Consider the following 57,671-nt stretch of genomic DNA (forward strand, 5'->3'; position numbering starts at 1 on the left):
AGTGGCATAGGGTACCTATCATTTCTAATCGAATGGAAATATTTGTATCTAAAAATGCTCATTATCAGTAAATAAGAAGAGAAACTTTGATAAAATGGTGTGAACAACTTGCAGTTTAATCACATATTATTTACAATACAAGGTAGTTACTATATGAAAAGCATTGAGAAGGAATAGTAGTGAGCGATACGAGCAAAGAGAGTTGACGGTTGGTGGGAGTCAACAAACGACCGTTCATGAACTCACCTTTGAGCTGTAAATGTGAACGAAGTAGCATTTATCGTCATCCGCGTTAAGGAAAATGAGTGAGTACATACATAATTTGTGCTAATGTGGGTGGTACCGCGGGAAGTTTATTCAACCTCTCGTCCCTTTCTTAAGGGATGAGGGGTTTTTTATAGTTCTAACACCATTGTCTTAAAATAGAAGGAGGAGTATTCATGGCCTTTAACCATAAGCATATTGAGAAGAAGTGGCAACAGGTTTGGGAAGAAAATCAGACATTTAAAACGACTGAAGATAAAGGAAAGCGTAAATTTTATGCGCTAGATATGTTTCCATATCCATCTGGAGCTGGCCTACATGTAGGGCATCCAGAAGGGTATACAGCAACAGATATTTTATCTCGTATGAAGCGTATGCAGGGATATAACGTACTTCATCCAATGGGATGGGACGCGTTCGGTTTACCAGCAGAGCAGTATGCGTTAGATACAGGAAATGACCCAGCGCACTTCACAGAGCAAAACATTAACAACTTCCGTCGCCAAATTAAATCTCTAGGTTTCTCATATGACTGGGAGCGTGAGATTAATACAACAGATCCAAGCTACTATAAATGGACGCAGTGGATTTTCTTAAAGTTATACGAAAAAGGATTAGCGTATATTGATGAAGTTGCGGTAAACTGGTGTCCAGCTCTTGGAACAGTATTAGCAAATGAAGAAGTTATTGATGGTAAAAGTGAACGTGGAGGTCACCCAGTAGAACGACGTCCAATGAAGCAGTGGATGTTAAAAATTACTGCTTATGCAGATCGATTACTAGAGGATTTAGAAGAATTAGATTGGCCAGAGAGTATTAAAGAAATGCAGCGCAATTGGATTGGTCGCTCTGAAGGGGCGCATGTTCACTTTACAATTGATGGGCATGATGAAACGTTTACGGTGTTCACTACGCGTCCAGATACGCTTTTTGGCGCAACGTATGCCGTGTTAGCACCAGAGCATCCATTTGTTGATAAAATCACAACAGCTGAGCAAAAAGCAGCAGTAGATGCCTATATTGAGAAAATTAAAAGCAAAAGTGATTTAGAGCGTACAGATTTAGCGAAAGATAAAACAGGTGTATTTACGGGAGCTTATGCGATTAACCCAGTAAATGGCGAAAAAATGCCAATCTGGATTGCAGATTACGTATTAATGAGTTACGGAACAGGTGCAATCATGGCAGTTCCAGCTCACGATGAGCGTGACTATGAATTTGCTGTTAAATTTGAACTTCCAATTAAGGAAGTTGTAGCGGGAGGAGACGTTTCGAAAGAAGCGTACACAGGAGATGGCGAACACGTTAACTCTGACTTCTTAAACGGCTTAAATAAAGAAGAAGCAATTGAGAATATGATTGCTTGGCTAGAAACAAACAAAAAAGGTGAAAAACAAGTTACGTATCGTTTACGCGACTGGTTGTTTAGCCGTCAGCGCTATTGGGGAGAACCAATTCCAGTAATTCATTGGGAAGATGGTACAACAACGCCCGTTCCAGAAAGCGAGCTTCCATTAGTACTTCCGAAAACAACGGAAATTAAGCCGTCAGGTACTGGTGAATCACCATTAGCAAACATTGATGAATTTGTAAACGTAGTAGACCCAGAAACAGGTAAAAAAGGTCGTCGTGAAACAAACACGATGCCACAATGGGCTGGAAGCTGCTGGTACTACTTACGCTACATCGATCCAAAGAATGAAGATGCATTGGCTGACGCAGAAAAGCTAAAAGAATGGTTACCGGTTGATATTTACATTGGTGGTGCAGAGCATGCCGTTCTTCATTTATTATATGCTCGCTTCTGGCACAAGTTCTTATATGATATTGGAGTAGTACCGACAAAAGAACCTTTCCAAAAGTTATTTAACCAAGGAATGATTCTTGGCGAAAACAATGAGAAGATGAGTAAGTCAAAAGGTAACGTTGTTAACCCTGATGAGATTGTTGAGAGTCACGGTGCAGATACGCTTCGTCTATATGAAATGTTCATGGGACCTTTAGATGCGTCTATTGCATGGTCAACAAAAGGATTAGACGGAGCAAGACGTTTCATCGATCGCGTATGGCGTTTGCTAATGGATGACAACGGTGAGCTAAGCAATAAAGTACAGGAAAGCGATGATAAAACATTAGAGCGTGTATATCACCAAACGGTGAAGAAGGTAACAGAAGATTATGAAGCTCTTCGTTTTAATACAGCGATCTCACAATTAATGGTGTTTATCAACGACGCATATAAAGTCGATGTTCTTCCAAAACAATACGTGGAAGGCATCGTGAAATTACTTGCACCAATTTGTCCACACGTTACAGAAGAGCTGTGGAATAAGCTTGGCTACGAAGAAACAATCTCGTATGAGGCTTGGCCTGCTTTTGATGAAGCAAAATTAGTAGATGATGAAGTTGAAATTGTTGTTCAAGTGAACGGTAAAGTACGTGCAAAGCTAAACGTTCCAGCTGAAGCATCACGTGAACAGCTTCAAGATATCGCAATGGCAAATGAAAACGTGCAAGAGCAAATCGAAGGCAAGACTGTCCGAAAAGTGATTGCTGTACCAGGGAAATTAGTAAACATTGTAGCGAACTAATGATAGAAGTCTGAGGCAAGAGCCTCAGGCTTTTTTCATGTAAGTAGAATTTCATTTATCACTTTTGTTACAATAATAACATGGGAACGAATACATAATGAGAGGGTTGAAAAAGATGGAACAAGTAAAAGAAATTACAACAGAAGAGCTAAAGAAACGTTTGGAGCAAAATGAAGAACTTGAACTAGTAGATGTTCGCGAAGATGAAGAAGTAGAAGAAGGCATTATTCCAGGAGCAAAACATATTCGTATGAATGATATTCCTGCACATATTGATGCCTTTGATAAGGCTAAAGAATATATCTTTATCTGTCGCTCAGGACGTCGTAGCGAGAACGTATGCTACTACTTACAAGAGCAAGGATATAAAGTACGCAACATGGTTGGCGGTATGCTTGAGTGGGAAGGCGAAACAACTAAAAAGTAAATAAAAAAGATGAGACATAAGTATTTTAGCTAACGAGATATCCGAACCATTGGAAGGTAACGACTTTTGATAGTTTGGGTATCTTTTTCTTCATTCCTAAAATAAGTTAAAAAAATTAGTGGAACGGAGCGGAGGACACGCCTCTGCGGCGCAATAGAACGAACTGGTGGTTCCAGCCTGACTACTTTAGAAAAGGTATAATTCATCTTTGAGAAAGAATCATTTGTTTTTATTCCAGGCTCTTTTTTATTCAACGTATAAATTTTATAAGAATGTCTATAGTGATTGATACATATGTTAATAGAAATGTCCAAGCAGTGATAATCATGGGATGAAAGTGGTGTCGCGGTGTGGTTCAGGTAAAAGTGTTTGATAAAGAGCATGAAAAAGATTTAGAAGTAGCTCTAAATCGCTTTTTGAAAAAAATTGATGATGAGGATATTGTGGACATTAAGTATCAAGTTACAGTAGATGTGGACCGAGATGAACAAGTATACTGTTTTTCAGCAATGGTCATATATAAAGCCTAGCGCATTAATGCGCTAGGCTTTTGGCATACTCTCCAGCATTTGCTCCAGCAAGTCTTCCAGTTACTAAAGCTGACGTAATATTATAACCACCTGTATATCCATGAATATCTAGAATTTCACCGCAAAAGTAGAGGCCACTCATGAATTTTGAAGACATTTCTTTTGGATGCACCTCTTTTACCGATACGCCTCCACCTGTTACAAAGGCTTTTTCAAGAGATAACGTTCCATTTACAGAAAACGTAAATTGTTTCAGAAGACTAACAAATTCGCGAAGTCGATCATGTGAAATTTGTCCAGCAAGTTCTTGTTCTTCAATATGCGAAGCTTGAAACAAAAATAATAAATAGCGCTCGGGCACAAACCCTTTTAACACATTTTTAATTGCTTTTTTTGGTTCTTCTTTTAAAAGAGCTACGACTTTTTGAAAGAGATTTTCTTCATTTATGTCTGGAAACGAATCAATCATCATTTGAACAGTCTTTGTCTTTTGTTTTTTAAGTTCTTTGACAACATATTGACTGCAGCGCAATACCGCGGGTCCAGAAATTCCAAAGTGCGTAAAAATCATATCCATTCGATGAGTAATCACAGGCTTGCCTTTCTTGTTTAGTACGCTTAATCCAACACTACGTAAAGATAAACCTTGCAATGTCTTGTCTCGAATAAATGATTCACTTGAAGTGACGGGAACTTCGGTGGGATAAAGTTCTGTAATGGTATGTCCCGCTGCTTCCGCCCAAGCATAGCCATCGCCTGTAGAACCGGTATGAGGAACAGACTTTCCTCCAACAGCTAAAATGACTGCCTTGGCTTGGATTACTTCACCCGTCTCTAGCTGCACTTCTTTTACTGCATTGTTCTCATATGCGACTTTTCTTACAGGCGTATTTGTGCGTACATGAACGTTTAAACGCTTTAATTCACCAATGAGTGCATCAACGACTGATTGTGCTTTATTTGACACGGGAAACATGCGTCCGTGATCCTCTTCCTTTAAAGCAACCCCGAGGTTTTCAAAAAATCTGATGATATCTTCATTATTAAAAATCGAAAATGCACTATATAAAAAGCGTCCGTTTCCTGGAATGTGCTTAATAATTTCATCGATTGGGAGTCGGTTCGTAACATTACATCGTCCACCACCCGAAATAGCTAACTTTCGACCGAGCTTTGTTCCTTTATCTACTAATAGTACCTTTGCGCCTTTTTCACCGGCTGCAATCGATGCCATCAAACCAGAAGGTCCTCCTCCGATTACGATTACATCATAAATCATATCTCCACCAACCTGTCTATTTTATAAAATTTGAGTTTGTTCACTGACAAATGAAGAAACTTTGGATAAAATGGGCTATAGTCTTGTTTTTTTCTAGCTGCTAGCAGCAGTTAACATTAAAGCATGTCTGAAATAAAACTGCAACTTGATTCCTTTTTATTCTATCACTATTATCAAAGTGTAACATTACGTATCGGAGGAAGCTTATGTCTGATTCAAAGCTATTACGAGGAACATTTGTGTTAACGTTAGGAACCTATATTTCTCGCATATTAGGAATGATTTATATTTTTCCATTTGCAACGCTCGTTGGAGCTGTAGGTGGAGCGCTGTTTGGATATGGATATAACCAATATGCCATTTATCTAAGTATTGCAACGGCAGGGATGCCGATGGCTGTTTCAAAATTCGTATCTAAATATAACGCAATGGGTGATTACTATACGAGTAGGAGAATGTATCGTGCAGGTCTTAAGCTTATGCTTGTCACAGGGGTTTTATCTTTTCTCTTACTTTATTCTTTATCTCCTTTTATTGCGGATTTAACACTAGGAGGAGCCGATTTAGATAACTCGTTAGAAGACGTTGTCATGGTTATGCGCATGGTGAGCGTGGCGCTTCTTGTCGTACCTATTATGAGTTTAATGCGAGGATTTTTCCAAGGACACCAGTCTATGGGGCCAACTGCTGTTTCACAAGTTATTGAACAGTTTGTCCGCGTTGTCTTCTTACTCGCTTCTACGTACATCGTGTTAAAAGTTGTCGGAGGAAGTTTAGCCTTAGCGGTTGGATTTGCAACAATGGGTGCATTTGTAGGGGCGCTTGGTGGACTAGCTGTCTTGTTATGGTATTGGAAAAAACGAAAACCTCATTTAGACAAAATGGTACAAGAGCAAAAAGTTACGCCAACGCGTATTTCAACGGTTTCTATTTTTAAAGAGTTGTTTACGTATTCTATTCCTTATGTATTTGTAGGGCTTGCAATTCCCCTTTATCAGTATGTTGATCAATTTACATTTAACCGTACAATGGTTGCTGCTGGTCAAAAAGAAATTGCAGAAACGATGAATGGGATTGTGCAGTCGTATGTACCAAAGCTTGTAATGATTCCTGTTTCATTAGCGACAGCGTTTGGATTAACACTCGTTCCAACCATTACACGTTCATTTGTGAATCAAGATTACACGGCTCTTCAAAAACAGATTGACCAAACGTATCAAACGATTATGTTTTTAGTATTACCGGCATCAGTTGGGTTGATGGCTTTAGCGGGTCCAGCCTATGGAACATTCTTTGGTATAGAAGATATTAAAGCTGGTGGAACAGTTCTATTAGCTTATGCGCCGGTTGCGTTATTGTTTTCATTTTTCACTGTGAATGCTGCGATTTTACAAGGTGTGAATAAACAAAAATACGCGGTAATCAGTTTAGCATTTGGTCTAATTGTGAAAATTATTTGTAACGTACCATTTATTTATCTATTTCATGAGTTAGGTTCAATTTTAGCAACGGCTCTTGGTTATCTTGTATCTATTGCGTATACATTTTATCTCATTAAAAAGCATGCGAATTATGATTACCATGCGTTTATCAAACGTACAGTGTTAATCTTTATCTTCGTTGCAATTATGGGGTTAAGCGTTAAGTTGCTTTCCTTTATTTTAGGCTTCTTCTTAGCGTATGATCAAAGCCGCATCGCTGCTGTGGTAATCACCTTTATGGGAGCAGGGGTCGGAGGGATTGTATACGGTGTAGCAACGTACCGTTCGACATTACTAGAGCGAGTAATGGGCAAACGAATTATAAACATAATTGAACGAAAAATTTTGCGCCGTCGTCCAGCAAACGGTTAATGAGAAAGTGACTCATTCAATGAGTCACTTTCTTTTCGGATATAAACTGAGGAGGATTTTATGAGATTAGATAAGTTATTAGCTAATATGGGATATGGTAGTCGAAAAGAAGTAAAAGGGTTATTAAAAACAGGAGCAATAAAAGTGAATGGTAAAGCGGTTAAAGATGCTAAGCTACACGTGAATCCGGAAACTGACGAAGTGTCCGTTCACGGAGAAATGATTGAATACAAAGAATTTATTTATTTGATGATGAATAAGCCTCAAGGGGTGATTTCTGCTACAGAAGATCATCAACATGAAACAGTTGTTGATTTATTAGAAATTGACGACGCCATTTATAATCCTTTTCCAGTCGGAAGACTAGATAAAGATACGGAAGGATTACTGCTATTAACAAACGATGGACAGCTTGCTCATCAGCTGCTCTCACCCAAAAAGCATGTTCCAAAAACCTATTTTGCGACTATTAATATGAAAGTAACTGAGGAAGATGTCGAAGCATTCAGAAAAGGGGTTACATTAGATGACGGATATGTCACGAAACCCGCAGAGTTAACCATTTTAAAAAGCGGTGAATCATCTGAAATTGAGCTAACCATTGTTGAAGGGAAATTTCATCAGGTGAAGCGTATGTTTGAATCAAGAGGAAAGAAAGTCACGTATTTAAAACGAATTTCCATGGGAGCTTTGCCGCTAGATGAAGAGTTAGAACTGGGGGAATACCGAGAGCTAACAGAAGAAGAATTAAGCGCATTAAAAGATAAAAAAGAATAAGAGGCGAAAGAAAAAGGAACCTGTACATAAATTGGTTCCTTTTTGTTCACTCTACGCAAGTGAAACAATTCACGTTTAAATGCACTGAGGTAAAATCAGGCACTTAAAGACACTCAACACACAAGGCGAAAAAGTATGAGGAATCTTTATCACTGTATATAAATACTTACCTTTGAAACTTACTAGGATGAAATCTTGACCTTCTTCTCTGTCGTCGTCCACGTACCACGACTTGGACTATGAACTAAATCATTGTATGCTAATACATTTAAATCACGCTGAATAGTTCTAGGGGTGATACCAAACTCATCAACAAGCTCTTGAGTAGTGACAGTTCCCTTTTTACTAATGAACATATAAACGGATTTGATACGCGTTAGCATTCGATTAGTTGAAGGTTTCAAAAAACCACTTCCTTATTCGTTTTTCGTAAGGCACAACTTCTTTATAACTTTGAGATGTCAAGCACTATTTAAGTCCTCAGTTATATTGTACACAAAAAATCATAAAAAATAAAAGGATAAAGCTTAATTTAATAATAAATTTACAAAAATTGTGATAAATGAGATAAATATGTACTTTTTTGGCAGGTCTCCTTTCCTAAGTTATACATTATTTTTTAATGTATGCGAAATATAACAAAATAGACCTATTCAAGCATAAATTTAGAGAAAAGGTTACAACCCTTTACCCTTTTTCTAGCTAATTAAACACCTTAGAAGCTTTTTGAAAATAGGTGTGATAAAGTGGAAAATAGTACAAATTGAATACTTCTACAATAATGGAGGATAACTATGGAAGCTATCAATTGGATGGAAGAAGTTAAAAAAAGAGAAAGCAATATCTTGGAAGAAACGAAGCGCTTTTTACAAATTAAAAGCGTCCTTGAAGAATCTGTAAAAGAAGATGAGCCATTTGGAGAAGGAGTAGCTAAAGCTCTTCATTTTTTATTAGATAAAGGAAATGATGATGGTTTTACGACTAAGAACGTAGATGGTTATGCAGGACATATTGAATTGGGAGAAGGAAAAGAATTAATAGGAATTTTATGTCACGTTGATGTCGTACCTGAAGGTGATGGTTGGTCTGTTGATCCATACGGTGCGGAAATTAAGGACGGAAAAATCTTTGCTCGCGGAGCGATTGATGATAAGGGACCAACAATAGCTGCTTATTACTCTATGAAAATTGTTAAAGAGCTAGGATTGCCGCTTTCTAAACGCGTACGTATGATTATCGGAACAGATGAAGAAAGCGATTGGAGATGTGTAGATCACTACTTTAAACATGAAGAAATGCCAACGATGGGCTTTGCTCCAGATGCTGACTTTCCTATCATTTACGCAGAAAAAGGGATTACCGATGTAGAGTTACACCAACAGCCGATTCAAGGCACAGATGGCGACTATGTACTAACATCGTTTGAATCTGGTCGTCGTTATAATATGGTACCTGACTATGCAAAAGCAGTTCTTACTGTAAAAGAAGAAGCAAACCTCGAAAAAACGTATGAGAAGTTCTTAAATAAACATCATGTAAAAGGTACAGTTGAAGCCAACAGCAACAAATATACCCTTACCTTAGAAGGGGTATCGGCCCACGGAAGTGTTCCTCAAAAAGGGAAAAATGCCGGGGTGTTGTTAGCAAGCTTTCTACATGAATTAGCATTAAATGAACAAGCAAGACAGTTCGTTACATATGTTAATCACTATTTTGTAGAGGATACAATTGGTGAAAGAATCGGTTTGCATATTCGAGACGATGTAACAGGTGATTTGACTGTAAACGTTGGTATTTTATCTTACACTCATGAGAAGGCTGGACAAATTGGTTTAAACATTCGGTACCCAGTTGCCGCTAGTATTGATACTATTATTTCTACAATTAAGAAGCAAAGTGAGACATATCAAATTTCTGTTAAGCATTTTTCAGATTCAAAACCGCATCATGTCGATCAAAAGCATAAGCTCATCCAAACGTTACAGCAAGTCTACCAAGAACAAACGGGAGAGGAACCAACGCTTATTTCCATTGGCGGAGGTACGTATGCACGAGCGCTAGAGGCCGGAGTAGCATTTGGTCCACTATTCCCTGGAAGAGAAGAAGTAGCTCATGAAAAAGATGAATATATGGTGGTCGAAGATCTATTGAAAGCAACAGCCATTTATGCACAAGCTATTTATGAGTTAGCTAAGTAAACGAAAAAGACGCTCAGCAGCATGAGCGCTTTTTTTGGTTTATTAGGAATCAAAAGAGAATAAATCGCTTGATAAGTAGCGTTCACCTGTATCACAGGCGATGCACACAACGACTTGGTCGGGGCTTAGCTTTTTAGCTACTTCAATGGCAGCATAGCAAGCTGCACCAGAGGATGGACCAACTAAAATCCCTTCTTCAGCTGCAAGTCTACGCGTAATATCATATGCTTCTTCATCTTTAATCTTTAAAATTTCATCATACACATTCACATTTAACGTATCAGGGATAAAGCCAGGGCTTGTTCCTACAAGTTTATGCTTTCCTGGTTTTCCACCTGATAAAACAGGAGAGCCAGCAGGTTCTACTACATGAACACTCATGTTTGGATAGCGCTCTTTTAGTACTTCACCAGTCCCTGTAATTGTGCCACCAGTTCCGGCTGTAGCAACAAATGCAGCCAATTCTTTATTTAAATCATCCATTGCTTCAATAATTTCTTTTGCCGTGGTGTGGCGGTGTGCGTCTGGATTAGCTTCGTTTTTAAACTGCATTGGCATAAAAGCATTTGGAATTTCTTTTGTTAATTCTTCAGCTTTACGAATAGCACCTGGCATTTTTTCATCTCCTGGTGTTAGCACAACTTCAGCCCCGTAAGCTTTTAATAAGTTAATACGTTCTTGCGTCATAGTATCTGGCATAACAAGAATTGAGCGATATCCTCTTGCAGCAGCATTCATAGCCAAGCCAATTCCAGTGTTGCCACTCGTTGGCTCAATTATAGTTGAATTTGGTTTTAAAAGGCCTGCTTCTTCAGCTTTAACAATCATATTAAAAGCAGCGCGATCTTTTACGCTTCTGCTGGGGTTGAAGAATTCTAGCTTTAAATAAACGGATGCACCGTCAGCTGGCTGAAGACGATTCAATTTAACAAGTGGAGTATCTCCTATTAAATCTGCCATGTTGTTAACAACTTTCATTTTAACCATCCTTTGCATCGATAGAATTAATGATCTTTTTTATCCTAGTATAGACAATAATAGCGTACAACTACACTTTTATCGCCGTAAAAAGAAGTGTTTTTTCTATCATAACATAATCTATCGCATTAGTAGGATAAAAGGGCTTAAGCTTACGGTTTCACTAAAAAGCTTTAATTACTAGTGGTATCTTTCTTTTAATGTTAGTAAAATTGAACAATAAAAACAATCTGGTATTTTTTAACGAGGAGAATGATTTGATATGGCGCAACTTATTAAGATACAAGACTATCTTTCACGCTATGAGCGAGATTTGTATCACTATTCCTCTCAATTTACACGCGTGAAACAACACAATTGGGAGAAAGCAAAGGATTATTTCTATAACGGAGAGGAAGAGGTTCAGTTAGATGATATAGACGAATCGCCGACTTCAGAACCATCGCTTTTTCGAAAGGTAAAATCCTTTTTTAAAAAAGATGAAGTAGCCGAAACAGATAAAGAATACATGGAGGTAGAAATAGAAAAAGAAGCAGAAGAAAACTTTGATGCCGAAAATCTCACTGCGTTTGTGACGGAACCTAAAAGCCTACAAGACCTAAAGGTATTGTTTTTAGAAAACGTTTTTCAAATGCAAATGAGGTGGGCGACGTCGACCTTATTTGAGCTTTCAAATGCAGATAAGCGATACTTTTATGATGAAAAGCTTCAATACTTTTTAAAAAGCTTTCCTGATACTTTTCTACTTATGTATAAGCCTGTCTTTTTAGTGAAAAAAGCGCCTGTTGAAGCAGAGGTTATTTTAATTACGCCTACTGAAACAATTTGTATTGCAATGGTTGAAGGGAAAAATGGCTCTGTTTTTCAGTATTCAAAAGAAAATTTTTGGACAGAGTTAATAGGGAAAGATAAAAAGAAAGTGTTAAATCCCGTGCTTGGGTTGAATAGAACAGAGCAACTCGTCAAAAGCCTTTATCAATCTCATAATATTGACCGACCTATTCGTAAAATATTACTGAGTCGTAATGGTTTCTTTGACTCTCCAACAGAACCGTATCAAATTGATTTTATTGATAAGCGGAACTATGAAGAATGGTTCTATAATTTAAGGCGTTTATCAGCACCTTTAAAATTCAATCAGCTTCAGGCAGCAGAGGCACTTTTAAAGCATAGTCAAAGCATTTATTTTGATCGAAGTGAGAATGAATAATTTTGATGTGAAATTTAGTATTTATCTAATAGAAAATGCTTTCATTTCTCCAATTTGAACATATAATGCTCATAATAAGTTATGTAGGAGGAGAACAGATGGCTTATGATAATCAAAAATTTGAAGCATATTTAGATAAGATGGATATGGTTACCGTTCTTGTTCCTAAATCTTACTACGATGGAGAAGTGAATTCGCTTTGTTTAATGAGAGATGGCCAATCGCTTTCTTTAAAGCTAAAGGATAGAAAAGTATTACATGAGGCTATAAAATATGAATGCTACTGTCAAATAAAAATAGAGATTGGTGAAGAGTATCAAGTGGTAGAAGAACGTGGTGCCAAAGCAGATTTAAAGATAGGAGCTGTCATTCGCACTCCTGAATTCGATGATGCTTTTTTTTACAATGAATCGGACTTGGGTGTGGTTTTTACCAAGCAACATATTCAGCTGAAATTATGGGCACCGACTGCTACAGATGTGAAGGTAAAGCTTATCAATCCTAAAACGTTAAATAAAGAATATATTGGCATGGCTCGTATGAAAAAGGGAGTGTGGACAGCGATTTGTGGCCTTGAAAAAGAAGGGCATCACTATAGCTATGAGGTAACGGTCAACGGTGTTACGAGAGAAGCTGTTGATCCGTATGCAATAGCAGCATCAGCAAACAGTGAATACGGTGTGTTGGTGAATTTACACAAAACTAAGCAGCCGCCTGTGAAAAAGGCTCCGCTTCAAAAGCCCACGGATGCTATTATTTATGAAGTCCATATTCGTGATTTTACCATTCATCCTTCCAGTAACGTGTCCAATAAAGGAACATATGCAGGATTCACTGAGTCGTCAACAGAAAGCGGTGTAACAACAGGGTTAGCTTACTTAAAGGAACTTGGTATTACACATTTGGAGCTCCTACCCGTTAATGACTTTGATGGCGTAGATGAACTGAAGCCTTTGGATACCTATAATTGGGGCTATAACCCACTCCTATTTAATGTGCCGGAAGGTAGCTATTCTTTGGAGCCAACAAATCCTATAGCTCGTATTCTAGAGCTAAAGCAACTTATTCGAGCGGTTCATGAGAATGACCTACGTGTTATACTCGATGTTGTCTATAACCATGTATATGTAAGGGAAGACTCTTCTTTTGAAAAGATTGTTCCAGGATATTACTTCCGGCATGATCAATTTGGAATGCCGTCCAATGGAACAGGTGTAGGAAATGATTTTGCTTCTGAGCGTAAGATGGCGCGTAAATTTATCGTTGACTCCGTCTTGTTTTGGGTCAAAGAATATGATGTTGATGGCTTTCGTTTTGATTTAATGGGAATTTTAGATATTGAAACGATGAATACGATTCGACAAAAGCTGTTTGAATATGATTCATCCATTTTGCTGTTTGGTGAAGGGTGGGATCTAAATACCCCTTTATCTTCAGAGCAAAAAGCAACAATCTATAACTCTGATAAAGTCCCACATATTGGATTCTTTAATGATCGTTTTCGAGATTTTATCAAGGGAAGTACTTTTAACATCTATGATAAAGGTTTTATTTGTGGCAACACCCATCGAGTTGACGAAGTAAAGCAAGTAATGGCTGGCAGTGTTTCTTATCAAAAAGGAGAGAAGTATTTATTTGTTCAGCCTACCTCTTCGATAAACTATGTAGAATCACACGATAATCACACGCTGTGGGATAAATTGAGTAAGTGTAATTCACATGAGGAGAAACAAATTTTGCAAAAAAGGCAAAAGCTTGCAAGTGCAATGGTGTTATTAGCTCAAGGCATTCCTTTTCTACATGCAGGACAAGAATTTTATCGAACAAAACAAGGTGTTGAAAATAGCTATCGCTCACCGGATAGCATCAATCAATTTGATTGGGAGCAGCGGAAAATCTATAACAAGGATATAAAGTGGCTACAAGCAGTGATTCAGCTAAGAAAAGCGCACGGCGCATTTCGCTTTCATACAACCGAGCGAATTCGTAAGCATATGAAGTTCTTAGAATCGGTGCCAGAAATAGTTGCGTATGCTCTTGCCAATGTAGAAAAATACGGACCATGGAAGGATATCATTGTCGCGTTTAACCAAGACACATCAACTCATTATATTAACTTGCCACAGGGGAGTTGGAACGTCGTAATCGATGGAGAAAGCGCTTATCAGTATCCATTTCCAAAAGCCCTTTCAGGCGAAGCAGCGGTTCCTGCGGTTGGCGTTTTAGCATTATTTAAAACATAAGTGCTATTCTGCTACTTGACGAGAAAAGCGGGAAGAGGATAAAATTTATGAAGGATAGCTATTGGTATATGTCCGCAATAGCTGTCTTTTTTATTTAATAAAACAAATACACGTTGTTGATGATATAAATAGAAGTAAACATAACTTTAAATTTTTAATGAAATGTGTGTGTTGAAATTGAAGGTGAATTGGTTGGAACATATATTAGGAAGCGAATGGGAAGTGACTCCTGCTGGCGGTGCAACTGGAGATGCTTATTTCGCAAGGTTTCAAGACCGAAAGCTATTTCTGAAGCGCAATTCATCTCCTTTCCTAGCTGTTTTGTCAGCAGAAGGGATTGTTCCAAAGTTAGTTTGGACCAAACGAATGGAAAATGGAGATGTAATTACAGCTCAACACTGGCTAGATGGTCGAGAGTTAAAACCTCAAGATATGAACTCGGATAGCGTAACAGAACTGCTGAGTAAAATTCATCACTCTAAAGAGTTGTTGGATATGTTAAAAAGATTAGGGAAAGAGTCGTTATTACCACAAGACGTTCTACTCGATATTCGAGCAAATGTAGATTTGGACTTGCAGAAAGAACCAGTTGTTGAGCAAGGGATTCTGTATTTAGAGCGAGAAGTGGATTTCGTTCAGCCAGAGGAATATGTTGTTTGTCATTGCGATGTCAATCATAATAATTGGTTGCTAGGTGAGAATGAACAGCTATATTTAATCGATTGGGACGGAGCGATGATTGCTGACCCAGCTATTGACTTAGGCCTTCTGCTGTACTGGTACATTGATCCAGCAGAATGGAAGGGTTGGCTAGAAAAGTACGGTATTGCTTTAACAGATAGCTTGCAAAAGCGAATGAAGTGGTATGTTGTGAGTCAAAGTATTTTATTTGTACAATGGCATCGTACAAAGCAAGAATTACCAGAAATGAACTACTGGCTTAACTACTTAAAAGTATTGCTTGAAAATGAGAGTTAAGCCAGTAAGTTTAGTTAAGATAGACTAGATAGTTCTTCAACCCATTGGGATAAATTTTGTTTATTTGTTTCAATATGTTGATCGAGATGCGCCGCGCTTTTGGCAGTCTGTGTATACTCGCAAATGTTTTGAAGCGTGCGATACACTTGTTCATTAGCAGTTCCATTTGCTAGCATTGCTTGAGCTAAACGTTCAACTTGTTCGCATTCAGAGACTGTTCCACAGCAGTCAGTTTGGTGATTTGATAAGATGTCCTTTAAGATAGCCATTTGATGCTGAGCGTTTAAAGGCATAGTGCACCATCCTTTCTCGTATGATGCTTTTATTTTTTTCTTTATGAATACAATTATTCATACGAATGTCGGTTGTACAAAATAACCGACATTTTCCGTGTGGTTCAATTTTGATAATTTTTGATAATATAGATGAGGTGTGCAGTATGAGACTAAGAAATAAGCCTTGGGCAAAAGAGAAATTGGCACAGTATCCACAATATGCCGTTGGAAATCCCGCAGAACATAAGGGCAAATGGAACGAGGTATTTGGAAACGATAACCCAATTCATATTGAAGTTGGAACTGGAAAAGGTCAATTCCTACTTGGGATGGCTAAGCAAAATCCAAACATTAACTACCTTGGCATTGAGTTATATGAAAGTGTAATTGTTAGTGCGCTAGATCGCATAATTGAAGCAGAAGTACCGAATTTTAAACTGCTAAGCGTTGACGCAAAAGACCTAACGGAATATTTTGCTAAAGGTGATGTTGAGCGAGTATACTTAAACTTTTCAGATCCTTGGCCAAAAGTTCGTCATGCTAAAAGACGCTTAACGTACAAAACATTTTTAAATATCTATGAACAAATTTTAATCGATGGTGGAGAGATTCATTTTAAAACAGATAATCAAGGGTTGTTTGAATACTCTTTAATGAGCTTTTCTGAATATGGCTTGTTATTAAAGTACGTAAGTTTAGATTTACATGCTAGTGACTTCGAAGGAAATATTATGACGGAGTATGAAGAAAAGTTTTCTCAAAAGGGAAGTCGTATTTATCGTTCAGAAGTTAAATACATGAATGAAAAATAATATCTATAAGGAGACTGAGACATAAGTAGTTCAGCCTCTACTATACCTGAACGATTGAGAGTTCATAACTTTTAATCGTTCAGGTTTTTTTGGTTGATTGTCGAGGAAGCTCAGGTTCCTCCCCGCGGAAAGCGAGTGGCCGTAGCGCAATGGAACGAACGTGTTGAGACAAACCAAAGAGATGGGAACAGCGAGTGTTCGTCTTTTAGAAGCAATCATTTTGTTATGTCCCAAACTCTTTTTTGTTTAAAAAAGACTATAAAAACGTAAATAGGGAGTGATACAATAAATAGGAATATATGGGAGGTGTAAAAATGGAAACGTTAACAATAGGAGATGTGAGAGTTTCTTGGTTAAATGGTGGAGATAATCATCTTGACGGGGGAGCTATGTTTGGTGTTGTACCAAAAGAGCTTTGGTCTAAAAAATACCCTACTGCTTATGACAATCGTATCCCAATGAGAACGGATCCATTGCTAGTTCAAACTGGTAATGAAGTTATCTTAATTGATGCAGGCATAGGAAACGGAATGATTGAAGGTAAGCAAAAAAAACATTTTGGCATTACGGAAGAATCTAACGTAGAAACAGATTTAATGAAGCTAGGATTAACGCGACATGATGTAACAAAAGTAGCGATGACACATATGCACTTTGATCATGTAGCGGGACTAACAACGAGAAGTCAAGGGAAATTGGAGTCTACATTTCCAAACGCAGTTATTTATGTAAGCGACGTTGAATGGAACGAAATGCAAAACCCTAATATACGTTCAAAAAATACGTATTGGAAGCAAAATTGGGAAGCTATTGAATCTCAAGTTGTGCCGTTTCATGATTCTCTTCAATTGCTCCCAGAATTTACGATGCATCACACAGGTGGGCATAGTGATGGACATTCTGTCATTGTCATTAGTAGTCAAGGCGAGCAGCTTGTGCATATGGGAGATCTATTACCAACTCATGCTCATCATAATGTGTTGTGGGTTATGGCCTATGACGATTTTCCAATGACATCTATTTCTCAAAAAGAAAAATGGCTTCAGTATGCATACAATCAAAATGCATGGCTTAGTTTTTACCACGATGCTTATTACCGAGCGATTAAGTGGGATACTAAAGGTCACATCATAAATGCAGTAAAGTTTAATCAATCTTTACTAAGTCAATAATGTTACCGCTACTTTTATCAATGAAGAATTCATATTGTTCCTGATTTCCATTGACAGAACGAGTAATACCACCAGAGTAACCTTCAAAAGCGAGGCCGTACCTGTTTATAACCTTGGTCGTCGTCTGAATCCAAGAGCCGTTAATGGGACCATTTCTTTTAAATGCTTGCTTTGCAATATGCAATGCTTCCATGGATGAAAGAGACGACTTTTTCTTTTGATATAGATAAGCGCTTGCAAAACCAACAGCAATGCCAGTTATGAGCTGCGTATACTTCATAATAATCACCTTCTTTTTTAATAAAAACAAAAGTTCTTACTATAGTCCATTATACAAAAACATACTTTGATTGTTAAGCAATCCTCTTGGTTAAGGAAGAAAAATGGAAAGTATTTTGACTTTTCGCTACAATGAAAAGTAATGACATACATAAAGGAGACGAAAGATGAATTCAGAAACTTTATCATTATTTAAAACATTAACAGAACTTCCGGGTGCTCCAGGGCATGAGCATGCGGTAAGGTCTTTTATGAAATCACAAATGGAGCCTTTAACTGATGAAATTATTCAAGATGGACTTGGAAGTATTTTTGGAGTGAAAAAAAGCAATTCTTCAGGTCCAAAAGTAATGGTAGCTGGGCATATGGACGAAGTTGGATTTATGGTGACCGGTGTGACCGATAAAGGAATGCTTCGTTTCCAAACATTAGGCGGATGGTGGAGTCAAGTATTATTAGCTCAGCGCGTCGAGGTTATTACAAGAACGAGGAAGATTACAGGCGTTATTGCATCGATTCCTCCACATCTGTTAGAGGATGCGCAGCGTAATAAGCCGATGGCTATTAAAAACATGATGATTGACGTTGGAGCCGATTCCAAGCAAGAAGTTGCTGATATGGGGATTCGTCCTGGAGATCAGATTGTACCCATTTGTCCATTTACACCAATGGCTAACGAGAAAAAAATCTTAGCAAAAGCGTGGGATAATCGATACGGTTGTGGATTAGCAGTTGAGTTATTGAAAGAGGTAAAGGATGATAAGATTCCAAACATTCTATATGCTGGAGCAACTGTGCAAGAAGAAGTAGGTTTACGAGGTGCTCAATCTGCTGCAAATATGATTAAGCCGGATGTCTTTTATGCGCTAGATGCCAGCCCAGCGAATGATATGTCAGGAGATAAAAATGCATTTGGTCAGCTTGGAAAAGGTGTACTGCTTCGCATTTTTGATCGTACGATGGTAACGCATCGAGGTATTCGAGAGTTTATTCTAGATACGGCTGAGACCAACCGTATTCCATATCAGTATTTTGTGTCACCAGGTGGGACAGATGCTGGGCGCGTTCACACGTCTAACAGCGGTGTTCCATCAGCTGTAATTGGTATTTGTTCAAGATATATTCACACACATGCTTCCATGATTCACGTAGACGATTATGCTGCTGCAAAAGAACTATTGGTGAAGCTCGTGCGGGCAACAGACGAAACAACAGTAGCTACTCTTAAAGAGCAGGTGTAGTCTTAAAACAGTCGCTTGTAAAAAGCGATTGTTTTTTGTATTAATTAAAAAACACGCAAAGGAGCAACGGAATGAACATTGCAATCGGAACGAAAAATCCAACTAAAGTAAATGCTGTTAAAAATGTATTTGGACAAGAGATGACATACTATTCATTTGATGTGCCTTCAGGTGTATCTAGCCAACCGTTTTCAGATGAAGAAACCATTCAAGGAGCTATTAATCGTTCAGAGAAAGTATGTAAAGATGAGATAGACTTAGGGATTGGATTAGAAGGGGGCGTAACAGAAACGGATTACGGCTTATTTTTGTGCAACTGGGGAGCTTTAAGTAGTCGGTCTCTTGAAAAGCCAATCATTGCGGGTGGTGCAAGAATTTTATTGCCTGAGGAAATTGCAAGGGTGTTAAAAGAAGAAAAAATTGAGTTAGCAGAAGCTATGGAACGCTTTACAAAAAAAGAAGATGTACGTTCAAATGAAGGAGCAATCGGTATCTTCACATCAGAAATCCTTACCAGAACGGCTATGTTTGAGCAGGTTGTTCGTATGCTGTATGGTCAATATCTATTTCATCAAAACCGCTAAATAGGATATACTAACGTCTTATAATAGTAAAACGTTCTACATACTTGAAAGTAAGATACTTGCACCATCTGTTTGACTATGGTTTCATATGAGTGAATGTAAAATTAAATGAAGCATAAACCCAATGTCTTTTTGAATAGAAACGAGACATAAAACATAAAGGAGGAAATAAAAATGAAGAAAATGGAAAGTATTGGACAATATAATGAGGTTATTAAAGAAGGAAAGCACATCATGATGTTTTCAGCAGACTGGTGCCCAGATTGTCGTGTAATTGAACCGATTCTACCTGAAATAGAGCAAAAGTATAGTGAGTATACGTTTCATTATGTCGATCGAGATCAGTTTATTGATTTGTGCATTGAACTGAATATTTTTGGTATTCCAAGCTTTGTAGGATATAACAACGGTGAAGAAAGCGGACGTTTTGTAAGCAAAGATCGTAAAACGCAGGAAGAAATTGAACAATTTATTGAAAGTTTAAAAGGATAAGCTATCGCTAGGCCTGTTGTTTTAACAAGAGGCCTTATTTTAAGCTTCTTTTGGTGAAAAGGAGGGGTTTTTCAGTGAAGATGACAAGTGTTAAAATGAAAAAGTTAGTTCAAGATCGTTTGAAAGATGAAAATCTACGTTTTCAATTTGATCAAAAAAAAGATACGCTAAGAATTGAGCATTCTGAAACAAAAAAAGGATTAACGGTTTCACTACCAGGGCTCATTGCGAAATGGGAAGAAAAAAAAGACGCAGCAGTAGACGAAATGATATATTATATAAGAGAAGCTGTGCGCGTAATGAATGATGAACAACAATTAGACTCAAAAGAAAAGAAGGTTCTTCCAGTTATTCGGTCTACCTCTTTTCCAACGAAAACAAACGAAGATGTTCCGCTCGTATATGATGATCATACGGCAGAAACAAGAGTTTATTATGCCTTAGATTTAGGTAATACGTATCGATTAATAGATGAAAAGCTTCTGCAAAAAGAAAAGCTTGATGTAACATCTATAAGGGAAATGGCAAAGTTTAATCTTCGTTCATTGCCAATTACATATAAAAAAGATACAGTTGCAGGCAATGATTTTTATTTTGTTAATGCCAATGACGGGTACGATGCGAGCCGGATTTTAAATGAATCTTTCTTACAAGAGTTTCAAGATAAAGTAAAAGGAACGCTCACAATTGCTGTGCCTCATCAGGATGTTTTAATTTTAGCAGATGTTCAAAATGAAACAGGCTATGATATATTAGCACAGATGAATATGAGCTTTTTTGCTAGTGGAAGAGTACCCATTACAGCACTCTCTTTCTTGTATGAAAACGGGCGTTTAGAACCGATTTTCATTTTAGGAAAAAATCGTAGTAAAGGACGGAGTTAAGGAATGAATATTTTTTACAACAAAGAAGGTATCGGTGATACGTTAATCGTATCTCTTCGAGACATTGAACTTTCAAACCGAACGTTTGAAACAAAAAAGAATGTAACGCGAATCTTTGATGAAAAATCAAATATTACTGCTGGCTATAATATTTTTGAAGCATCTACTGTTTTATCTTTTTCAGGGCATGGACCTATTAAGTTAACAGAAGAGCTAGTAGCGGAAGTAAACCGAGTTATTCAAGAAAGCGGATTTTCTGAATCGATTGAAGTAGACTTGTCTCCAAAATTTGTTGTGGGCTACGTTCAAGAAAAAGAGAAGCATCCAAATGCTGATAAATTGAATATTTGTAAAGTAGATGTTGGGACAGAGACGTTACAAATTGTGTGTGGCGCTCCAAATGTTGAGGCAGGACAAAAAGTTGTAGTGGCAAAAGTAGGCGCTGTTATGCCAAGTGGTCTTGTTATTAAAGATGCAGAACTTCGTGGCGTACCTTCTTCTGGTATGATCTGTTCTGCAAAAGAATTGGCTTTACCAAATGCTCCTCAAGAAAAAGGTATTTTAGTGTTGGAAGAAAGCGCAAAAGTAGGAGAAGAGTTCTCAGCCTAACTCTATATGATGCCAAAGTCGGATGTTGCTTTACACCTATGTTTCAAAGGATTACAGTTTGTGAAAAGCAATTGTCAATGGTTTTATAAATTTGATAAAATTAAAAGCTACTAGTAGTTCTAGTGGCTTTTTTGCATATTTCACAATATATCGGGTATCTAGTTAATAGATTTTATAGGAACCCTATTGGATACATGGTAAAATGAATGAGAGTGTATAAAAATTGAAAATTTTACAAGAAGCATACAGTTTTTTATAAATAGAAATACGACTGTTAAGGAAGAAAGAGTGATAAAAATGGGTTTTATGCGAAAAATGATGGATTATCTATTAGGTTATGAAGTAAAAGAAATTATAGTAGATGAAAAAGGTCGAGAAACAGAGATTCCATTAGATGAACCTAAGAAAGAAACAGAAATGAAGCAAAGGCCAGTTCAAGACACGGTCAATGAAAAAGCAGCTACTCCAAAGAAGAAAACGCCAGCCCGCTTACCGAGACAAGAAAAAGGGACAACCCATCAAGAATTAGAGGCAAAAGTAGCTTATCACTATCCAAAAGGTCAATTTCGCTTTCCGCTTATAGATGACAATCAATTTAATCGTTCAGATGATTCACCAAGGCGTGAGGTTCGTCGAAGAGAAAGGCCTGCTGAGAAATTGAAAAATGAACGAGAGCCTATAGTGAAAAGTTATCAGTTGACTAAAGAAGAACCAACTTCTTTTCAACGTCCAGAATATGTGAAGCCAGTACAAGAAAAAAAGGCACCGGTCGCTTCTAAGCCGACTTCGCAAGTGAAAAAGCCGTTTCGTCCGACTGAAATCCCGTCACCCGTATATGGGTTTAATAAGCGTCCAGCTAACCATCATCTTTCTCAACAAAATTCAGAAGTGGTGGAATTTGAGCTTTCGAGCCCAGCTGGCGTAAAGCCGACGCCTACTTATGAGTCTCTTCGAAAGGAAATACGTAACGAAAGAACATATGTAGAGCCTTTGGTGCGCAAAGAACAGCAAGAGGAAAGCAAGGAAATAGAAAAGGCAGAATCGTTTAGTGAACAGGTAAAAGATGCTTATGTCGAACCTCAACCAGTCCCTTCCTTACATATTGAAGACTTATCAGTGGAAGAAGTAGAGGAACCATCAACTCACTTTGAAGACCATGTGGATGTTGTAGAGTCTGAAGTAGTAGAGAAGCCGGAATCAATAGTGGAAAGTGTTCCAAAACAGGAAGAGCGGGAAGAGACTAATGGTGGCGAATTTGAGGAGACAAAAGGGTATCACCCTTCAATTGAAGAAGAGCCGCAAGCATTCGCAGATGAGTCAGAAGCAACTAACCAAAAGACCGTATCGTCAAGTACAAGTTCATCAAATGGAGGGCGCAGGTTAGTTCCTTTTAATGTCATGATGTTAAAAAAGGATCGTGAAAAAGCCACTAAATCGTCATCTATAGAGCGTTTGAAAATGGAGGAAAAGCAAGAAGTACATGATGAAGAACCAATTCCTGCGCTACTTAAAGAAGAAATGCCGCCAATGGATTCTCAAGCAGAGTTGTCGTATCAATTTCCTTCTATGTCAATATTAGATGCACCCTTAATTGAAATGGAAGAAGATCATGATTGGGTACAAGAGCAAAGTGACCTGCTTGATATGACGCTAAATAATTTCAACGTTCGTGCTAAAGTAGTAAATGTGACGAAAGGTCCAACCGTTACACGATTTGAAGTTCAGCCAGAGCCAGGCGTTAAGGTAAATAAAATAACAAATTTAACAGATGATATCAAACTGAGTTTAGCAGCAAGAGATATTCGGATTGAGGCGCCAATACCAGGTAAAAATACAATTGGTATTGAAGTGCCCAATCAACAAAGTAAGCCGGTTTTACTTAGCGAAATAGTAACTGACCCAGCGTTTACGCAAAATAAATCACCGTTAACAGTTGCACTGGGCTTAGATATTTCAGGTGCTCCTGTCGTAACAGACTTGAATAAAATGCCCCACGGACTAATTGCAGGGGCCACAGGCTCAGGAAAAAGCGTATGCATTAACACAATTATTGTAAGCTTGCTCTATAAAGCAGCCCCTCACGAGGTAAAGCTGATGCTTATCGACCCAAAGATGGTTGAGTTAGCTCCTTATAACGGCATTCCACACTTAGTAAGCCCTGTTATTACGGATGCTAAAGCTGCAACATCAGCTTTAAAATGGGCTGTAGAAGAAATGGAGCGTCGCTATGAGCTGTTTGCGCATACAGGTGTGCGTGATATTACACGCTATAATGAAAAAGTAGAAGAGCATAGCGAAAAAAGCGGTAAGCTTCCGTATCTCGTCATTATTATTGATGAGCTGGCAGACTTAATGATGGTATCGCCTGGTGAAGTAGAAGAAGCGATTTGTCGTATAGCTCAAAAAGCAAGAGCATGCGGTATTCATTTGCTTCTAGCAACGCAAAGACCTTCTGTTGACGTTATCACGGGTCTTATTAAAGCGAATGTCCCAACTCGCGTAGCCTTTTCAGTCTCTTCTCAAGTGGATTCTCGCACCATCATTGATACAGGTGGAGCGGAGAAGCTACTTGGTAAAGGAGACATGTTATTACTAGAAAACGGTTCGTCTAAAACGGTTCGAGTTCAAGGTAATTTTGTATCAGATGAAGAGATTGATCGTGTCGTAGATCATGTAAAATCGCAAATGAAGCCAACCTATTTATTCGATCAGCAGGAGCTGTTAAAAAAACAGCAGACGTTTTCAACACAGGAAGATGATGAATTATTCTATGAAGCGTGTGAGTTTGCTCTAAACCAGGACGGTGCTTCAGCATCAAGCCTGCAACGCCGCTTCCGTATTGGTTATAACCGCGCTGCAAGATTAATTGATATGATGGAGCAGCAAGGAATTATCTCAGAGGCAAAAGGAAGTAAGCCAAGAGACGTGCTGATTACAGAAGATGAACTGCATGAACTTGAAAATAAAACGGCCAGCTATTAAAGTAAAGACCTGGCTTGCTACGGCTATTTTAGCAAAGTAGCTTAAGCCAGGTCTTTATGTATGTAACAAGATTAGGTTATTTTGGAAGTGCGAGAACAGAGATAAAGGTTTGTCAGATTACAAAAAATGATTTAGTATATGTAGGGGTAACATTTCATTGTTTTTTCCAGTTTGATTTGGAAAGCATAACTAGTAATGAGGACGTCAGCTCACAAGCGATATGATACGGCTCCTCGATAATGAGTGTGAGAGGCAATGGCGAATAACCATCAAGACATTATCGATTTAATTGAAATTCGGAAAGAAAAACAATCCCAAACGGATGATGCTATTCAATCCTTTTATGATGAATATGTTTTGTTTGTGATGCGGTATACAAATATTCGAGAAAAAGTGAGAGCGGCTCACCTTTTTCGTGAGCGTACAGGACTTTCGCAGGAACAAATGCAGCTAAGCGACAAAGAGTATTTATTTCAACATTGGTTTGCATTTGATTATGTTACAATTCAAGGCCGAACATTGTTGCAGCAGTTTATAAGTGAAAAAGCAGCTACACGAAATGAAACATTTTTAATTCAAAGTGCTTTGTTTTTAACAAGTGTATTAGAGCCGATTATTGTATCAAAAGTATGTGAGTCTTTTTACGTAAAAGGATATAGTCCATTGACAAACAAGCAGGTTATCATCAAAGATGTAAAAGGAAGGTTTAAGAACACAGATGTTGAAAAAGTATTATGGGTTCGGAAAATAAAGTCACTCGGTTATGACGTATTAGTAGGCTCTTACTTTATACAAGCAGAAGCTAGTATGGAGAAGCTACATCAATCACTGAATCAAAATGAAAAACTCACTTGGAGACAATTTTTAAAAAGATATGCGGTTGCCTATTTGACTGAGGTCCGAGTCTTTCAAAAATAGCCAAAAGTCAAGGCTCTCAAAGCCTGTTGAGAAATTTGCAGAAGTGATATAATATGCAGCTGTTGTCATTTTACACAAACAAATGCGAAGAATGACATGTTTGTAAGAGCAATTATTGATAACCGTCATATACTGTCTTACAGATAGACGAATGTTGGAGGTTCTTTATATGACAGTTTACCATTTTGTAGGTATTAAAGGAACAGGGATGAGTGCGTTGGCACAAATCTTAAATGATACGGGCTTTCAAGTTCAAGGTTCGGATATTGAAAAAGAAATCTTTACACAGAAAGCATTAGAAGAGCAGGGGATTCCTGTTCTACCTTTTAATAAAGAAAACATTAAAGAAGGTATGATTGTAATTGCTGGAAATGCGTTTCCTGATACGCATGAGGAAATTGCAGAAGCGATGAAGCGCGATCTACCTGTTGTACGTTATCACCGTTTTTTAGGTGATTATATGAAACAGTTTACAAGTATCGCTGTTACAGGTGCTCATGGTAAAACATCGACCACTGGTATGCTAGCCCATGTTATTCAAGGCGCTGAACCAACTTCATATTTAATTGGAGATGGTACAGGAAAAGGTGTAAAAGATAGCAAATACTTTGCATTTGAAGCTTGTGAATACCGCCGTCACTTTTTATCATATACGCCAGATTATGCAATCATGACGAATATTGATTTTGATCACCCAGATTATTTTGCGAACATTGAAGATGTATTCAGTGCGTTTCAAGAAATGGGCTTACAGGTGAAAAAAGGTATTATTGCCTGTGGCGATGACGAGCATCTTCAGCAAATCCAAGCAAAAGTACCAGTTTTATATTATGGATTAGGTGAAGAAAACGATTTTCAAGCTCGCAATATCGTGAAAAGTACAGCTGGAACAGCATTTGATGTGTTTGTACGCAATACGTTCTTTGCATCATTTGAAATTCCTGGATACGGAGACCATAATATTTTGAATGCTCTATCAGTAATTGCACTATGTCATTATGAAGATATCCCGGTAGCTGTGTTACAAGAGCGGTTTAAGACATACCAAGGTGTAAAGCGACGCTTTAGTGAAAAAAGTGTTGGAAAGCAAGTATTAATTGACGATTACGCGCACCATCCAACTGAGATTAACGCAACAATTTCAGCAGCTCGTCAGAAGTATCCAAATCGAGAAGTAGTTGCTGTATTCCAACCTCATACATTCACAAGAACACAAACGTTTTTAGAGGATTTTGCTACAAGTTTACAGCATGCAGATAAGGTATATTTATGCGATATCTTTGGCTCAGCTCGTGAACAGCAAGGCAAGCTTTCAATTGAAGATTTGCGTAGCAAAATTAATGGAGCAGAGCTTATTGATGAACAAACGATTGAAACATTAAAAGGTCACAATGAAGCAGTTCTTGTATTTATGGGAGCTGGAGATATTCAAAAGTTTGAAGAACTATATCAAAAAACAGTTTCATAATAAAAAAGCTCAGATTAGCTAATCTGAGCTTTTTTGATTGCTTAAATACTTGATTATTTTAAATTCTCTGGATTTAATCCTTTTAATTCTTCTAATACAAAAAGACCGTCCTTACGAATTAACACATCATCAAAGTAAATTTCTCCACCGCCGTATTCAGGGCGTTGTATCATAACCATATCCCAGTGAATGTTTGACTTATTTCCGTTGTACGCATCTTCATAACATTCACCCGGTGTAAAGTGGAAGCTTCCATCAATTTTCTCATCAAATAAAATATCTTGCATAGGATGTTGGATATATGGGTTTACACCAATAGCAAACTCTCCTACAAAGCGAGCACCCTCATCTGTATTAAAAATCTCATTGATACGCTCTGTATCGTTTGCTGTTGCTTCAACAATTTTTCCATTTTCAAACGTCAGCGTTACGTTTTCAAACGTAAATCCTTGATATGGTGAAGGTGTATTATAAGCAATTGTTCCGTTTACTGAATCACGGACGGGAGCTGTGTAGACTTCTCCATCTGGAATGTTCATTTCACCAGCACATTTTACGGCAGGAATATCTTTAATAGAGAAGGTTAAATCAGTCCCTTTTCCTGTTAAACGAACCTTGTCCGTACGATTCATTAGGTCAACAAGTGAATCCATTGCTTTACTCATTTTGCTGTAATCTAAGTTACATACATCAAAGTAAAAGTCTTCAAATGCTTCTGTGCTCATTTTAGCTAGCTGAGCCATTGCATCATTTGGGTAGCGTAAGACGACCCATTTCGTTTTTGGTACACGAATATCACGGTGAACCTTTTTACCGATTGTATTTCCATGAATACGCATTTTATCTCCTGGCACATCAGATTGTTCAAAGATATTGGAACCTGAACGTAATCCAATATAAGCGTCCATTTCCTTCATCACGTTTGCTTCAAAGTTAGCCATCATGCTATATTGTTCTTCTTGTGCACCTTGAAGGAGAGCACGGTCTACCGTATAATCTTTTAATGAAACAAATGGGTACCCACCTGCAGCATATGCCTCTGCTACCAGTGCAGTTACAAGTTCACGCTGCAAGCCAAAGTTTTCAATTAAAACCTTTTCGCCTTTTTGAAGACGAACGGAGTAATTAATTAAATTATGGGCTAAAGTTTGAATTCTAGGATCTTTCATATGTATCCCTCCTTTAAAATAAGCGACAAATGCCACTTCCTTATTGTAACCGATTATTTATTTTTTGTTGATGAATAAAGGGTATTTTAGTTATACTTTCCAAAAGATAAGGCGATAAATAATAAAAGTTTAAGAAAATGAGGAAGATAGTGTATGATAAGGATAAACAATTCCAATTTCTAATCGGATGTTTAAACTGTCTTAAAATTGGGAATGTATTTATATCAACAATATGAACGAGGAGGGGATTAGATATGATTCTTATTTTATATTTAAGCGCTGCAGTAGTCGCTATTGCGATTTTCTATCTTGTTGTTTCAGTATCAAAGACGCTTCGTTCTGTACAACAAACGCTTACTTCTGTGGCAGGAACGCTCGATGGTCTGGAAAAACAAATGACAGGTATTACAACGGAAACAACCGCACTCTTACATAAAACTAATTTATTAGCAGAAGATATCCAACGGAAATCAGAAGCTTTAAATACCGTAGTTGACTCGGTAAAAGGTGTTGGGGACTCAATTCATGATTTAAACAAATCTTTAAAGAACGTCTCTACTAGCGTCTCGCAAAAGGTGGAAGAAAATAAAGAGACCGTTGCGCAAGTTGTTCAATGGAGCAATGTAGCAATGGATGTATGGGAACGACTGAAAGCAAGAAGAAAGCCTGTTCAACAATCTACTGTTGACTCGACTGCTACTGAGTTAGCTAAACCATCACAAAAGCGCTCAAGATCTTATTCTTAAAAGTATACTGGAGGAGAAAGCAATGGCAAATAATCAATCAACAAATAAAGACTTTTTATTAGGAACGATTATTGGAGGAGTAGTAGGAGCAGCGACTGCTTTATTGTTAGCTCCGAAAGCAGGTAAAGAACTAAGAGCGGATTTAAATGAACAAGCGGCTTATGTTCGTTTAAAAACAGAGCAAGTAAAAAATAATGCTGTTGAAAAAGGACAAGAATTCGCTCAAACTGCTAAAGTAAAAACAGCGGACTTGTCCCAAACTATTTCAGAGCAATCATCACAAGTCGTAGATAAAGTGAAAAACTTCAGAAAAGCTGATCAGCATGAAGATAATTTACCCCCAACAAGCCTTGAGGTACTCGCTGATGAAGTAGAGTCTCAAAGTAATGAAGACTTTCAGCAAAAACTAACGGAAGCCCAAGAAGCGTTAGATGAAGTCGAAAGCAATATCAACCGTCCTTAAATGTGCTAGTAAGCGTTCATCTCATTGAACGCTTTTTTTTGTGACTATCCAATGTGTCAATTTATTGTGAATGAGTAATTGAGAAGGTAAAATAAAGAAAAAAACTTAAAAGGATGATGGAAATGAAGAAAATTATAAGCGTAGAAGAGTTTAATGAAGTAGTCAATGAAAATGAATCATTTCTATTTTTAAAGCATAGTACAACTTGTCCGATTAGTGGCGCCGGTCATGAAGCATTCTCAAATTATGTAAACAATCAAAACTCAGTGAAAGCATACTATTTACACGTGCAAGAAGCACGCCCGCTATCAAACTATATTGCTGAGACATATGGTGTTAAACATGAATCACCACAAGCACTTTTCTTTGAAGATGGTAAAGTGAAGTGGGACATTTCACATTGGAAGATTACTGAAGAAGAACTAAGTAAAAGAGTAAGTAAATAAAAGAAGTGGAAAAAGCTTGCGTGATGATTATTTGCGCAAGCTTTCGTTTATTGTGCTTCAGCTTATTTTCGTATAAAATGAATAGTAACTTAGTCTTTCTCCTCTATCTATATCCTCCTAGATCAACAGATTCTTCAAAGGACTTCTGTGTCTTTGCTATTTCTGGCAGAGAGATAAACAAGTGAATATTGATTACCGTAAAGGTGGAAGGGTGGAAACAAATGGCGAAACAAGATTTACAGCAACTACGTTCTCAAATCGATGAACTGAACCTACAGCTACTAAAAGTTATTAATGAAAGAGGAATGCTCGTTCAGGAAGTTGGTAAGCTAAAAGGGGTACAAGGAACGAATCGTTTTGATCCCGTTCGTGAAAGGGTAATGCTTGATTTAATCGTTGAGAAAAATGAAGGGCCATTTGAAACATCTACCTTGCAGCATATTTTCAAAGAAATTTTTAAAGCGAACCTTGAGCTTCAAGAAGATGACCATAGAAAAGCGCTTCTTGTCTCAAGAAAGAAAAAGCCAGATAATACAATTGTCATGGTAAAAGGAGAAGCAATTGGCGATGGTAGTCAGCGGTTTATTGCGGGCCCTTGTGCAGTGGAAAGCTATGAACAAGTTGCTGAGGTGGCAAAAGTAGTTAAGCAGCAAGGAATTAAGCTTCTTCGAGGTGGAGCTTATAAGCCTAGAACATCACCATATGACTTTCAAGGGTTGGGGTTAGAAGGTCTGAAGATTTTAAAGCAAGCTGCTGATGAGTACGATTTAGCCGTTATTAGTGAAATTGTGACCCCTGGTGATATTGAAACAGCACTTGATTATGTAGACGTTATTCAAATTGGCGCACGAAACATGCAAAACTTTGAATTACTAAAAGCAGCAGGAAGCGTGAATAAGCCTGTATTACTAAAAAGGGGTTTAGCTGCTACAATCGATGAATTTATTAATGCTGCTGAATACATTATGTCAAAAGGAAATGGTCAAATTATCTTATGTGAACGCGGGATTCGGACATATGAGCGAGCAACTCGCAACACATTAGATATTTCAGCTGTTCCAATCTTGAAAAAAGAAACTCATTTACCAGTTCTTGTAGATGTTACGCATTCCACAGGTCGAAGAGATTTACTGCTCCCAACTGCCAAAGCAGCGCTCGCAATTGGAGCTGATGGAGTAATGGCAGAAGTTCATCCAGACCCTGCTGTTGCACTATCAGATTCTGCGCAGCAGATGAATATCCCTCAATTTAATGAATTTATGAGTAAGTTAAAGCCACTTTGTAACCGAAATTTATAAATGAGAAGCCTGAAACTCATGTTTCGGGCTTCTTTTACGAAAAACTGTGCTGTCATAGATAGAAAAAAAGCAATAATGTTGCATCTTTACAATAAGTTTGCTAAAAATAGGAAATGATAAAAAGGCAGAATCATTTTTTGAAAATCTGGTGAAATTTGTCGAAAAAAGGCACTAAAGGCGTTGCGGTTCAGCACATAGTGTCGTATAGTAGTTACAGATATTCGCTATAATTCTGTCAATTATTTTTTTATTCAAGTCCCTGTATGTACGTGTATATACATAAGAACTTTTGATGATTTATGAATAGACGTTATATAGAATGGGTATTTAATTGGTATATAAAAATCATGAATGAAAATCTTACAACTATTTCGTTATATGCAAGAAGGGTTTATATACGTAATTACAAGTTATCATTTAAGGGCAAAATAAGTGAACAAGTAATAAAAAAGGAGTGTGTCGTTATGAACGTAACAATTTATGATGTAGCAAGAGAAGCGAGTGTATCAATGGCAACGGTTTCGCGCGTTGTGAACGGAAACCCTAACGTGAAGCCTTCGACAAGAAAAAAAGTACTGGAAACAATTGAGCGTTTGGGCTATCGTCCTAACGCAGTAGCAAGAGGGTTAGCAAGTAAAAAAACAACAACAGTAGGGGTTATTATCCCAGATATTTCAAGTATCTTTTACGCAGAACTTGCACGTGGTATTGAAGATATCGCTACAATGTATAAATACAACATTATTCTAAGTAACTCCGATCAAAACCAAGATAAAGAACTTCATCTATTAAATACAATGCTAGGTAAACAAGTAGACGGAATTATTTTCATGAGTGGAAATTTAACGGAAGAGCATGTAGAAGAGTTAAAGAAGTCACCAGTTCCGATTGTATTAGCAGCGTCTATTGAATCTACAAACCAAATTCCATCTGTCACAATCGATTATGAACAAGCAGCATATGATGCGGTTAAGTCTTTAATTGACAATGGTCACAGTAAAATTGCATTCTTAGCAGGTACTCTAGAAGAGCCTATTAATCATGCCCAAAAATTAAAAGGTTATGAAAGAGCATTAACAGATCATCAAATAGACGTTCTGGATTCTTATATCGTGGAAGGCGATTACACATACGATTCAGGTATTGAAGCAGTTGAAAAGCTATTTGAAGAAAATGAAAAACCAACGGCTATCTTTGTAGCTACTGATGAGATGGCTCTAGGTGTTATTCATGGCGCACAAGATCGTGGATATAACGTGCCAAATGATCTTGAGGTTATTGGATTTGACAATACGCGTTTGGCTACGATGGTACGTCCGCAGTTAACTTCTGTTGTTCAACCAATGTATGATATTGGTGCAGTAGCTATGAGATTATTAACGAAGTATATGAATAAAGAAACAGTGGATAGTAGCATTGTTCAGCTTCCACACCGTATTGAATACAGACAGTCAACGAAATAAATAGAAATTTCCATAAGTAGCTAATGTGCTTAGTTATGCAGAAACACATTGAAGTTGCCATTAGTGGGGAGAGAGGGTATGAAGAAATTTGATCTATTAACGCCTATAGGGATACTGATTGGTATCTCTATGGTTGCGTTTGGCGTTATTTCTAGCGGCGGAGTACAAGGTTTTTTAATTTTTATTGATTTCCCGTCCATGCTTATTGTCTTGGGGGGAGTTTTCGGAGCTCTATGCGTCAGCTTTCCGATTAGGCAGCTTCGTAATATGTGGAGAGTTGGTTTACAAGCTTTTCAATCAAAGGAATCAAATGTTGATGAACTAATAGAAAAATTTGTACAGCTATCAGAATTAGCAAGGCGTGAAGGGTTATTGGCACTGGAAGCAGAAATGGACAAGGTTCATGATCCATTCGTGCGGAAAGGGCTGCTATTAGCAATTGACGGCGTAGAGCCTGAAGTAATTAAAGAAATGTTAGAAGCAGAAATTATTGGAATTGAAGAGCGTCATTCTAAGGGAAGAAGCGTGTTTGAAAAAGCTGGCGATTATGCTCCGGCTTGGGGAATGGTAGGAACATTAATTGGACTTGTTTTAATGTTAAGAAACTTGAATACCCCTTCTACGCTTGGCCCGAATATGGCTATTGCACTTTTGACGACATTATATGGTTCTCTTCTTTCAAATTTATTATTTCAACCAATTGCAGCCAAGCTAGCAGTGAAAACAGAGCAGGAAGTATTTATGAAAGAAGTAGTAATTGAAGCAGTTGTCGGTTTGCAAAGCGGTCAAAACCCGAGATTATTGCAAGAAAAGCTAAAAGCATTTATACCCGCTAAAAAAGCAAGACAATCTCAGCTTAATGAGAGGGCTAGCGTCCGTGAAGCGTAGAAAAAAAGTTCAGCACTCTTCACAGTCGAACAAATGGATGGTGACGTTTGCAGACCTTGTTACGTTAATATTAGTGTTTTTTATTTTACTTTTCTCTATGTCTAATATCGATAATATTAAGTTTAAGCAATTAGTAAATTCTTTAGGATTATCAGAGTCTAACGGAGCAGATGCTTCTATTATTGAACTTGAATCATCTTCACAGTCGCAAGAGGGAAATAATAAAAAAGTCCTTAGTAACAAGTCAGCAGAGCTTAATCGTATTCTTTTACAGGTACAACAATATCTTGAGGAAAATAACCTTCAGGAAGTGATAACTGCGAATCGTGATGAGCGAGGAGTCGTTTTGGTATTACAAGAACAGGTATTATTTGAGACAGGAGAAGCGGAGATTTTAAAAAAAGGCTACCCGTTCCTAAATAAGTTGGGCGCACTTTTTACGACGATACCTAATCAGATAAAAATTGAAGGCTATACCGATAATCGACCGATTAAAACGTACCGTTATCCATCGAACTGGGAGTTATCTACTGCAAGAGCGAGCAGCGTCATTCGTTATTTTATAGCTCATTATGATTTAAAGTCTGAGCAATTTATCGCTATCGGCTACGGGGAAGCAAATCCTGTTGTTGAAAATACGTCAGAAGCCAATATGCAAAAGAATCGACGCGTTGAGATTATTATTTCTGACCCGACCAATGAGTAGTTATTCAGAGCATGGCCTCTTCTTATGATATGAGAAGAGGCCATGCTTTTTAGTGAGACGAAGCTTCTTTCTGATGCGAGCGAATAGGAAAGAGCGCTCGAGAGACAGTCTGAGCATTCTTTTCTTCAATTTCTTGCCTTCTTGGAATAGGATCATAAATTCCATCTTCATCATCCCATTTTGTACAAATTGGGATGGGCGCTTCTCTTTCCCACTTTTGAACCCAAGTGGTCGGTAAGTTTCCTGTAATCGATTGCTTTTCTAACATCGCCAGCCAAATAAAGGACCAAGCACGTGGAACCACCCGCCAAATATCATACCCTCCACCACCTACTCCAATCCACTTTCCATTGCAGTATTTATGAGCGATTTCATGCGCAACTTTTGGGATTTCTCGATACATTTTAGTCGTGCCGCAGAGGTGAGTAAGAGGATCATAGTAATGAGAATCAGCACCGTTTTGAGTTAAGATAACGTCAGGTTTAAAGAACGCAGCAACCGCTTCAAGCGATGTTTTATAGGCGTGTAACCATGAATCGTCTTCTGTATAGGCATCAACTGGTATATTAAATGAATATCCGTATCCTTTATTATGTCCGCGCTCGTTTACATCGCCAGTTCCAGGGAATAGGTATCTACCCGTTTCGTGAATAGATAAAGTACATACAGAAGGATCGTCGTAAAAAGTCCACTGCACGCCATCACCGTGATGAGCATCTGTATCGACATATAAAATGCGGGCACTGTATTTTTCTTGCATATAGCGAATAGCTACCGCACTATCATTATAGATGCAAAAGCCGGATGCTTTTCCTCGAAAGCCATGGTGAAGTCCACCACCAAGATTTAGTGCATGGTTAGCTTTTCCTGTCATTACTTGATCTACGGCAGTAAGTGTACCACCAACGAGAAATGCACTAGCTTCGTGCATGTTATGAAAAATAGGCGTATCTTCCGTTCCCAGTCCATAGCTTTCACCTTTTGTTGTCGATAAACTTCCTAATCCAGCATCTTTAACAGCTTGTATATAAGCAGGGTCATGAACAAGCGCTAGTTCTTCGTCAGTAGCCATTCTGGGTAAGACAATTTGTTTATCTGTTAGCATTCCAGATTCCAGCAATAGTTCATAAGTTAGCTTTACTCGGAGCTGGTTAAAAGGGTGATGGTGGTTAAATTTATAGGTTAATAAATCTTCAGAGTAAATAAAGACGGCATCTTGTTTTTTCATAACGTACTCTCCAGTGGTTTTGGCCAAATAACTTCGTAGCCGTGATCACGTAAATCATTAATAATGCTAAGCGGGTTAAATGTTTGAACTCTAAAAACGAGTACTTTATATCGATCATCTTTATGAGGATATACTAGGACGCTCAAGATGTTCGTACGGTGTTGACCAAAAATAGCTGTCACATCACTTAAAACACCAGCTTGGTTTTTAACTTTCACTTCAATATGTGACCCAGGCTTATGTGACCCAGTTAGCTGAATAAAGCTACGCAATAAGTCTCGTTCGGTAACGACACCGATTAGACGGTTCTCTTGTGTAACAGGTATGCATCCAATTTGGTTTTCATAGAAGACGTTTGCGACATCTTCTACAAAATCAAGAGGGTGTGCAGTAATAACATTCTTTTGCATGATGCGATGAATAGGTTCTGATAATTCAGTGGACTGTGAAGATGGATTTAAAATTGATGGACTAGCATCTCGTATATCACGATCAGAGATGATACCAACAATATGATGTGCATGATTCACAATTGGAATATGACGAATTTTATATGTATCTAGCAAATGAAGTGCTTCAGCAATGGTATCAGTCGGTGCTAGAGTAATAACATCTTGAATCATAATCTCTTCAACAAGCATATAAAACGCCTCCTTATCAATACATAAAGCGATTTTGAAAACGCAGATGATCAAATGATTGAACGCTATCTAAATTGACTCTTTTTCCTATTCGAGCCATTAAACAGTTGGCTGGATGTGAGCTGATTTCCGGGTCATCTGTTGCATACCAGGTTAATCCACCCGTGTTCATCATTTTTTCCATAATTTTACGATATTCCCACACGTTTAAGCCTGTTCCTTTTAAATCCCAATGCCAATAATATTCTGTTGTAATAATAATATAATCTTCCATGGCATCATCCATCATTGAAACTTTTAATAAGCTTTTGCCAATCGAGTAGCTTCTAAATGGAGCTGCTACTTCAATGGCACCCAGTTCAATTAAATTATCCATTTTCCCTTCAGACCACCTTTCTAAGGGGTCTGGATATAAGAAGGTGACATAGCCAACAACCGTATGGTTGATGCGTGCAACAATAATTCTACCTTCGGGCAAGTCGGCAATTTCAACTAGAGCTTGCTTTTGCTGTTCAGCGGGTCTAAAAGCTGTTAATTCTTGATGGAAATCTAGCTGTGCTAATGTTGTAGAGGAAACGGGACCTTCAATAACTAACGTCCCAACAGGAGTTTTAACTTCTTTCATATTGTATGTTTTGATGTGATTCAACAAGGTCACCACCTTTATTCGGTCTTATCTGTATTATACATAAAATCGAGATAAATGAAGCGTTTTCAATAAATTTATCGAGAAAAAAGGAAATTGGTAAAATTAGTCGAATTATTCTATCGAGAACAGAGCATCATCCCAATAAATATTTTTAAAATTGAGAAAATTAAAGCTCTGTTATATAATAGGAATGAGAATATTTACATAAGGGGGAGTTTGTGATGAAAGTGGAAGCGCTTCCTGTAATTAACGGTGAGTATAATTTACAGGACTATGATCAAATGTATACAGAATTTGATTGGTCGCAGGTGGAAAAAGAATTTTCTTGGCATGAAACAGGTAAACTAAATGCTGCCTATGAAGCAATCGATAGGCACGCAAACTCTACGCGTAAAAACAAAGTAGCGCTTTATTACAGGGATGCGAATCGTAATGAAAAGTATACGTATCGTGAAATGAAAGATTGGTCGAATAAAGCAGCGAACGTTTTAAAGCAGGCAGATGTTGAAAAAGGAGATCGCGTTTTTATTTTTATGCCGAGATCCCCGGAATTGTATTTTGCTCTTTTAGGTGCTATTAAACTAGGTGCTATTGTTGGTCCATTGTTTGAAGCATTTATGGAAGGTGCTGTAAAAGATCGACTTGAAGATAGTGAAGCGAAAGTATTAATTACAACTCCAGAATTACTCCAACGTGTACCCGTTCAGGAACTACCCGCTTTAAAGCATGTTCTTCTTGTAGGTGAAGAAGTAGAAGAGCATGGACCATTTTTAGATTTTAATCAGCGTATTGCACAAGCAAGTAAAGAAGTTGAAATTGAATGGGTTGATCGAACTGATGGTATGCTGTTGCACTACACATCAGGTTCAACTGGTAAGCCAAAAGGTGTTTTACATGTTCATAATGCGATGCTACAACACTATCAAACTGCTAAATGGGTGTTGGACTTAAAAGATGAAGATGTTTATTGGTGTACGGCTGATCCCGGTTGGGTTACAGGCACATCTTACGGTATTTTTGGCCCGTGGCTAACTGGTTCAACAAATGTCATTATTGGTGGGCGCTTTAGTCCAGACTCATGGTATCAGGCTCTTGAAGAATACGGTATTACCGTATGGTATAGTGCGCCTACTGCTTTTCGTATGCTAATGGGAGCAGGAGATGAACTTGTAAAACGCTATAATCTATCTCAGCTTCGTCATGTTTTAAGTGTAGGTGAACCGCTAAATCCTGAAGTTGTGCGATGGGGAATGAAGGTGTTTCAAAAGCGTATTCATGATACGTGGTGGATGACAGAAACAGGTGCTCAAACGATTTGTAACTACCCGTGCATGAAGATTAAGCCAGGATCAATGGGCAAGCCGATTCCAGGCGTAACAGCAGCTATTGTGGATGATCAGGGCCAAGAACTTCCACCGTATCGAATGGGGAATTTAGCGATTAAAAAAGGTTGGCCTTCTATGATGCATACAATTTGGAATAACCAAGCAAAATATGAATCTTATTTTATGCCAGGTGATTGGTATGTATCAGGAGATTCAGCTTATATGGATGAAGACGGTTATTTCTGGTTCCAAGGGCGAATTGATGATGTTATTATGACGGCTGGTGAGCGAGTAGGACCGTTTGAAGTCGAAAGTAAGCTTGTGGAACATCCAGCAATTGCTGAAGCGGGCGTTATCGGAAAACCAGATCCGGTTCGTGGTGAGATTATCAAAGCATTTATCGCATTGAGAGATGGGCACGAGCCTTCAGATGAGCTGATTGAGGAAATACGTCAGTTCGTGAAAAAAGGGTTGGCTGCTCATGCAGCACCGCGTGAAATTGAATTTAGAGACAAGCTTCCAAAAACAAGAAGCGGTAAGATTATGCGACGTGTTTTAAAAGCATGGGAGTTAGATCTTCCAACAGGTGATTTATCAACTATGGAAGATTAATCGAAAAAAGAGGCTGGGACCTAAGTAATTCAGCCAATGATAAACCTGAACGGTTGAGAGTTCCTCACTTTTAATTGTTCAGGTTTTTTGTTGATTGTGAAAACAATGTTGGAAACAGGGTGGAACGGAGTGTAGGACACTCGACTCCTGCGGGAAAGAGAGGGAAACCTGAGATCATGCAGCGCAACGAGGAAGCTCAGGTTCCTCCACGCGAAAAGCGAGCGGCCGTAGTGCAATGGAACGAACGTGTTCTGACAACGTAAAGAGGTGAGAAAAGGGAGTGTTCGTCTTTTTGGAAATTTGTTTTGTTATGTCTCACTCTCTTTTAGTTTTTATCACATAGATTGCTACTTGAATTTTAAAATGAAATCATTCATAATAATGCTGTATAGATTTTTTTAATATAAAATGCAGAGATAGGAAAAAGTAGTAGCTGTCTCCCTGTTAAAGAGAGCTGGTGGTCGGTGTAAATCAGCCATAGACAGATATGAAGTACATCCTTGAGCATCTTTTGTGAACGTGTTAGTAGCAAAAGACGGGAAGACCGTTACATCGTTTAAGTGGAAAATAACCGTTGTTATTTTCAAATAGGGTGGTACCGCGATATTTTCGTCCCTTCTTTTATAGAAGGGGCGTTTTTGTGTTGTTTTGAAAGATATATTAAAGGAGAGAAACTTAGATGAACATTTTACAAGATCTTGAATTCCGTGGTCTTATTAATCAACAAACGGATGAAAAAGGATTAAGTGAGTTATTAAATTCTGAATCAGTTCGCTTATACTGTGGATTCGACCCAACGGCTGATAGCTTACACATTGGTCATTTATTACCCGTGTTAATTTTACGTCGCTTCCAGCAAGCTGGTCATCAACCAATTGCACTAGTTGGTGGAGGTACAGGTCTTATTGGAGATCCAAGTGGGAAAAAAGCAGAACGTACGTTAAATGAAAAAGAAACGGTAGCGATGTTTAGTGATCGTATTAAAGGTCAGCTATCTCGCTTCTTAGATTTTGAAAACGGGGATAATCAAGCGGTTATTGCAAATAACTATGACTGGATTGGATCTCTAGATGTGATTACATTCTTACGTGATATCGGCAAAAACTTTGGTATTAATTATATGATGGCAAAAGATTCTGTTCAATCACGCATTGAGTCAGGAATTTCTTTCACAGAATTTAGCTACATGATTTTACAGTCTTATGACTTCTTAAACTTATACAAAACGTATAACTGTAAGCTGCAAATTGGGGGAAGCGACCAGTGGGGGAACATTACAGCTGGCCTTGAACTAATTCGTAAATCTGAAGAAGATGCAAAGGCATTTGGTTTAACAGTTCCGCTTGTAACAAAAGCTGACGGTACAAAGTTCGGTAAAACAGAAGGTGGAGCAGTTTGGTTAGATGCTGAAAAGACAAGCCCTTATGAGTTCTATCAGTTCTGGATCAACACAGATGACCGCGATGTTGTAAAATACTTAAAATATTTTACGTTCTTATCTCATGAAGAGATTACAGCGCTTGAAGCATCTGCCAATGAAGCGCCTGAAAAACGTGAAGCTCAAAAAGCGTTAGCGGGTGAAATGACAGAACTTGTTCATGGGAAGGCAGCTCTAGAGCAAGCAATTCGTATTTCACAAGCGTTATTTAACGGTAACATTGCTGAGTTAACTGCAGGAGAAATTAAAGAAGGATTTAAAGATGTACCTTCTTACAATCATAGTGGTGAAGAAGTAGGACTTATCGATTTACTTGTTGAAAGTAAAATTTCTCCGTCTAAACGTCAAGCACGTGAAGATGTAACAAACGGGGCAATTTATATTAATGGAGAACGTATTCAAGATCTTCAAAAAGTAATGACGGAAGCAGACCGTATTGAAGGGCAGTTCACAGTTATTCGACGCGGTAAGAAAAAATATACGTTAATTCAATATTAATGAAAAGACGCTCAAGTTTGAGCGTCTTTTTTCATGAGTAAACAAAAAAAGATTCCCAATAGAGGGAATCTTTTTTTACTATTAACGAGAGTAGAACTCTACGATTAGTGCTTCGTTGATTTCAGGAGATAATTCAGTACGCTCAGGTAAGCGAGTGAAAGTACCTTCTAATTTTTCTGCATCTACAGTTAAGTAGTCTGGTACGAAGTTTGTAGCTTCTACAGATTCTTTAATAATTGAAAGGTTGCGAGATTTTTCGCGAACACCAATCACTTGACCAGGTTGTACACGGTAAGAGGGAATGTCAACGCGTTTACCATCAACTAAGATGTGACCGTGGTTAACTAATTGACGAGCTTGACGACGAGTGCGTGCAAGACCCATACGGTATACTAAGTTATCAAGACGAGCTTCTAAAAGAATCATGAAGTTCTCACCGTGCTTACCAGTTAATTTACCAGCAGCAACGAATAAGTTACGGAATTGACGCTCGTTTACGCCATACATGTGACGTAATTTTTGCTTTTCTTGTAATTGTAAACCGTACTCAGAAATTTTCTTGCGTTGTCCTGGGCCATGTGGACCTGGAGCGTAAGGGCGTTTTTCTAATTCTTTACCTGTACCGCTTAGAGAAAGACCTAAACGACGAGAAATTTTCCAACTTGGACCTGTATAACGAGCCATGATGACTCCTCCTTGTTTGTGTTTTTATTTTATGCAAAACAAAAACAGACACATTCTAACGATATGCTCATTTTGTTTTCATGTACCATCGCTCTAGCAGCAGAGAGTTACACGATACACCATCAGCTCATGCTGAGGAACAAAATGAAAAAACATAAAGAAGACTGTATAAGCTGCAATATTTTACACAACGAGTATTATATGTTTTCTACATCAGATTGTCAAGCTTGTTAATTTAAAAGGTTATGATAGGAAAAAACAGGATTTTTTATTATAATAAAAGAATGGTTTAGAAGAGGAATTAATGGTGTAGGTGATAATGAAATGAATCAACAAGAAGTTTTGAGAGAATTAAAAGGACGTTTATTTGAATTAACGCACGTTAATGACAATGCTGAATCATTACGACAAACATTAGATAAAATGGTGCAGAGCATCATTTCTATATTGGAATCTAGCAGTGGTTTTATTGCGTTAAAAGCAAGAGAACTCTATGGCTATAAATTAATAGCATCTGTAAATAAAAAAGGTAATCAAAGCAATGATAAGGGTGAAAAAGAGGTATTAGACCTTCTTAACTCTTTACCGTTACATACTCAACAAAGCTATTATGTGACAGATTCGTATATTGTAATGGCGCTAACAATTGAGCATTACCATTGTTTGTTTGGTATAGAAAGAACGAATTTAGTAAAGGGAAATAGTAATAGCTTTTTAACAGAGCTTAGCAAGCAGTGTATTGCATTTCTAAAGAAAGTATATGCCCATTATCAAACATCCATTGATAAGGCGCGATATAAGGAGCTATACGAATTAACAGAAGCATTTAACCGTTCCATGAACATGGATTACATATTAGAAAAAGTGATAAGCGTATTGGAAGGTATGTATCCAACGTATCAACATAAAATTTATGTTGCCCATGATTATCGTGGGCGGTATATCGATAAAATCTTGCCCCTATCATACGATGATCAAGAGCTAATGAATATTTATGTGACAGGTGAGGTTGACGTAGTTTCAACAGATAGTACAGGCTGCAAAGTTTATGCACCTCTTGTAGGTTCGCAGGGAACTTATGGTGTGCTTATTATGGAAAAGAGTACACCGTCTTTTTTTTCACATTCAGAAATCCCCTTTATTAAGCAATTAATCAGCGTCACAGCAGGGGCATTGGAGAAGGTACAGCTTTATGTACGTTCGCAAAAGAACCTTACCGATTTAAAGCTCATTAATGAAACATCACGTCATTTAAACGAAAAATTAAATCTACACGACGGTATTCATTATGTGTCGAATCGAATTATGACATCATTTGATGCTCAAGAGGTTGGCGTAATCTTCTTTGAAGATGATTATTATGCCCCATTAAAAGGAAACACTGCATTTTTTGACACCCCTGGTGCGAGATACTATATTGAGTATGCATATAAAAGAATTACTCAGGAGAATGAAGCGTTGTTTATAAACAATATAGTTGGAGAGCTGAATGATGAACTTGTTACATTTCAATCACTAATTGCTGTACCGATGGTTCAAGACCAACAGTTAAAAGGTATGGTAATGGTTCTTCATAAGCAACCTTATTTCTTCTCTTTTGATACATTTAAGCTCGTTCAGGAGATTGTTCATCATTCAACGCTTGCATTTGTGAACGCGATGCTGCGAGATGAATTAGAAAAGTTAGTCGTGACAGATCATTTGAGTAAGCTTTATTCGAGGAAACACTTGGATCAGTGTATTGAAGAGTCTATGAGAAAAGATTCGGGCGGCTCATTTATTTTATTAGATATTGATAATTTTAAGAGAATAAACGATACATATGGTCATCAAGTAGGAGATGATATTATCATTCAAATATCAAATCTTATTAGAGGGAATATTAGGTTAAATGATGTAGCAGCAAGGTGGGGCGGGGAAGAATTAGCTGTTTACTTGCCCTGCACTACATTAAGTATCGCAAAGCGCATAGCGAATCGGCTTGTTAAGCGTGTAGAAGAAGAAACAATCCCAAAGACAACAATTTCCTCTGGTATTTCTTTTTGGTCTCAAGAACAACAAGATTCAACTGAGAAACTATTTAAGCGGGCTGACCTAGCATTGTATGAAGCGAAAAAAAGAGGGAAAAACCAACCCGTTATTCAAGAGTATAAATAATAAAGAGGATGCTTAAGCATCCTCTTTATTATTTATTACATTGCTTCTAGCAAAGCTTCAACAAACTTCTCTAAATAAGCTTGGTCTAGTTCATCAAAACGGTTTTTAATTGGGCTATCGATGTCCAACACACCAATTAATTTATCGTCTTTTACAATAGGGACAACAATCTCTGATTGAGATGCAGCATCGCAAGCGATATGACCGGGAAACTGATGTACATCAGCAACAAGCTGCGTTTGTTGTGTTTCAGCGGCAGTTCCACAAACACCTCTTCCAAATGGAATTCTTACGCATGCTGGTAAGCCCTGGAAAGGGCCAAGCACTAGCTGATTCCCTTCCGTTAAATAAAATCCAACCCAGTTTACATCTTCTAAAAACTGGTTTAAAAGTGCTGAAGCATTAGAAAGGTTTGCGATCAGATTATTTTCTCCGTCAATTAATGCACGAAGTTGCTTTAAAACAAGTTCATAATTTTTTTCTCTTGATTCGCTATAATTTTCGACATGAAACATGTTATTCTCCCCCATTCAACATAAAACGTATAAAATGTATCAAAGCGCGTCGTTCTGTTCATGACTTTGTCGATAAAAGATTACAGGAACTTAGAAGCTTATCACGAATTATGTAGATAAGCCCATAAAACCCTTTTAAATAATGTAACGATTTCTCTCGGATTTTGCAATGACTTTGATTGTGTATAAGAAGACGTGATTCCTGCTTAAATATCACTTGATTGAAAAAAGATGAGGTGGTAAAAATGGTTGCTCAAGCTAAAACGAAGGAACGAATTATTGACGCTGCGGTTTCATTATTTAACGCGAAAGGTTTTGATGGAACTTCAGTACGCGAGATTGCTACAAAAGCAAAGGTGAACGTAGCGAATATTTCATATTACTTTGAAGGTAAAGAAGGGCTATTAGAAACGCTTGTTACAACTTACTTTGAAGGCTATATAGCAGAACTTGAAAATGAATTTGAACTCAGGGAATATAAAGATGCTAAGGAGTGTTTACAGGGGATGGTCTCTGCTGTACTGAATTATCAGCACGAAAACCGTACAATTGCGCGGCTTGTATATCGCGAGATTTCACTAGACACGACGTTCATAAGAGAAGTTATGACAACATACTTAACAAAAGAAAAGTACTACCTTAAAACCGTTTTAGAAAAAGGAATGGAAGATAGGGAATTTCGAAAGGTTAACCCTTCATTTATCATTATTCAGCTGAAAGCACTGCTTTCGATGCCCTACCTTCATCCACAATATTTAACAGAGGTATTATATATTATGCCTCAAGAAACCTACTTTTTAGAGCAATACAATGGCGAACTAACTGCTTGGATTCGAACGATGCTATATGAACAGCGTGAACCGAAAAAGCAAGTGTACGTGCGTTTAACAAGAAAATAGCGTTTCGTAACCTTGACCGAGGTCCTTCGCACAATGGGCATCTGATCCATAGACAAGAGGGATCTTTTTTTTGCGTGCTAATTCAAGCACATCAGGAGCAGGGTATGCTTCTTGACAAAGAGGTTTAAAGAGTCCAGCTGCATTATAATCAAGCTCCAAGTTTTGTTGCTGAATAGCTAATAAAATCGTATTAATTTTTTCAGTAAATCGATTTGGACACGGAAATTGCTTTTTGAATTTGTGAACAAGTGTGATATGTCCAATTCGCTTCGGCTTAAAAAGTCCTAGGTCATAGTTTACAGACTTCAACAGCGTTTCGTAGTACTTATCATATGTTTTGCTTACACTCCCAAATTTCTGTACAATATGAGCAAATGCTTCGGGGCTATAATCTAAACAAAAGTACTGACGGTCAAATCTTAAAAAGTGAACAGACAGTATGCTGTCGTCTAAGTGAGGGCCGTATTCATTTAAAAATTGCGTAGTTTTCGTTTCAAATCCATCAATATAATCCACTTCAAGTCCAACGTTGATTTTTAAATCGTTGGCATACTGCTCTTTTATGTGATGGACATCTTTTAAATAATTTTCAAGCTGTGTCATCGACATGCCGCTATCTTGTTCCGGAGTTGGGTCAACAAAATTCTCAGGAATCGGGGCATGCTCTGTAAATGAAATTTCCTGGAAGCCTAATTGGATGGCTTTCTCTACATAAGCCTGTAATGAATCCTGTGAGCCATGTGGACAAAATGGTGTGTGGATATGTCGGTCTACCTTCATCAACTTGCATCACTCCTTTCATTTTCTTTAATTGTAACGTTGCAGGCTAAAACTTCAACTGTAGAACTCAAAATTTCAGCAATTTTGTCGATGAATTTAGAAAAGCAAAAGGTTTTTCTTTGAAAGAAATGATAAAAGGAGACACAGTCGACAAATTGCCAATATTTTGTGTGAAAAAATTAAAATTTTTGCTCAAAAGCAAGGCTTTACATGGTATCATAAAAACATTGACGCTTAAACATTTAAAGGATTACAATAACCCTTTTTATAAATAGGAAACTTGTCATGTAGAACGTATTGTAAGGGGGCTTAGTATGGAATTTATTATTGCACTAATCATACTAATTATTGGATTAGTTGTGTACGGAATGTTTTCACGAAAAAAAATTTATCAGGAAATTGACCGGCTTGAATCTCGTAAGATGGAGTTAGAGAATATGCCGGTGGCAGAGGAAATTTCAAAAGTAAAAGAACTAAACATGACAGGTCAAACTGAAGAGCTATTTGAACGCTGGCGTGAACATTGGGATGAAATCGTAGCAACTGAGCTTCCAAAAGTTGATGAATTACTTTTTGAAACGGAAGAATGTGCAGATAAATACCGCTTTAAAAAAGCGAAGCAACTATCTATACATATTAATGAACTGTTAGATAAAACAAAGGCTGAGATTGAGAACATATTAACAGAATTACAAAATCTCATTGGCAGCGAACAAAATAATCGTCATGATATTGAAGAGCTTAACCAGTTGCACCGTCATGTAAAGAAAAAGTTGCTAGCGCACCGCTATGCGTATGGAAAAGCGGAAAAAACGCTGGAAGCAGCGATTGATCATGCAAAGAAACAGTTTGCTGTTTTTGAAGAAGAAACAGTAAATGGAAATTATTTACAAGCACGAGAAACGGTTCTGCAATTAAAAACAGATTTAACGACAATTGATACATGCTTAGAACAAATTCCAAAAGTGTTAGTAGAATGTCAAACTACGCTTCCAGCTCAGTTTTCAGAGTTAATTGATGGATTTATGGGTATGACCAGAGACGGCTACGTGTTAGATCATTTGCAAGTTGAAGAAACGATTGAATTTTTAAGACATGAAACAGACACGATTATTCAACAAATCGAAGAGCTTTATGTAGAAGAAGCAATGGCAAAGCTCGATGATGTAAATGAACGCTTAGAGCAACTATACGATGCTTTAGAGCACGAAGTGTATTCATATCATAAGATGAATCAAGAATCTCAAACGGTTTCACATTTCTTGAAGATTTTACAAGATAAGAACCGAGAACTGCGAGATGAAACACTGTTCGTACAACAAAGCTATCACTTTAAAGAGAAAGACTTAGAGCTGTATTACAAAATGGATCGTGAATTAAAGCGTTTAACGAACCTTTATTATAATATCTCAGATAAAGTAGCGGAACATAACTTAGCTTATAGCGTTATTCAAGAAGAACTTGAAGATGTGTCTAAGCAACTAAAACAGCTTCAACAGTCTCAAGAATCTTATAGCGATATGCTTCAAGCGTTGAGAAAAGACGAACTAACGGCTAAAGAGCAAATTGAGGATTTAAAGTCTCAGCTTATTGAGGCAAAAAGGTTGATTCAGAAAAGTAATTTACCAGGTGTACCTGAATACTATAAGGTACAGTTAGAAAAGACGATGCACCTCTTGAAAGACGCAACGTTAAAGCTTCAAGAAAAACCTCTTAACATCCAAGCAGTCCAAGCTCTTCTTAGTGAAGCTGTAGAGGCTGTAAAAGAGACATTTGAAGAAACGGAAGCAATTCTAGAAGAAGCGCAGCTTGTGGAGAAGATGATTCAATATGGAAATCGTTACCGCAGTCAGTATGGATCGGTAGCTCAAGCGCTACGAGATGCAGAAGAGCTATTTCGTAAATATGAATATAAAGAAGCTCTAAACGAAGTAGCTAGTGCGATTGAACAGGTCGACCCTGGTGCGGTAGAAAAAATCCAGCAGTTTATGATCACAAATAGATAGAATAAAAAAACGTCAGCTTAGTTAGCTGGCGTTTTTTTATAATTGATATGAAATTATGAAGCTTTGCGAGAAGAAGATTCCAAATCTTCGATATAGCTTCCACGGATTTTACTAATCATATAGCCAATGATACAAGCGATAAGGGTTGGAATTAGCCAGCCCATTCCATCGCTATAAAGCGGTAGGTAATTTGTAAACAGCTTGTCAATACTTGCAATTTTTAAATTAGCAGCATTTAACCCGTCAAAGAGGCTAAAGAAAGAACTTGTAACGACTGCTAATACATATACTTCACGGCCAAATCGCAGTGTTGATGCAACTAGAGAAAGGACAATTAAGCTAATTGCAATTGGATAGATAAATGTAAGGATTGGTACGGAAATAGAAATTAACTGTGTTAGCCCTACATTTGCAATAACTGCACTAAATATCGTGAGCACTACTACAAAACCTTTATAAGAAAGTTTTGGAAAGATTCGATTAAAAAAAGAACTACAAGCAGAAATTAAGCCAATTGATGTAGTTAAACATGCAAATGTAATTGCTAGTCCTAAAATAATCGTTCCAAAGCCGCCAAATAGCTCGCGAGCAACAGCTGTTAAAATTGCTCCTCCGTTGGCTTGCATGCCAATAGACTCTACGCTAGATGCACCAATATAAGCTAGTGATACATATACTAAAATCAATCCAATAGCAGCAATAAAACCTGCTTTAATACAAACAGCCGAAAGTTTCTGACTATTTACAATCCCTTTTTCTCGAATACTTGAAATGACAACAATTCCAAACACAAGAGCTGCAATAGCGTCCATTGTTAAATAACCATCAACAAACCCTGCTACAAATGAAGCTGATTCGTACCTTGGTTGTGGAAGTTGAAATTCTCCCATTGGTGTCAGTAAACTTTTTAGAACAAGTATAGCTAAAACTGTTAACAACAGCGGTGTTAAAACCTTACCAATGCGATCTGCAATTTTTGTTGGGTTCAATGACAAAAATAACGTAATACCAAAGAAAATAATTGTATAGATCATTAAAGGTACATTACTAGCTAACGCGCTATCAGATAAGAAAGGTGTAACACCAATTTCAAACGCTACGGTATCTGTTCTTGGAATACCAAAAAAAGGTCCAATTGCTAGATATAAAACAATTGTAAAAAATATTCCGAAAATAGGATGTACTCTGTTTGCTATTTTTGTAAAATCTCCATTGGTTTTAGATGTGGCGATAATTCCTAGTAACGGCAATCCAACACCCGTTATCAAAAAGCCAACTGTTGCGCTCCATGTATTTACCCCTGCTTGTTGTCCTAACGAGGGAGGGAAAATCATATTACCTGCACCAAAAAATAGGGCAAAAAGCATTAAACCAATAGCTAATGTCTCTTTGCGAGTCAATGCTTCTTTTTTCATAATGCCTCCTATGTTTTATAGAAATAGTATAAAGTTTCTGATACATACTATCATACTTCATAAAAAAAATGTCGAAAATTTTAAAAATCTAAATATTCAGTTTAATATTTCGGACAGTTATTATATTATTTAGGCTTTCCTTTTAGAAAAGTAATTAAGAGTATTATCTGTTTCATTTGGATAAATAAACAACATCATTTAAAAAATAATGAAGGTATGCTAAGATAAAAAGTTGTTTCTAAATATTCTTAAAGGGGCGTGCACATTGATTTACTTAGATAATAGTGCTACTACTAAGCCTTACGATGAAGTTATTCAATCTTTTACAAAGGTTGCTACGACATATTATGGAAATCCTTCTTCACTCCATCAGTTTGGTGTACAAGCTGAAAATCTTATGACAAAGTCAAGAGAGCAAGTAGGGCAATTACTACATGTATCACCTAAAGAAATTATTTTTACATCTGGAGGTACGGAAGGAAATAACATGGCGATAAAAGGTACAGCCATGAAATATAGAAATAGAGGCCGTCATATTATCACAACGGCTATTGAACATGACTCCGTTCATGAACCTTTTAAACAATTACAAGAGCTTGGTTTTGATGTAACATATTTACCTGTTTCTAGAGAAGGGTTTGTGGATCCTCATGATCTTAAAGATGCAATTACAGCTGAAACTATTTTAGTTTCAATCATGCATGTTAATAATGAAATTGGAACAATTCAACCTATTGAGGAAATTGGGAAAATACTGAAGGAGTATCCAACCGTTTTATATCACGTAGATCACGTTCAAGGGATTGGAAAAGTCCCTCTTTCATTGCGAGGTGCTCATATTGATTTATGCACAATATCAGGTCATAAAATTCATGGTTTAAAAGGAACAGGTATTTTGTATATAAGCCAAGGGGTTGATCTTTCACCATTAATTAGTGGAGGGGCTCAAGAGTTGCAGAAACGCTCTGGAACTGAAAATGTGCCGGGAGTTGTCTCGTTCGCAAAAGCAATGCGTTTAACCATGGAACATGCGTCGAAAAATAGTAATAAAATGAAAAAGATGCAGAGTGAACTGAAGTCCCAATTGGAAAAGCATGAGCGTATTATCATGAATACCCCAGCTGAAGGAGCCGCTCCTCACATCTTAAATTTTACAGTAAAAGGAATCAAAGGTGAAGTATTCGTTCATGCTCTAGAGGAAAAGGGTGTTTTTGTATCTACGACATCAGCGTGTTCTTCTAAGCGTCAAAAGCCTAGTAAAACATTATTAGGAATGGGGAAAAGTTACGAAGAAGCTGATCAGTCAATTCGTATTAGCCTGTCTCATTTTAATGATTTTAATGAAATAACGCCAACAGTTAATGCAATCTTCACAGTAATTGAAGAACTAAAAAAAGTAATGGGGTAAAAATAAATGATTTATAACCATATATTAATTCGCTACGGAGAAATCTCAACTAAAGGACAAAACCGAAAGAAATTTGTTGCTCAGCTACGTCAAAATATTGCTCATGCCTTAGCTCAATTTTCTAATGTGGATATTAAATATACAAGAGATCGTATGTACATCCATTTAAATGGAGAAAATCATGAGCCGATTGTAGAACTTCTTCAAGAAGTTTTCGGTATTCAGAGCTTTAGCTTAGCTTTAAAAGTAGAAAATGAACTAGAAGCCATTCAAGAAGCTGCGTTAAAAGTGATGCAAGAGTTTGATGTAGAGAATAGAACATTCAAAGTATCAACACGTCGTGCGTATAAAGAATTTCCACTTGATACCAGTGAGCTTAACTATGCAGTTGGTAGTCACATTTTGCGAAATACAACAAATTTGAAAGTAGATGTGCGTAATCCTGATGTAAATGTAAGGGTAGAAGTTCGTCGTGAAGCAACGTACATTACGTGTTTTGACTATCAAGGAGCTGGAGGGCTTCCAGTAGGTACAAGCGGACGCGCAATGCTTATGCTATCAGGTGGAATTGATAGCCCTGTTGCAGGTTACCTAGCGATGAAAAGAGGTCTGGAGATTGAAGCAGTTCATTTCTATAGCCCACCGTTTACAAGCGAACGCTCTAAGCAAAAAGTAATTGATCTTGCTCAAAAGCTTACGAAATATCATGCCAATATTAAGCTTCATATCGTGCCGTTTACAGCTGTTCAGCAAGCTATTCAAAAACAGATTCCAGAAAACTATACGATGACATCTACAAGAAGAATGATGCTTCGTATTACGGATTTATTGCGTGCTCAGAGAGAATCTTTAGCGATTGTAACAGGAGATAGTTTGGGACAGGTTGCTAGCCAAACGGTTGAAAGTATGTATGCAATTAATGAAGTGACAAACACGCCAATCTTACGACCACTTGTCACAATGGACAAAACGGATATTATTAAAATTGCTCAGCGAATTGATACGCATGAGATTTCGAATCGTCCTTATGAAGACTGTTGTACAATTTTTACGCCAAGCGCACCAAAAACAAAGCCGAAACGTGAAAAAGTAAATCGATACGAAGAATTTTATGATTTTGATACGCTTATAAAAGAAGCAGTTCAAAATACAGAAACCCTTGAAATAAAGGCGTTGGAGCCACAAAATCTACTTGGAAATGACGCCGATTTATTTTAAAAAATAAAAAGATAAAAATTACCAAAAAAAAAACGTATGGAGCCATGTGTTTTGACACACTCTATATTCAACAAGCAACGAGGAGGTGAAAACACATGCCAAACACAAACAAATTAGTAGCTCCTGGTTCATCAGCTGCTATCGACCAAATGAAATACGAAATCGCTTCTGAATTCGGTGTAAACCTTGGACCAGAAGCAACATCTCGCGCTAACGGTTCTGTTGGTGGCGAAATCACTAAACGTTTAGTTCAAATGGCTGAACAACAACTTGGTGGTAGCTACAAATAAGTCATATTAACTGAATAATGATGGCTAAAGAAGAGTGAGGGAAACCTCACTCTTTTCATTTTGGTGATTTTCTTTCACCATTTGTGGCAAAGCTTTATACTAAATGTAAAGTACGTTTGGGAAAGGGAGAGAGAGATGGGAACATTGTTTTACGGTGGAAAAATTTATACAATGGCTCAAGAAGGAGAATGGGTAGAGAGTGTTTTTGTAGAAAATGGGATGATTGAAGACCTTGGTTTCGAACGTGACGTCAGAAATGCACAACAAAAAAATACTCAAAACGAAGTAAACTTAGATGGCAGCGTCATGTATCCCGGTTTTGTTGATAGTCATTTACATTTAATTGGACACGGAGAAAAACTGCTTCGTTTAGACTTATCCCAAGCATCTTCTGCCAGTGAGGTATTGAAATTAGTTCAGGAAAAGGTTAAGCAAACGCCACCAGGGGAATGGATTATTGGAGAAGGATGGGATGAGAATCAGTGGGATGATCGAGAACTACTTCATTATCGAGATTTAGATTCTCTTACGGACCAACATCCAATTGTTCTTAAACGTGTTTGTAGACATGGGTTGCTTGCTAATGGCAAAGCGTTAACAATAGCAAAAATCTCTAAAGGCACTGAATCACCAGAGGGAGGTGCCATTCAAGTTGATGAGCTGGGAATGCCAACGGGCTTTTTAGCAGATCAAGCACAGGAACTGGTAACCAAGCATATCCCAGTTGTATCAGAAGCTTATTTAGAAAAAGCTTTGCAGGTTTCAATTAAAGATTGTGTTCAATACGGACTAACGGGCGTACATACGGAAGATTTAAATTATTATGGTGGTTTTACACGAACATACCAAGTGTTTAAAAAAGTAATAGAGGATCAAAGAAATTTATTTCGCTGTAACTTACTTGTTCATCATGGGGTTGTAGAATCAATGGACGAATATGTGAAACAGCAGTCTACCCACTCTGCATTTTTAGAATTTGGTGCGATGAAAATTTTTGCTGATGGTTCATTAGGTAGTCAATCTGCACTGCTTAGCTTTCCATATAAAAGTGATCCATCAACAAACGGGCTAGCTATTCAGAGCCTACCAGAGCTTAAACAGCTTGTTCGAAAGGCGAGAGAGCTTAGCAGACCTGTAGCTATTCATGCTATCGGTGATTTAGCTTTTGAATACGTATTAGATAGCATTGAGCAATATCCATCTAGTGAAAAGGTTCGAGATCGTATTATTCATGCACAAATCTTAAGGAAAGATTTGATTGAAAGAACGAAGCGTTTACCTGTTGTATTAGACATTCAACCGCGCTTTTTAGCAAGTGACTTTCCGTGGGTAATTGATAAGATAGGTGAGGAAAACTTAAAATATTGCTATGCATGGAAGACTCTATTAGATAACAGCATTATGTGTGCGGGAGGCTCGGATGCACCTATAGAGCCAATTAACCCACTGCTAGGAATACACGCAGCCGTAACGCGCAAAGTAGGGGGAGGCGACTTACCTGAATATATGCCAAAAGAAAAGTTAACGATGTTTCAAGCCATTCAGCTATTTACATTAGGAAGTGCCCAAGCAACTAGCCAAGAACATATAAAAGGAAAGATTAAAAAAGGATACATTGGCGACTTTACGGTGTTTAAAAAGGACTTATTTGAGATAAACGTGGATGAGCTACTTGAAGTGCAAGTACATTTCACCATTATAAATGGTGAGATTGTTTATCAGTGTTCATAAAGAAAGAGTTTGGGACATAACAAAATGATTGCTTCTAAAAGACGAACAATAGCTGTTCTCATCTCTTTGGTTTGTCTCAACACATTCGTTCCATTGCGCTACGGCCACTCGCTTTCCGCGGGGAGGAACCTGAGCTTCCTCGCTGCGCTGCGGGATCTCAGTTTTCCCTCTCTTTCCCGCAGGAGTCGAGTGTCCTACGCTCCATTCCACCCTGTTTTCACAATCAACCAAAAAACCTGAACGATTAAAAGTTATGAACTCTCAATCGTTCAGGTTTATCATTGGCTGAACTACTTATGTCTCAGTCTCTTTAAAATAGTACTTATAAGAATGTACGCTGTACGCGTTGCCAAAATGAATTATCTTTTAATTTTACAGTTTTAACTTGGCGATCGCTTAGACGAACTTGGATTTGATCTACGTGTTTTGTACTGATTGCTTCGTTATCTAAGCCGATAACAGGGTAATGGCTGTTATCGTTTGAGAGCTTTAGGGTTAACGTGTGCTCATTGCTTAAAATAAAAGAAGATCCAAGCGTACGATAATTGTTATTGTTTAAAGATGCAAGTTCGCTGATTTGTATACACGGTAAAAGTGGATCAACGACGGCACCGTTAACTGATTTATTATAAGCTGTACTTCCTGTTGGTGTCGAAATAACCATACCATCGCCACGGAATGTCTCAAAATGATTCTCGTTAATAAATACGTCCATTGTAAACGTTTTTATTAATGCGGATCGCACAAGACATTCATTTAGTGAATGGAATGTCGTCTCTTGATCAATGGTTGTTTCTAATACGGGAAAGCGCCTTACCTCAATATTTTCGGAAGTGATAGCGTCAATCATTTTTTCTTTTTCATTAATATGGAAATCACAGTAGAAGTTTAGCTGCTCGGATGTTGCTACCCCTGCATACAAGCAGTCATCTCTAAAACCTGTTTGACGGACAGCCTGTAAAAAAGCACCGTCATCTCCAATGCTTACAATAATATTTGCCTCTTTCGATTGCTCTACTACCGTAAAATCATACTTAACCGCTAACTCTTGTAAAGGTTTTACTGCGGCATTTGTTTCTTTATTTCTAGGATGAAAGAAATAAACATTACGACGATTTGACATATGTAGTTCCCCCTTGTTTCCCCGTCTTTGATGTAAAAAAATAGTATAAAAGTAAACTTTATTACAAAAGTTTGTTACAATAATTATATCACTATTAAAACATAAATTGAAAGATTATTCTTTCAATTTGTAATCAGGATTAATTTAGGAGGGTTTTCATGAATACGAAAAGGTGGGTAGCACTCGCCATCGCAGTTGGTGTATTTATTATTTCAATACTAGTAAACACAGTTTCAACTTTTATTTTTGCTAGTGATGAGGAAACGGGCGTTGCTGGGTTCTTTGGCGGAAGTGCTAGCGAGCTAACTGAAATGGTTATTGAAGAGGGTGCGTCTCTTAATAAGATTGCTGTTTTAGAAGTAAACGGAACGATTCAAGATACAGGAGATAGTACATCAGTATTTTCGCAAGGTGGCTATAATCACGAGCTGTTTTTAGAACAACTTGATGCAGCTAAAGATGATGACATGGTCAAAGGAATTATCATAAAGGTTAATTCACCAGGGGGTGGAGTAGTAGAAAGCGCTCAAATACATAAAAAAATGGAAGAGATTCAAGCTGATACGAAAAAACCTATCTATATTTCAATGGGCTCAATGGCTGCATCTGGTGGATATTACATCTCGACATCAGCTGATAAAATTTATGCAACTCCAGATACGTTAACAGGTTCACTCGGTGTTATTATGCAAAGCGTAAACTACGGAGAACTCGCTGAGCGTCTTGGAGTAAAAGACGTGACAATAAAAAGTGGTGAGCATAAGGACATTATGTCACCTACGAGAGATATGACTGAAGAAGAGCGTCAAATTATGCAAAAGCTTATTGATAACTCATACAGTGGCTTTGTTGATGTCATCTCGAAAGGGCGCGACTTATCTGAAAGTAAGGTGCGTGAAATTGCTGATGGGCGAATCTATGATGGTCGCCAAGCAAAAGAGTTAAAATTAGTTGATGAGCTAGGGTTCTTTGAAGACAGCTTAGTAGATATGAAAAAGCAGTATAAGCTAAAAGATGCTCAGGTTATTGAATACGAATCAGGCTTTGGCTTCCCTTCATGGCTATCCATGAGCATGAACAAGATGATGGGAAGTGACCAGCAGCTATCTTCTGTTTTGAAATCATTAGCTGAGCCAAATTCTCCTCGTATGATGTATCTATATCAAGAATAGAGGTGGATGAATAATGGAAAATAACTCATATGATAAAGAAGTAGCGGGTGTTGAACATTCATCACCTTTAGAAGATAGAGTAGTAAACCCTTCTGTAGTTGAAAATCGATATGCTGGGTTTTGGATGCGTTTTTGGGCATACGTCCTTGATATCATTGTAGTGGGAAGTATAAATGGTATTATTGTAAAACCAATTTTTAAAGCATTTGATTTTGCTCAAGTTGATCAATTATTTTCACCGTTTTGGTTCATTACAGCACTGACGTTTTATGGCTATTTCATTTTAATGACCAAGTTCTTTGGTCAAACATTAGGAAAGATGGCTTTTGGCTTAAAGGTAGTCTCATTAAATGGAACGCCGCTTAGCTGGTCAGTCGTTTTGTTCCGAGAAGGAATTGGACGTTATATTTCAAAAACGGTTCTATTTATCGGTTATATCATCGTTGCCTTTTTACCTAAAAAGCAAGGTGCACATGACTATTTTGCAGAAACTGCAGTAGTGCATGAAATAAAATAATATAGAAGGCCTCTACTCGTTGAGTGGAGGCCTTTCTTGTTAGGTTTAACTTCATGATATATGGGACATAATGGAAGGGGAAAAAGGAGTGAAGAAAGTGATATGGGTGTCATGGATTATCGCAATACTACTTGTCCTTGTGTTTATAGTGATAGTTACGAAGATTACGGTATATATTGACTTACGACATGCCAAGGATAACGATTATTATCGCGTGACGTTTATGGCGTGGTTTAAGCTCATTCGCTATACATATGAAATACCAGTGGTAAAGGTTCAAAAAGACTCCAATACCCTGCTTGTCGAAGAAAAAAGCGGAGCGGGAGAAAATACAAATAAAGATAAATGGAAAGACTACTCCATGGAAGACGCTCTCAATCTTCTGGAAGATGTAAAGCAATTTTTAGAACATGTTGTTGGCCTTCATACCATTATTCGGAAGTTTTTAAGTCATATAGCAGTGAGAAATTTAAAATGGCATACACGAGTAGGTCTAGGTGACGCTGCTCTCAGCGCTATTTTAGTGGGTGTTGTATGGTCTGCAAAAAGTGGTTTTGTTCATCTGCTTGATCAATACATGAAGCTAAAAGATCCTCCTAGGATGACGGTAGTGCCAGCCTTTCAAAAGATGTGGTCTGAAACCATCTTTCAATGCATAATTTCATTCCGATTAGGACAAGCTATATTAGTAGGTTTACGTTTAGTTAAGCACTGGCGCAAGATGCCTCGCTTTTATAAGCCTGAAAGCGAAAGCAAAGCGCATTCTGTTAAAACATAAGGAGGTTACTTGAATGGGAGAACATCCAATTAAGAGTCTAATGTCTACAGCAATGGAAAATTTAAAAGAAATGATTGACGTCAATACAATCATCGGAGACCCAGTAGAAACACCGGATGGAAGCGTTATTTTAACGGTATCAAAGGTAGGGTTTGGTTTTGCAGCAGGAGGAAGTGAATTTAATGGAGAAGGACACAAGTCATCTTCACAACAAGGTGGTCAATCAGCTGATTCGAGTCATCCCTTTGGTGGAGGAAGTGGTGGAGGAGTATCGATTACGCCAATTGCTTTCTTGATTGTTAGCTCAGCTGGAATTAAAATGCTTCATTTAAATGAAAGCACGCACTTATACGAGAAGATCCTA

56 protein-coding genes and 2 other annotated features (1 of these 58 running past the window's edge) are annotated in these 57,671 nt (G+C 37.7%); of the genes, 41 read left to right on the forward strand and 15 right to left on the reverse strand.

The annotated features are described in order from the left end of the window. The first annotated feature begins 154 nt into the window (after positions 1-154). Positions 155-376: a binding site (T-box leader), on the forward strand. Positions 377-440: 64 nt separating this feature from the next. The 3 genes from leuS to AC1UFB_RS08900 all read left to right on the forward strand — a co-directional run bounded on the left by leuS (position 441) and on the right by AC1UFB_RS08900 (position 3,812). Beyond that, positions 441-2,855, forward strand: coding sequence for a leucine--tRNA ligase (leuS, locus tag AC1UFB_RS08890; RefSeq protein ID WP_100346700.1), 2,415 nt, complete (start codon positions 441-443; stop codon positions 2,853-2,855). A 115-nt stretch (positions 2,856-2,970) separates the two neighbouring features. Then, positions 2,971-3,282 (forward strand): rhodanese-like domain-containing protein, encoded by a 312-nt coding sequence (locus AC1UFB_RS08895; RefSeq protein WP_100346701.1) that lies wholly within the window; start codon positions 2,971-2,973, stop codon positions 3,280-3,282. Between the two features lie 350 nt (positions 3,283-3,632). Beyond that, a complete protein-coding gene (locus AC1UFB_RS08900) occupies positions 3,633-3,812 on the forward strand; it encodes a sporulation protein Cse60 (RefSeq protein WP_025909506.1) in 180 nt (59 codons plus the stop codon). Positions 3,813-3,816: 4 nt separating this feature from the next. Here the strand turns inward: AC1UFB_RS08900 and AC1UFB_RS08905 are convergent, their stop codons facing one another. Continuing rightward, positions 3,817-5,091, reverse strand: coding sequence for a BaiN/RdsA family NAD(P)/FAD-dependent oxidoreductase (locus tag AC1UFB_RS08905; protein ID WP_100346702.1), 1,275 nt, complete (start codon positions 5,089-5,091; stop codon positions 3,817-3,819). 206 nt (positions 5,092-5,297) lie between these two features. Here AC1UFB_RS08905 and AC1UFB_RS08910 point away from each other — a divergent pair, with 206 nt between their 5' ends. Together AC1UFB_RS08910 and AC1UFB_RS08915 are read left to right on the forward strand one after the other, a co-directional pair. Next, positions 5,298-6,944: a putative polysaccharide biosynthesis protein gene (locus AC1UFB_RS08910; RefSeq protein ID WP_100346703.1), complete on the forward strand. Its 1,647-nt coding sequence runs from the start codon at positions 5,298-5,300 to the stop codon at positions 6,942-6,944. A gap of 60 nt (positions 6,945-7,004) precedes the next feature. Further along, positions 7,005-7,721, forward strand: coding sequence for a pseudouridine synthase (locus AC1UFB_RS08915; RefSeq protein ID WP_328101074.1), 717 nt, complete (start codon positions 7,005-7,007; stop codon positions 7,719-7,721). 182 nt (positions 7,722-7,903) lie between these two features. Here the strand turns inward: AC1UFB_RS08915 and AC1UFB_RS08920 are convergent, their stop codons facing one another. Then, positions 7,904-8,125 carry a DeoR family transcriptional regulator gene (locus AC1UFB_RS08920; RefSeq protein ID WP_025909502.1) on the reverse strand — a complete coding sequence of 74 codons (222 nt, stop codon included), beginning with the start codon at positions 8,123-8,125 and terminating at the stop codon, positions 7,904-7,906. A 390-nt stretch (positions 8,126-8,515) separates the two neighbouring features. Between AC1UFB_RS08920 and pepV the strand changes: the two genes are divergently transcribed. Beyond that, positions 8,516-9,919, forward strand: coding sequence for a dipeptidase PepV (pepV, locus tag AC1UFB_RS08925; RefSeq protein ID WP_482589007.1), 1,404 nt, complete (start codon positions 8,516-8,518; stop codon positions 9,917-9,919). Positions 9,920-9,961: 42 nt separating this feature from the next. On the opposite strand, the gene cysK is transcribed toward pepV, so the two are convergent. Continuing rightward, the gene (gene cysK / locus AC1UFB_RS08930; RefSeq protein ID WP_025909500.1) at positions 9,962-10,897 is read right to left on the reverse strand and encodes a cysteine synthase A; all 936 of its coding nucleotides are present in this window, start codon (positions 10,895-10,897) and stop codon (positions 9,962-9,964) included. A gap of 262 nt (positions 10,898-11,159) precedes the next feature. Between cysK and AC1UFB_RS08935 the strand changes: the two genes are divergently transcribed. From AC1UFB_RS08935 to AC1UFB_RS08945, 3 genes are all read left to right on the forward strand, one after another. Continuing rightward, positions 11,160-12,107, forward strand: a complete 948-nt coding sequence (locus tag AC1UFB_RS08935) for an NERD domain-containing protein (RefSeq protein ID WP_025909499.1) — start codon at positions 11,160-11,162, stop codon at positions 12,105-12,107. 98 nt (positions 12,108-12,205) lie between these two features. Beyond that, a complete protein-coding gene (gene pulA, locus AC1UFB_RS08940) occupies positions 12,206-14,350 on the forward strand; it encodes a type I pullulanase (protein WP_078989177.1) in 2,145 nt (714 codons plus the stop codon). Positions 14,351-14,521: 171 nt separating this feature from the next. Then, positions 14,522-15,328, forward strand: coding sequence for a phosphotransferase family protein (locus AC1UFB_RS08945; RefSeq protein WP_373688728.1), 807 nt, complete (start codon positions 14,522-14,524; stop codon positions 15,326-15,328). A gap of 14 nt (positions 15,329-15,342) precedes the next feature. Here the strand turns inward: AC1UFB_RS08945 and AC1UFB_RS08950 are convergent, their stop codons facing one another. Further along, positions 15,343-15,621, reverse strand: a complete 279-nt coding sequence (locus AC1UFB_RS08950) for a YtzH-like family protein (RefSeq protein WP_025909496.1) — start codon at positions 15,619-15,621, stop codon at positions 15,343-15,345. Between the two features lie 146 nt (positions 15,622-15,767). Here AC1UFB_RS08950 and trmB point away from each other — a divergent pair, with 146 nt between their 5' ends. The 3 genes from trmB (at position 15,768) to AC1UFB_RS08965 (ending at position 17,587) form a co-directional block, all read left to right on the forward strand. Next, on the forward strand, positions 15,768-16,415 hold the full coding sequence (trmB, locus tag AC1UFB_RS08955; RefSeq protein WP_025909495.1) for a tRNA (guanosine(46)-N7)-methyltransferase TrmB: 648 nt from the start codon (positions 15,768-15,770) through the stop codon (positions 16,413-16,415). Between the two features lie 93 nt (positions 16,416-16,508). Continuing rightward, positions 16,509-16,685 (forward strand): hypothetical protein, encoded by a 177-nt coding sequence (locus AC1UFB_RS08960; RefSeq protein WP_482589010.1) that lies wholly within the window; start codon positions 16,509-16,511, stop codon positions 16,683-16,685. Positions 16,686-16,729: 44 nt separating this feature from the next. Beyond that, complete coding sequence (locus tag AC1UFB_RS08965; protein ID WP_061785743.1) at positions 16,730-17,587, forward strand: YtnP family quorum-quenching lactonase; 858 nt, start codon at positions 16,730-16,732, stop codon at positions 17,585-17,587. Here the strand turns inward: AC1UFB_RS08965 and AC1UFB_RS08970 are convergent. Further along, complete coding sequence (locus tag AC1UFB_RS08970) at positions 17,562-17,867, reverse strand: PepSY domain-containing protein (RefSeq protein ID WP_025909493.1); 306 nt, start codon at positions 17,865-17,867, stop codon at positions 17,562-17,564. The genes AC1UFB_RS08965 and AC1UFB_RS08970 overlap by 26 nt on opposite strands. A 166-nt stretch (positions 17,868-18,033) precedes the next feature. Here AC1UFB_RS08970 and AC1UFB_RS08975 point away from each other — a divergent pair, with 166 nt between their 5' ends. The 8 genes from AC1UFB_RS08975 to murC all read left to right on the forward strand — a co-directional run bounded on the left by AC1UFB_RS08975 (position 18,034) and on the right by murC (position 27,044). Beyond that, positions 18,034-19,107 (forward strand): M42 family metallopeptidase, encoded by a 1,074-nt coding sequence (locus AC1UFB_RS08975; RefSeq protein ID WP_076513450.1) that lies wholly within the window; start codon positions 18,034-18,036, stop codon positions 19,105-19,107. Positions 19,108-19,178: 71 nt separating this feature from the next. Continuing rightward, positions 19,179-19,691, forward strand: a complete 513-nt coding sequence (locus tag AC1UFB_RS08980; protein WP_025909491.1) for a DUF84 family protein — start codon at positions 19,179-19,181, stop codon at positions 19,689-19,691. A 174-nt stretch (positions 19,692-19,865) separates the two neighbouring features. Beyond that, positions 19,866-20,183 (forward strand): thioredoxin family protein, encoded by a 318-nt coding sequence (locus AC1UFB_RS08985; protein WP_025909490.1) that lies wholly within the window; start codon positions 19,866-19,868, stop codon positions 20,181-20,183. 80 nt (positions 20,184-20,263) lie between these two features. After that, positions 20,264-21,067 carry a DUF1444 domain-containing protein gene (locus AC1UFB_RS08990; protein ID WP_100348141.1) on the forward strand — a complete coding sequence of 268 codons (804 nt, stop codon included), beginning with the start codon at positions 20,264-20,266 and terminating at the stop codon, positions 21,065-21,067. 3 nt (positions 21,068-21,070) lie between these two features. Beyond that, the gene (gene ytpR, locus AC1UFB_RS08995) at positions 21,071-21,676 is read left to right on the forward strand and encodes a YtpR family tRNA-binding protein (RefSeq protein ID WP_025909488.1); all 606 of its coding nucleotides are present in this window, start codon (positions 21,071-21,073) and stop codon (positions 21,674-21,676) included. Between the two features lie 297 nt (positions 21,677-21,973). Then, the gene (locus AC1UFB_RS09000) at positions 21,974-24,658 is read left to right on the forward strand and encodes a DNA translocase FtsK (protein ID WP_100346706.1); all 2,685 of its coding nucleotides are present in this window, start codon (positions 21,974-21,976) and stop codon (positions 24,656-24,658) included. Positions 24,659-24,913: 255 nt separating this feature from the next. Continuing rightward, positions 24,914-25,576 (forward strand): hypothetical protein, encoded by a 663-nt coding sequence (locus AC1UFB_RS09005; protein WP_025909486.1) that lies wholly within the window; start codon positions 24,914-24,916, stop codon positions 25,574-25,576. A 169-nt stretch (positions 25,577-25,745) separates the two neighbouring features. After that, positions 25,746-27,044 carry a UDP-N-acetylmuramate--L-alanine ligase gene (gene murC / locus AC1UFB_RS09010; protein ID WP_025909485.1) on the forward strand — a complete coding sequence of 433 codons (1,299 nt, stop codon included), beginning with the start codon at positions 25,746-25,748 and terminating at the stop codon, positions 27,042-27,044. 53 nt (positions 27,045-27,097) lie between these two features. Here the strand turns inward: murC and AC1UFB_RS09015 are convergent, their stop codons facing one another. Continuing rightward, a complete protein-coding gene (locus tag AC1UFB_RS09015; RefSeq protein ID WP_100346707.1) occupies positions 27,098-28,213 on the reverse strand; it encodes an aminopeptidase in 1,116 nt (371 codons plus the stop codon). Positions 28,214-28,467: 254 nt separating this feature from the next. Between AC1UFB_RS09015 and AC1UFB_RS09020 the strand changes: the two genes are divergently transcribed. The 7 genes from AC1UFB_RS09020 to motS all read left to right on the forward strand — a co-directional run bounded on the left by AC1UFB_RS09020 (position 28,468) and on the right by motS (position 34,223). Continuing rightward, positions 28,468-28,959, forward strand: a complete 492-nt coding sequence (locus AC1UFB_RS09020; RefSeq protein WP_025909483.1) for a DUF948 domain-containing protein — start codon at positions 28,468-28,470, stop codon at positions 28,957-28,959. Positions 28,960-28,981: 22 nt separating this feature from the next. Further along, on the forward strand, positions 28,982-29,422 hold the full coding sequence (locus AC1UFB_RS09025; protein ID WP_061785747.1) for a YtxH domain-containing protein: 441 nt from the start codon (positions 28,982-28,984) through the stop codon (positions 29,420-29,422). 122 nt (positions 29,423-29,544) lie between these two features. After that, positions 29,545-29,868, forward strand: a complete 324-nt coding sequence (ytxJ, locus tag AC1UFB_RS09030) for a bacillithiol system redox-active protein YtxJ (protein ID WP_025909481.1) — start codon at positions 29,545-29,547, stop codon at positions 29,866-29,868. 221 nt (positions 29,869-30,089) lie between these two features. Then, positions 30,090-31,166, forward strand: a complete 1,077-nt coding sequence (locus AC1UFB_RS09035) for a bifunctional 3-deoxy-7-phosphoheptulonate synthase/chorismate mutase (protein WP_025909480.1) — start codon at positions 30,090-30,092, stop codon at positions 31,164-31,166. Positions 31,167-31,630: 464 nt separating this feature from the next. Further along, positions 31,631-32,629: a catabolite control protein A gene (gene ccpA, locus AC1UFB_RS09040; RefSeq protein ID WP_025909479.1), complete on the forward strand. Its 999-nt coding sequence runs from the start codon at positions 31,631-31,633 to the stop codon at positions 32,627-32,629. Between the two features lie 78 nt (positions 32,630-32,707). Then, a complete protein-coding gene (gene motP / locus AC1UFB_RS09045; RefSeq protein WP_100346709.1) occupies positions 32,708-33,517 on the forward strand; it encodes a flagellar motor protein MotP in 810 nt (269 codons plus the stop codon). A gap of 37 nt (positions 33,518-33,554) precedes the next feature. Next, entirely contained in the window at positions 33,555-34,223 is a 669-nt protein-coding gene (gene motS / locus AC1UFB_RS09050; RefSeq protein WP_482589044.1) for a flagellar motor protein MotS, read from the forward strand. Between the two features lie 49 nt (positions 34,224-34,272). On the opposite strand, the gene AC1UFB_RS09055 is transcribed toward motS, so the two are convergent. Genes AC1UFB_RS09055 through AC1UFB_RS09065 form a run of 3 tightly spaced genes read right to left on the reverse strand, consistent with a single transcriptional unit; the run spans position 34,273 to position 36,741 of the window. Further along, positions 34,273-35,451, reverse strand: a complete 1,179-nt coding sequence (locus AC1UFB_RS09055) for an acetoin utilization protein AcuC (protein ID WP_328100816.1) — start codon at positions 35,449-35,451, stop codon at positions 34,273-34,275. Further along, positions 35,448-36,092, reverse strand: coding sequence for an acetoin utilization AcuB family protein (locus AC1UFB_RS09060; RefSeq protein ID WP_078989185.1), 645 nt, complete (start codon positions 36,090-36,092; stop codon positions 35,448-35,450). The genes AC1UFB_RS09055 and AC1UFB_RS09060 overlap by 4 nt, the downstream gene beginning before the upstream one ends. Before the next feature lie 16 nt (positions 36,093-36,108). Continuing rightward, positions 36,109-36,741: a GNAT family N-acetyltransferase gene (locus AC1UFB_RS09065; RefSeq protein ID WP_025909474.1), complete on the reverse strand. Its 633-nt coding sequence runs from the start codon at positions 36,739-36,741 to the stop codon at positions 36,109-36,111. Positions 36,742-36,962: 221 nt separating this feature from the next. On the opposite strand from AC1UFB_RS09065, the gene acsA reads away from it, so the two are divergent. From acsA to tyrS, 3 genes are all read left to right on the forward strand, one after another. Then, positions 36,963-38,678: an acetate--CoA ligase gene (acsA, locus tag AC1UFB_RS09070; RefSeq protein WP_100346712.1), complete on the forward strand. Its 1,716-nt coding sequence runs from the start codon at positions 36,963-36,965 to the stop codon at positions 38,676-38,678. 119 nt (positions 38,679-38,797) lie between these two features. Beyond that, on the forward strand, positions 38,798-38,941 hold the full coding sequence (locus tag AC1UFB_RS09075) for a hypothetical protein (RefSeq protein ID WP_326046402.1): 144 nt from the start codon (positions 38,798-38,800) through the stop codon (positions 38,939-38,941). Between the two features lie 141 nt (positions 38,942-39,082). Beyond that, positions 39,083-39,298 (forward strand) — a binding site (T-box leader). Between the two features lie 59 nt (positions 39,299-39,357). Continuing rightward, the gene (gene tyrS, locus AC1UFB_RS09080) at positions 39,358-40,614 is read left to right on the forward strand and encodes a tyrosine--tRNA ligase (protein WP_025909472.1); all 1,257 of its coding nucleotides are present in this window, start codon (positions 39,358-39,360) and stop codon (positions 40,612-40,614) included. Positions 40,615-40,695: 81 nt separating this feature from the next. On the opposite strand, the gene rpsD is transcribed toward tyrS, so the two are convergent. Then, positions 40,696-41,298: a 30S ribosomal protein S4 gene (rpsD, locus tag AC1UFB_RS09085; RefSeq protein WP_025909471.1), complete on the reverse strand. Its 603-nt coding sequence runs from the start codon at positions 41,296-41,298 to the stop codon at positions 40,696-40,698. Positions 41,299-41,622: 324 nt separating this feature from the next. Here rpsD and AC1UFB_RS09090 point away from each other — a divergent pair, with 324 nt between their 5' ends. After that, positions 41,623-43,455 carry a sensor domain-containing diguanylate cyclase gene (locus AC1UFB_RS09090; RefSeq protein ID WP_482589017.1) on the forward strand — a complete coding sequence of 611 codons (1,833 nt, stop codon included), beginning with the start codon at positions 41,623-41,625 and terminating at the stop codon, positions 43,453-43,455. Positions 43,456-43,490: 35 nt separating this feature from the next. Here AC1UFB_RS09090 and AC1UFB_RS09095 read toward each other — a convergent pair whose 3' ends face one another. Then, positions 43,491-43,970, reverse strand: coding sequence for a GAF domain-containing protein (locus AC1UFB_RS09095; protein WP_025909469.1), 480 nt, complete (start codon positions 43,968-43,970; stop codon positions 43,491-43,493). 245 nt (positions 43,971-44,215) lie between these two features. On the opposite strand from AC1UFB_RS09095, the gene refZ reads away from it, so the two are divergent. After that, positions 44,216-44,869, forward strand: a complete 654-nt coding sequence (gene refZ / locus AC1UFB_RS09100; protein WP_061786463.1) for a forespore capture DNA-binding protein RefZ — start codon at positions 44,216-44,218, stop codon at positions 44,867-44,869. Here the strand turns inward: refZ and hisJ are convergent. Then, the gene (hisJ, locus tag AC1UFB_RS09105) at positions 44,855-45,649 is read right to left on the reverse strand and encodes a histidinol-phosphatase HisJ (RefSeq protein WP_025909467.1); all 795 of its coding nucleotides are present in this window, start codon (positions 45,647-45,649) and stop codon (positions 44,855-44,857) included. The two genes, refZ and hisJ, sit on opposite strands and share 15 nt — an antisense overlap. Before the next feature lie 314 nt (positions 45,650-45,963). Here hisJ and ezrA point away from each other — a divergent pair, with 314 nt between their 5' ends. Then, positions 45,964-47,655, forward strand: a complete 1,692-nt coding sequence (gene ezrA, locus AC1UFB_RS09110; protein ID WP_100346715.1) for a septation ring formation regulator EzrA — start codon at positions 45,964-45,966, stop codon at positions 47,653-47,655. A 53-nt stretch (positions 47,656-47,708) separates the two neighbouring features. Here ezrA and brnQ read toward each other — a convergent pair whose 3' ends face one another. Beyond that, a complete protein-coding gene (gene brnQ / locus AC1UFB_RS09115) occupies positions 47,709-49,070 on the reverse strand; it encodes a branched-chain amino acid transport system II carrier protein (protein WP_328100813.1) in 1,362 nt (453 codons plus the stop codon). 265 nt (positions 49,071-49,335) lie between these two features. Between brnQ and AC1UFB_RS09120 the strand changes: the two genes are divergently transcribed. The 4 genes from AC1UFB_RS09120 (at position 49,336) to AC1UFB_RS09135 (ending at position 53,717) form a co-directional block, all read left to right on the forward strand. Next, entirely contained in the window at positions 49,336-50,478 is a 1,143-nt protein-coding gene (locus tag AC1UFB_RS09120; protein ID WP_482589021.1) for a cysteine desulfurase family protein, read from the forward strand. 6 nt (positions 50,479-50,484) lie between these two features. After that, positions 50,485-51,696, forward strand: coding sequence for a tRNA uracil 4-sulfurtransferase ThiI (gene thiI / locus AC1UFB_RS09125; protein WP_328100812.1), 1,212 nt, complete (start codon positions 50,485-50,487; stop codon positions 51,694-51,696). A 95-nt stretch (positions 51,697-51,791) separates the two neighbouring features. Beyond that, positions 51,792-51,986, forward strand: coding sequence for an alpha/beta-type small acid-soluble spore protein (locus tag AC1UFB_RS09130; protein ID WP_100346718.1), 195 nt, complete (start codon positions 51,792-51,794; stop codon positions 51,984-51,986). A 135-nt stretch (positions 51,987-52,121) separates the two neighbouring features. Beyond that, a complete protein-coding gene (locus AC1UFB_RS09135) occupies positions 52,122-53,717 on the forward strand; it encodes an amidohydrolase (protein ID WP_482589024.1) in 1,596 nt (531 codons plus the stop codon). Here AC1UFB_RS09135 and AC1UFB_RS09140 read toward each other — a convergent pair. After that, a complete protein-coding gene (locus tag AC1UFB_RS09140) occupies positions 53,712-53,927 on the reverse strand; it encodes a hypothetical protein (protein ID WP_482589026.1) in 216 nt (71 codons plus the stop codon). The two genes, AC1UFB_RS09135 and AC1UFB_RS09140, sit on opposite strands and share 6 nt — an antisense overlap. 112 nt (positions 53,928-54,039) lie before the next feature. Further along, entirely contained in the window at positions 54,040-54,840 is an 801-nt protein-coding gene (locus AC1UFB_RS09145; RefSeq protein WP_025908919.1) for an NAD kinase, read from the reverse strand. 158 nt (positions 54,841-54,998) lie between these two features. Here AC1UFB_RS09145 and sppA point away from each other — a divergent pair, with 158 nt between their 5' ends. From sppA to ytfJ, 4 genes are all read left to right on the forward strand, one after another. After that, on the forward strand, positions 54,999-56,012 hold the full coding sequence (sppA, locus tag AC1UFB_RS09150) for a signal peptide peptidase SppA (protein ID WP_061785771.1): 1,014 nt from the start codon (positions 54,999-55,001) through the stop codon (positions 56,010-56,012). Between the two features lie 13 nt (positions 56,013-56,025). Continuing rightward, the gene (locus tag AC1UFB_RS09155) at positions 56,026-56,529 is read left to right on the forward strand and encodes an RDD family protein (protein ID WP_482589029.1); all 504 of its coding nucleotides are present in this window, start codon (positions 56,026-56,028) and stop codon (positions 56,527-56,529) included. Between the two features lie 88 nt (positions 56,530-56,617). Beyond that, a complete protein-coding gene (locus tag AC1UFB_RS09160; protein WP_482589031.1) occupies positions 56,618-57,307 on the forward strand; it encodes a DUF2953 domain-containing protein in 690 nt (229 codons plus the stop codon). A gap of 13 nt (positions 57,308-57,320) precedes the next feature. Then, a protein-coding gene (gene ytfJ, locus AC1UFB_RS09165; RefSeq protein WP_025908923.1) for a GerW family sporulation protein crosses the window boundary here: on the forward strand, positions 57,321-57,671 show its 5' portion. It continues 108 nt past the right edge of the window; 351 of the gene's 459 nt are visible here — the first part of the coding sequence; it begins with the start codon at positions 57,321-57,323; its stop codon lies off the right edge, out of view.

It is taken from the genome of Priestia sp. KCTC 13724 (genome assembly GCF_056820425.1).

Bases quoted from the DNA above. Each gene is read 5' to 3' on its own strand.
- AC1UFB_RS09130 (WP_100346718.1), top strand. From the start codon at position 51,792: ATGCCAAACACAAACAAATTAGTAGCTCCTGGTTCATCAGCTGCTATC.
- AC1UFB_RS09000 (WP_100346706.1), top strand. From the start codon at position 21,974: ATGGGTTTTATGCGAAAAATGATGGATTATCTATTAGGTTATGAAGTA.
- AC1UFB_RS09020 (WP_025909483.1), top strand. From the start codon at position 28,468: ATGATTCTTATTTTATATTTAAGCGCTGCAGTAGTCGCTATTGCGATT.
- AC1UFB_RS08895 (WP_100346701.1), top strand. From the start codon at position 2,971: ATGGAACAAGTAAAAGAAATTACAACAGAAGAGCTAAAGAAACGTTTG.
- acsA (WP_100346712.1), top strand. From the start codon at position 36,963: ATGAAAGTGGAAGCGCTTCCTGTAATTAACGGTGAGTATAATTTACAG.
- motS (WP_482589044.1), top strand. From the start codon at position 33,555: ATGGTGACGTTTGCAGACCTTGTTACGTTAATATTAGTGTTTTTTATT.
- AC1UFB_RS09035 (WP_025909480.1), top strand. From the start codon at position 30,090: ATGGCGAAACAAGATTTACAGCAACTACGTTCTCAAATCGATGAACTG.
- AC1UFB_RS09025 (WP_061785747.1), top strand. From the start codon at position 28,982: ATGGCAAATAATCAATCAACAAATAAAGACTTTTTATTAGGAACGATT.
- thiI (WP_328100812.1), top strand. From the start codon at position 50,485: ATGATTTATAACCATATATTAATTCGCTACGGAGAAATCTCAACTAAA.
- AC1UFB_RS09155 (WP_482589029.1), top strand. From the start codon at position 56,026: ATGGAAAATAACTCATATGATAAAGAAGTAGCGGGTGTTGAACATTCA.
- cysK (WP_025909500.1), bottom strand. From the start codon at position 10,897: ATGAAAGTTGTTAACAACATGGCAGATTTAATAGGAGATACTCCACTT.
- murC (WP_025909485.1), top strand. From the start codon at position 25,746: ATGACAGTTTACCATTTTGTAGGTATTAAAGGAACAGGGATGAGTGCG.
- leuS (WP_100346700.1), top strand. From the start codon at position 441: ATGGCCTTTAACCATAAGCATATTGAGAAGAAGTGGCAACAGGTTTGG.
- AC1UFB_RS08905 (WP_100346702.1), bottom strand. From the start codon at position 5,091: ATGATTTATGATGTAATCGTAATCGGAGGAGGACCTTCTGGTTTGATG.
- pulA (WP_078989177.1), top strand. From the start codon at position 12,206: ATGGCTTATGATAATCAAAAATTTGAAGCATATTTAGATAAGATGGAT.
- AC1UFB_RS09135 (WP_482589024.1), top strand. From the start codon at position 52,122: ATGGGAACATTGTTTTACGGTGGAAAAATTTATACAATGGCTCAAGAA.
- AC1UFB_RS08935 (WP_025909499.1), top strand. From the start codon at position 11,160: ATGGCGCAACTTATTAAGATACAAGACTATCTTTCACGCTATGAGCGA.
- trmB (WP_025909495.1), top strand. From the start codon at position 15,768: ATGAGACTAAGAAATAAGCCTTGGGCAAAAGAGAAATTGGCACAGTAT.
- AC1UFB_RS08965 (WP_061785743.1), top strand. From the start codon at position 16,730: ATGGAAACGTTAACAATAGGAGATGTGAGAGTTTCTTGGTTAAATGGT.
- motP (WP_100346709.1), top strand. From the start codon at position 32,708: ATGAAGAAATTTGATCTATTAACGCCTATAGGGATACTGATTGGTATC.
- AC1UFB_RS08915 (WP_328101074.1), top strand. From the start codon at position 7,005: ATGAGATTAGATAAGTTATTAGCTAATATGGGATATGGTAGTCGAAAA.
- brnQ (WP_328100813.1), bottom strand. From the start codon at position 49,070: ATGAAAAAAGAAGCATTGACTCGCAAAGAGACATTAGCTATTGGTTTA.
- AC1UFB_RS08975 (WP_076513450.1), top strand. From the start codon at position 18,034: ATGAATTCAGAAACTTTATCATTATTTAAAACATTAACAGAACTTCCG.
- AC1UFB_RS08910 (WP_100346703.1), top strand. From the start codon at position 5,298: ATGTCTGATTCAAAGCTATTACGAGGAACATTTGTGTTAACGTTAGGA.
- AC1UFB_RS09060 (WP_078989185.1), bottom strand. From the start codon at position 36,092: ATGCTTGTTGAAGAGATTATGATTCAAGATGTTATTACTCTAGCACCG.
- AC1UFB_RS09005 (WP_025909486.1), top strand. From the start codon at position 24,914: ATGGCGAATAACCATCAAGACATTATCGATTTAATTGAAATTCGGAAA.
- sppA (WP_061785771.1), top strand. From the start codon at position 54,999: ATGAATACGAAAAGGTGGGTAGCACTCGCCATCGCAGTTGGTGTATTT.
- AC1UFB_RS08980 (WP_025909491.1), top strand. From the start codon at position 19,179: ATGAACATTGCAATCGGAACGAAAAATCCAACTAAAGTAAATGCTGTT.
- AC1UFB_RS09015 (WP_100346707.1), bottom strand. From the start codon at position 28,213: ATGAAAGATCCTAGAATTCAAACTTTAGCCCATAATTTAATTAATTAC.
- ccpA (WP_025909479.1), top strand. From the start codon at position 31,631: ATGAACGTAACAATTTATGATGTAGCAAGAGAAGCGAGTGTATCAATG.
- AC1UFB_RS08990 (WP_100348141.1), top strand. From the start codon at position 20,264: ATGACAAGTGTTAAAATGAAAAAGTTAGTTCAAGATCGTTTGAAAGAT.
- AC1UFB_RS08970 (WP_025909493.1), bottom strand. From the start codon at position 17,867: ATGAAGTATACGCAGCTCATAACTGGCATTGCTGTTGGTTTTGCAAGC.
- AC1UFB_RS09055 (WP_328100816.1), bottom strand. From the start codon at position 35,451: ATGAAAAAACAAGATGCCGTCTTTATTTACTCTGAAGATTTATTAACC.
- ytpR (WP_025909488.1), top strand. From the start codon at position 21,071: ATGAATATTTTTTACAACAAAGAAGGTATCGGTGATACGTTAATCGTA.
- hisJ (WP_025909467.1), bottom strand. From the start codon at position 45,649: ATGAAGGTAGACCGACATATCCACACACCATTTTGTCCACATGGCTCA.
- AC1UFB_RS09145 (WP_025908919.1), bottom strand. From the start codon at position 54,840: ATGTCAAATCGTCGTAATGTTTATTTCTTTCATCCTAGAAATAAAGAA.
- pepV (WP_482589007.1), top strand. From the start codon at position 8,516: ATGGAAGCTATCAATTGGATGGAAGAAGTTAAAAAAAGAGAAAGCAAT.
- ezrA (WP_100346715.1), top strand. From the start codon at position 45,964: ATGGAATTTATTATTGCACTAATCATACTAATTATTGGATTAGTTGTG.
- AC1UFB_RS09095 (WP_025909469.1), bottom strand. From the start codon at position 43,970: ATGTTTCATGTCGAAAATTATAGCGAATCAAGAGAAAAAAATTATGAA.
- ytxJ (WP_025909481.1), top strand. From the start codon at position 29,545: ATGAAGAAAATTATAAGCGTAGAAGAGTTTAATGAAGTAGTCAATGAA.
- rpsD (WP_025909471.1), bottom strand. From the start codon at position 41,298: ATGGCTCGTTATACAGGTCCAAGTTGGAAAATTTCTCGTCGTTTAGGT.
- AC1UFB_RS09090 (WP_482589017.1), top strand. From the start codon at position 41,623: ATGAATCAACAAGAAGTTTTGAGAGAATTAAAAGGACGTTTATTTGAA.
- AC1UFB_RS08950 (WP_025909496.1), bottom strand. From the start codon at position 15,621: ATGCCTTTAAACGCTCAGCATCAAATGGCTATCTTAAAGGACATCTTA.
- tyrS (WP_025909472.1), top strand. From the start codon at position 39,358: ATGAACATTTTACAAGATCTTGAATTCCGTGGTCTTATTAATCAACAA.
- refZ (WP_061786463.1), top strand. From the start codon at position 44,216: ATGGTTGCTCAAGCTAAAACGAAGGAACGAATTATTGACGCTGCGGTT.
- AC1UFB_RS08985 (WP_025909490.1), top strand. From the start codon at position 19,866: ATGAAGAAAATGGAAAGTATTGGACAATATAATGAGGTTATTAAAGAA.